The 54,221-nt window shown below is 73.3% G+C and carries 59 protein-coding genes (1 of these 59 running past the window's edge); 27 read left to right on the forward strand and 32 right to left on the reverse strand.

Features of this window, described 5'->3' with window-relative positions; genetic code table 11:
• On the reverse strand, positions 1–368 hold a 368-nt coding region (locus tag ABTZ17_RS14610), incomplete at its 3' end, for a flavodoxin family protein (protein ID WP_352195944.1).
• Between the two features lie 111 nt (positions 369–479).
• A complete protein-coding gene (locus ABTZ17_RS14615; RefSeq protein ID WP_352195945.1) occupies positions 480–1,742 on the reverse strand; it encodes a cation:proton antiporter in 1,263 nt (420 codons plus the stop codon).
• A 241-nt stretch (positions 1,743–1,983) separates the two neighbouring features.
• Between ABTZ17_RS14615 and ABTZ17_RS14620 the strand changes: the two genes are divergently transcribed.
• Positions 1,984–2,208 (forward strand): DUF6479 family protein, encoded by a 225-nt coding sequence (locus ABTZ17_RS14620; protein ID WP_352195946.1) that lies wholly within the window; start codon positions 1,984–1,986, stop codon positions 2,206–2,208.
• A 139-nt stretch (positions 2,209–2,347) separates the two neighbouring features.
• On the opposite strand, the gene ABTZ17_RS14625 is transcribed toward ABTZ17_RS14620, so the two are convergent.
• Positions 2,348–2,857, reverse strand: a complete 510-nt coding sequence (locus ABTZ17_RS14625) for a hypothetical protein (protein WP_352195947.1) — start codon at positions 2,855–2,857, stop codon at positions 2,348–2,350.
• 314 nt (positions 2,858–3,171) lie between these two features.
• On the opposite strand from ABTZ17_RS14625, the gene ABTZ17_RS14630 reads away from it, so the two are divergent.
• The gene (locus ABTZ17_RS14630) at positions 3,172–3,543 is read left to right on the forward strand and encodes a phage holin family protein (RefSeq protein WP_502994684.1); all 372 of its coding nucleotides are present in this window, start codon (positions 3,172–3,174) and stop codon (positions 3,541–3,543) included.
• Positions 3,540–3,929, forward strand: coding sequence for a DUF3618 domain-containing protein (locus ABTZ17_RS14635; protein WP_352195948.1), 390 nt, complete (start codon positions 3,540–3,542; stop codon positions 3,927–3,929). Before ABTZ17_RS14630 ends, ABTZ17_RS14635 begins: the two co-directional genes overlap by 4 nt.
• Before the next feature lie 80 nt (positions 3,930–4,009).
• On the opposite strand, the gene ABTZ17_RS14640 is transcribed toward ABTZ17_RS14635, so the two are convergent.
• The 7 genes from ABTZ17_RS14640 to ABTZ17_RS14670 form a co-directional block, all read right to left on the reverse strand.
• Positions 4,010–4,420 (reverse strand): ATP-binding protein, encoded by a 411-nt coding sequence (locus ABTZ17_RS14640; RefSeq protein ID WP_352195949.1) that lies wholly within the window; start codon positions 4,418–4,420, stop codon positions 4,010–4,012.
• 82 nt (positions 4,421–4,502) lie between these two features.
• Positions 4,503–4,850 (reverse strand): STAS domain-containing protein, encoded by a 348-nt coding sequence (locus ABTZ17_RS14645; RefSeq protein ID WP_352195950.1) that lies wholly within the window; start codon positions 4,848–4,850, stop codon positions 4,503–4,505.
• A gap of 44 nt (positions 4,851–4,894) precedes the next feature.
• The gene (locus tag ABTZ17_RS14650) at positions 4,895–6,292 is read right to left on the reverse strand and encodes a PP2C family protein-serine/threonine phosphatase (protein WP_352195951.1); all 1,398 of its coding nucleotides are present in this window, start codon (positions 6,290–6,292) and stop codon (positions 4,895–4,897) included.
• Positions 6,289–7,533, reverse strand: a complete 1,245-nt coding sequence (locus tag ABTZ17_RS14655; RefSeq protein WP_352195952.1) for an ATP-binding SpoIIE family protein phosphatase — start codon at positions 7,531–7,533, stop codon at positions 6,289–6,291. The genes ABTZ17_RS14650 and ABTZ17_RS14655 overlap by 4 nt, the downstream gene beginning before the upstream one ends.
• On the reverse strand, positions 7,521–7,934 hold the full coding sequence (locus ABTZ17_RS14660; protein ID WP_502994682.1) for an anti-sigma regulatory factor: 414 nt from the start codon (positions 7,932–7,934) through the stop codon (positions 7,521–7,523). Before ABTZ17_RS14660 ends, ABTZ17_RS14655 begins: the two co-directional genes overlap by 13 nt.
• The gene (locus ABTZ17_RS14665; RefSeq protein WP_352195953.1) at positions 7,931–8,368 is read right to left on the reverse strand and encodes an STAS domain-containing protein; all 438 of its coding nucleotides are present in this window, start codon (positions 8,366–8,368) and stop codon (positions 7,931–7,933) included. The genes ABTZ17_RS14660 and ABTZ17_RS14665 overlap by 4 nt, the downstream gene beginning before the upstream one ends.
• Positions 8,365–9,228 carry an STAS domain-containing protein gene (locus ABTZ17_RS14670; protein WP_352195954.1) on the reverse strand — a complete coding sequence of 288 codons (864 nt, stop codon included), beginning with the start codon at positions 9,226–9,228 and terminating at the stop codon, positions 8,365–8,367. The genes ABTZ17_RS14665 and ABTZ17_RS14670 overlap by 4 nt, the downstream gene beginning before the upstream one ends.
• Before the next feature lie 349 nt (positions 9,229–9,577).
• Between ABTZ17_RS14670 and ABTZ17_RS14675 the strand changes: the two genes are divergently transcribed.
• From ABTZ17_RS14675 to ABTZ17_RS14690, 4 genes are all read left to right on the forward strand, one after another.
• A complete protein-coding gene (locus ABTZ17_RS14675) occupies positions 9,578–10,555 on the forward strand; it encodes an AraC family transcriptional regulator (RefSeq protein ID WP_352195955.1) in 978 nt (325 codons plus the stop codon).
• 373 nt (positions 10,556–10,928) lie between these two features.
• The gene (locus ABTZ17_RS14680) at positions 10,929–11,813 is read left to right on the forward strand and encodes a SigB/SigF/SigG family RNA polymerase sigma factor (RefSeq protein WP_352195956.1); all 885 of its coding nucleotides are present in this window, start codon (positions 10,929–10,931) and stop codon (positions 11,811–11,813) included.
• A gap of 157 nt (positions 11,814–11,970) precedes the next feature.
• The gene (locus ABTZ17_RS14685) at positions 11,971–12,372 is read left to right on the forward strand and encodes an ATP-binding protein (RefSeq protein ID WP_352195957.1); all 402 of its coding nucleotides are present in this window, start codon (positions 11,971–11,973) and stop codon (positions 12,370–12,372) included.
• 385 nt (positions 12,373–12,757) lie between these two features.
• Positions 12,758–13,183 (forward strand): hypothetical protein, encoded by a 426-nt coding sequence (locus tag ABTZ17_RS14690; protein ID WP_352195958.1) that lies wholly within the window; start codon positions 12,758–12,760, stop codon positions 13,181–13,183.
• A gap of 57 nt (positions 13,184–13,240) precedes the next feature.
• Here the strand turns inward: ABTZ17_RS14690 and ABTZ17_RS14695 are convergent, their stop codons facing one another.
• Together ABTZ17_RS14695 and ABTZ17_RS14700 are read right to left on the reverse strand one after the other, a co-directional pair.
• Complete coding sequence (locus tag ABTZ17_RS14695) at positions 13,241–14,425, reverse strand: PP2C family protein-serine/threonine phosphatase (RefSeq protein ID WP_352195959.1); 1,185 nt, start codon at positions 14,423–14,425, stop codon at positions 13,241–13,243.
• Positions 14,422–16,044: a sensor histidine kinase gene (locus tag ABTZ17_RS14700; protein WP_352195960.1), complete on the reverse strand. Its 1,623-nt coding sequence runs from the start codon at positions 16,042–16,044 to the stop codon at positions 14,422–14,424. Before ABTZ17_RS14700 ends, ABTZ17_RS14695 begins: the two co-directional genes overlap by 4 nt.
• Before the next feature lie 126 nt (positions 16,045–16,170).
• On the opposite strand from ABTZ17_RS14700, the gene ABTZ17_RS14705 reads away from it, so the two are divergent.
• Entirely contained in the window at positions 16,171–16,941 is a 771-nt protein-coding gene (locus ABTZ17_RS14705) for a response regulator (protein WP_352195961.1), read from the forward strand.
• A gap of 142 nt (positions 16,942–17,083) precedes the next feature.
• On the opposite strand, the gene ABTZ17_RS14710 is transcribed toward ABTZ17_RS14705, so the two are convergent.
• The gene (locus ABTZ17_RS14710) at positions 17,084–17,767 is read right to left on the reverse strand and encodes an SDR family oxidoreductase (protein WP_352195962.1); all 684 of its coding nucleotides are present in this window, start codon (positions 17,765–17,767) and stop codon (positions 17,084–17,086) included.
• Between the two features lie 94 nt (positions 17,768–17,861).
• On the opposite strand from ABTZ17_RS14710, the gene ABTZ17_RS14715 reads away from it, so the two are divergent.
• The 4 genes from ABTZ17_RS14715 to ABTZ17_RS14730 all read left to right on the forward strand — a co-directional run bounded on the left by ABTZ17_RS14715 (position 17,862) and on the right by ABTZ17_RS14730 (position 20,439).
• Positions 17,862–18,422, forward strand: a complete 561-nt coding sequence (locus ABTZ17_RS14715) for a TetR/AcrR family transcriptional regulator (RefSeq protein WP_352195963.1) — start codon at positions 17,862–17,864, stop codon at positions 18,420–18,422.
• A 176-nt stretch (positions 18,423–18,598) separates the two neighbouring features.
• Entirely contained in the window at positions 18,599–18,937 is a 339-nt protein-coding gene (locus ABTZ17_RS14720) for a hypothetical protein (RefSeq protein ID WP_352195964.1), read from the forward strand.
• 261 nt (positions 18,938–19,198) lie between these two features.
• Entirely contained in the window at positions 19,199–19,888 is a 690-nt protein-coding gene (locus ABTZ17_RS14725) for an alpha/beta fold hydrolase (protein WP_352195965.1), read from the forward strand.
• A 161-nt stretch (positions 19,889–20,049) separates the two neighbouring features.
• A complete protein-coding gene (locus tag ABTZ17_RS14730) occupies positions 20,050–20,439 on the forward strand; it encodes an ATP-binding protein (protein WP_352195966.1) in 390 nt (129 codons plus the stop codon).
• A 45-nt stretch (positions 20,440–20,484) separates the two neighbouring features.
• Here the strand turns inward: ABTZ17_RS14730 and ABTZ17_RS14735 are convergent, their stop codons facing one another.
• Positions 20,485–20,847 (reverse strand): STAS domain-containing protein, encoded by a 363-nt coding sequence (locus tag ABTZ17_RS14735; RefSeq protein WP_352195967.1) that lies wholly within the window; start codon positions 20,845–20,847, stop codon positions 20,485–20,487.
• Between the two features lie 341 nt (positions 20,848–21,188).
• On the opposite strand from ABTZ17_RS14735, the gene ppk2 reads away from it, so the two are divergent.
• Positions 21,189–22,151, forward strand: coding sequence for a polyphosphate kinase 2 (ppk2, locus tag ABTZ17_RS14740; protein WP_352195968.1), 963 nt, complete (start codon positions 21,189–21,191; stop codon positions 22,149–22,151).
• Positions 22,152–22,173: 22 nt separating this feature from the next.
• Here ppk2 and ABTZ17_RS14745 read toward each other — a convergent pair whose 3' ends face one another.
• Entirely contained in the window at positions 22,174–23,172 is a 999-nt protein-coding gene (locus ABTZ17_RS14745) for a helix-turn-helix transcriptional regulator (protein WP_352195969.1), read from the reverse strand.
• Between the two features lie 416 nt (positions 23,173–23,588).
• On the opposite strand from ABTZ17_RS14745, the gene ABTZ17_RS14750 reads away from it, so the two are divergent.
• Positions 23,589–25,058, forward strand: a complete 1,470-nt coding sequence (locus ABTZ17_RS14750) for an aminotransferase class I/II-fold pyridoxal phosphate-dependent enzyme (protein ID WP_352195970.1) — start codon at positions 23,589–23,591, stop codon at positions 25,056–25,058.
• Positions 25,059–25,140: 82 nt separating this feature from the next.
• On the opposite strand, the gene ABTZ17_RS14755 is transcribed toward ABTZ17_RS14750, so the two are convergent.
• The 4 genes from ABTZ17_RS14755 to ABTZ17_RS14770 are packed head-to-tail and all read right to left on the reverse strand — an operon-like array spanning position 25,141 to position 29,223.
• Positions 25,141–26,049 (reverse strand): glycosyltransferase family 2 protein, encoded by a 909-nt coding sequence (locus ABTZ17_RS14755; protein ID WP_352195971.1) that lies wholly within the window; start codon positions 26,047–26,049, stop codon positions 25,141–25,143.
• 38 nt (positions 26,050–26,087) lie between these two features.
• Positions 26,088–27,083: a glycosyltransferase gene (locus ABTZ17_RS14760; RefSeq protein WP_352196000.1), complete on the reverse strand. Its 996-nt coding sequence runs from the start codon at positions 27,081–27,083 to the stop codon at positions 26,088–26,090.
• Positions 27,083–28,189 carry a glycosyltransferase family 4 protein gene (locus tag ABTZ17_RS14765; protein WP_352195972.1) on the reverse strand — a complete coding sequence of 369 codons (1,107 nt, stop codon included), beginning with the start codon at positions 28,187–28,189 and terminating at the stop codon, positions 27,083–27,085. Before ABTZ17_RS14765 ends, ABTZ17_RS14760 begins: the two co-directional genes overlap by 1 nt.
• Positions 28,186–29,223: a glycosyltransferase family protein gene (locus tag ABTZ17_RS14770; protein WP_352195973.1), complete on the reverse strand. Its 1,038-nt coding sequence runs from the start codon at positions 29,221–29,223 to the stop codon at positions 28,186–28,188. Before ABTZ17_RS14770 ends, ABTZ17_RS14765 begins: the two co-directional genes overlap by 4 nt.
• A gap of 932 nt (positions 29,224–30,155) precedes the next feature.
• Between ABTZ17_RS14770 and ABTZ17_RS14775 the strand changes: the two genes are divergently transcribed.
• Entirely contained in the window at positions 30,156–30,737 is a 582-nt protein-coding gene (locus ABTZ17_RS14775) for a dihydrofolate reductase family protein (protein WP_352195974.1), read from the forward strand.
• 110 nt (positions 30,738–30,847) lie between these two features.
• On the opposite strand, the gene ABTZ17_RS14780 is transcribed toward ABTZ17_RS14775, so the two are convergent.
• The 3 genes from ABTZ17_RS14780 to ABTZ17_RS14790 form a co-directional block, all read right to left on the reverse strand.
• Positions 30,848–32,296: a lamin tail domain-containing protein gene (locus tag ABTZ17_RS14780; RefSeq protein ID WP_352196001.1), complete on the reverse strand. Its 1,449-nt coding sequence runs from the start codon at positions 32,294–32,296 to the stop codon at positions 30,848–30,850.
• 303 nt (positions 32,297–32,599) lie between these two features.
• The gene (locus tag ABTZ17_RS14785; protein ID WP_352195975.1) at positions 32,600–33,379 is read right to left on the reverse strand and encodes a PaaI family thioesterase; all 780 of its coding nucleotides are present in this window, start codon (positions 33,377–33,379) and stop codon (positions 32,600–32,602) included.
• 67 nt (positions 33,380–33,446) lie between these two features.
• Positions 33,447–34,043 carry a TetR/AcrR family transcriptional regulator gene (locus ABTZ17_RS14790; protein WP_352195976.1) on the reverse strand — a complete coding sequence of 199 codons (597 nt, stop codon included), beginning with the start codon at positions 34,041–34,043 and terminating at the stop codon, positions 33,447–33,449.
• A gap of 62 nt (positions 34,044–34,105) precedes the next feature.
• Here ABTZ17_RS14790 and ABTZ17_RS14795 point away from each other — a divergent pair, with 62 nt between their 5' ends.
• Complete coding sequence (locus tag ABTZ17_RS14795) at positions 34,106–35,065, forward strand: SDR family oxidoreductase (protein ID WP_352195977.1); 960 nt, start codon at positions 34,106–34,108, stop codon at positions 35,063–35,065.
• 71 nt (positions 35,066–35,136) lie between these two features.
• Positions 35,137–35,781: a CatB-related O-acetyltransferase gene (locus ABTZ17_RS14800; protein WP_352195978.1), complete on the forward strand. Its 645-nt coding sequence runs from the start codon at positions 35,137–35,139 to the stop codon at positions 35,779–35,781.
• A gap of 113 nt (positions 35,782–35,894) precedes the next feature.
• Here the strand turns inward: ABTZ17_RS14800 and ABTZ17_RS14805 are convergent, their stop codons facing one another.
• The gene (locus ABTZ17_RS14805; protein ID WP_352195979.1) at positions 35,895–37,019 is read right to left on the reverse strand and encodes a PI-PLC domain-containing protein; all 1,125 of its coding nucleotides are present in this window, start codon (positions 37,017–37,019) and stop codon (positions 35,895–35,897) included.
• 417 nt (positions 37,020–37,436) lie between these two features.
• Here ABTZ17_RS14805 and ABTZ17_RS14810 point away from each other — a divergent pair, with 417 nt between their 5' ends.
• The gene (locus ABTZ17_RS14810) at positions 37,437–37,943 is read left to right on the forward strand and encodes a cupin domain-containing protein (protein ID WP_352195980.1); all 507 of its coding nucleotides are present in this window, start codon (positions 37,437–37,439) and stop codon (positions 37,941–37,943) included.
• A 135-nt stretch (positions 37,944–38,078) separates the two neighbouring features.
• Positions 38,079–38,456, forward strand: a complete 378-nt coding sequence (locus ABTZ17_RS14815) for a hypothetical protein (protein ID WP_352195981.1) — start codon at positions 38,079–38,081, stop codon at positions 38,454–38,456.
• A gap of 115 nt (positions 38,457–38,571) precedes the next feature.
• Here ABTZ17_RS14815 and ABTZ17_RS14820 read toward each other — a convergent pair whose 3' ends face one another.
• Entirely contained in the window at positions 38,572–39,852 is a 1,281-nt protein-coding gene (locus ABTZ17_RS14820) for an MFS transporter (protein ID WP_352195982.1), read from the reverse strand.
• Between the two features lie 131 nt (positions 39,853–39,983).
• Entirely contained in the window at positions 39,984–40,589 is a 606-nt protein-coding gene (locus ABTZ17_RS14825) for a hypothetical protein (RefSeq protein WP_352195983.1), read from the reverse strand.
• A gap of 385 nt (positions 40,590–40,974) precedes the next feature.
• Between ABTZ17_RS14825 and ABTZ17_RS14830 the strand changes: the two genes are divergently transcribed.
• Complete coding sequence (locus ABTZ17_RS14830; protein ID WP_352196002.1) at positions 40,975–42,195, forward strand: APC family permease; 1,221 nt, start codon at positions 40,975–40,977, stop codon at positions 42,193–42,195.
• Positions 42,196–42,295: 100 nt separating this feature from the next.
• Here the strand turns inward: ABTZ17_RS14830 and ABTZ17_RS14835 are convergent, their stop codons facing one another.
• Positions 42,296–42,661 (reverse strand): hypothetical protein, encoded by a 366-nt coding sequence (locus ABTZ17_RS14835; RefSeq protein WP_352195984.1) that lies wholly within the window; start codon positions 42,659–42,661, stop codon positions 42,296–42,298.
• A 309-nt stretch (positions 42,662–42,970) separates the two neighbouring features.
• On the opposite strand from ABTZ17_RS14835, the gene ABTZ17_RS14840 reads away from it, so the two are divergent.
• Entirely contained in the window at positions 42,971–43,564 is a 594-nt protein-coding gene (locus ABTZ17_RS14840) for a DUF4232 domain-containing protein (RefSeq protein WP_352195985.1), read from the forward strand.
• Positions 43,561–44,325, forward strand: coding sequence for a hypothetical protein (locus tag ABTZ17_RS14845; protein ID WP_352195986.1), 765 nt, complete (start codon positions 43,561–43,563; stop codon positions 44,323–44,325). Before ABTZ17_RS14840 ends, ABTZ17_RS14845 begins: the two co-directional genes overlap by 4 nt.
• Before the next feature lie 47 nt (positions 44,326–44,372).
• On the opposite strand, the gene ABTZ17_RS36905 is transcribed toward ABTZ17_RS14845, so the two are convergent.
• Positions 44,373–44,585 (reverse strand): DUF397 domain-containing protein, encoded by a 213-nt coding sequence (locus tag ABTZ17_RS36905; RefSeq protein ID WP_502994683.1) that lies wholly within the window; start codon positions 44,583–44,585, stop codon positions 44,373–44,375.
• A 5-nt stretch (positions 44,586–44,590) separates the two neighbouring features.
• Positions 44,591–45,457 (reverse strand): helix-turn-helix domain-containing protein, encoded by an 867-nt coding sequence (locus ABTZ17_RS14855; RefSeq protein WP_352195988.1) that lies wholly within the window; start codon positions 45,455–45,457, stop codon positions 44,591–44,593.
• A 260-nt stretch (positions 45,458–45,717) separates the two neighbouring features.
• On the opposite strand from ABTZ17_RS14855, the gene ABTZ17_RS14860 reads away from it, so the two are divergent.
• Entirely contained in the window at positions 45,718–46,272 is a 555-nt protein-coding gene (locus ABTZ17_RS14860; protein WP_352195989.1) for an ATP-binding protein, read from the forward strand.
• Positions 46,273–46,292: 20 nt separating this feature from the next.
• Here ABTZ17_RS14860 and ABTZ17_RS14865 read toward each other — a convergent pair whose 3' ends face one another.
• Both ABTZ17_RS14865 and ABTZ17_RS14870 read right to left on the reverse strand, forming a co-directional pair.
• On the reverse strand, positions 46,293–46,658 hold the full coding sequence (locus ABTZ17_RS14865) for a hypothetical protein (RefSeq protein WP_352195990.1): 366 nt from the start codon (positions 46,656–46,658) through the stop codon (positions 46,293–46,295).
• Positions 46,659–46,738: 80 nt separating this feature from the next.
• The gene (locus ABTZ17_RS14870) at positions 46,739–47,206 is read right to left on the reverse strand and encodes a hypothetical protein (RefSeq protein ID WP_352195991.1); all 468 of its coding nucleotides are present in this window, start codon (positions 47,204–47,206) and stop codon (positions 46,739–46,741) included.
• A 127-nt stretch (positions 47,207–47,333) separates the two neighbouring features.
• Between ABTZ17_RS14870 and ABTZ17_RS14875 the strand changes: the two genes are divergently transcribed.
• Positions 47,334–48,800 carry a hypothetical protein gene (locus ABTZ17_RS14875; RefSeq protein ID WP_352195992.1) on the forward strand — a complete coding sequence of 489 codons (1,467 nt, stop codon included), beginning with the start codon at positions 47,334–47,336 and terminating at the stop codon, positions 48,798–48,800.
• A 111-nt stretch (positions 48,801–48,911) separates the two neighbouring features.
• Positions 48,912–50,396 carry a hypothetical protein gene (locus ABTZ17_RS14880; RefSeq protein WP_352195993.1) on the forward strand — a complete coding sequence of 495 codons (1,485 nt, stop codon included), beginning with the start codon at positions 48,912–48,914 and terminating at the stop codon, positions 50,394–50,396.
• A 93-nt stretch (positions 50,397–50,489) separates the two neighbouring features.
• Here the strand turns inward: ABTZ17_RS14880 and ABTZ17_RS14885 are convergent, their stop codons facing one another.
• Together ABTZ17_RS14885 and ABTZ17_RS14890 are read right to left on the reverse strand one after the other, a co-directional pair.
• Complete coding sequence (locus ABTZ17_RS14885) at positions 50,490–50,672, reverse strand: hypothetical protein (protein ID WP_352195994.1); 183 nt, start codon at positions 50,670–50,672, stop codon at positions 50,490–50,492.
• 313 nt (positions 50,673–50,985) lie between these two features.
• Positions 50,986–51,282 (reverse strand): hypothetical protein, encoded by a 297-nt coding sequence (locus tag ABTZ17_RS14890; RefSeq protein ID WP_352195995.1) that lies wholly within the window; start codon positions 51,280–51,282, stop codon positions 50,986–50,988.
• A gap of 81 nt (positions 51,283–51,363) precedes the next feature.
• Between ABTZ17_RS14890 and ABTZ17_RS14895 the strand changes: the two genes are divergently transcribed.
• Positions 51,364–52,359, forward strand: a complete 996-nt coding sequence (locus ABTZ17_RS14895; RefSeq protein ID WP_352195996.1) for a LuxR C-terminal-related transcriptional regulator — start codon at positions 51,364–51,366, stop codon at positions 52,357–52,359.
• A gap of 751 nt (positions 52,360–53,110) precedes the next feature.
• On the forward strand, positions 53,111–54,221 hold part of the coding region annotated (locus ABTZ17_RS14900) for an ALF repeat-containing protein (protein ID WP_352195997.1) (this coding region is incomplete at its 3' end). The annotated region continues 313 nt past the right edge of the window; 1,111 of 1,424 annotated nt are visible.

A 54,221-nucleotide genomic window follows, 5' to 3' on the forward strand; every position in this document is an offset into this window, starting at 1 on the left:
ACCTTCCCGTAGGTGAGCATGCGGCCCTCGTCGTCGCTTTCGCCGATCTCGGCGTCCAGGCGCTCCAGGACCCGCTGGGCGACGCTGGAGGGGTGGCCCAGCCAGATCGGGGTGGACAGGACCAGGATGTCGCAAGCCAGGATCGTGTCCCTGATAGCCGGCCAGGCGTCACCCTCACCCATGTCGGTCTTCACCCCCGGCCGGACGTCATGATCCGCGACCCGGATGGTCTTGCCCGTCACCCCGTGCCGGCCGAGCGCCGCCATGGTCTGCTCGGCCAGCAACTGCGAACTCGACGGGGTGGGCGAAGGGGACAGGGAGCAGACGAGCGCAACGGCGCGGAGCGGAGTGTGATCGCTGGAAGTCATGATCCGCGTCTGCCCCGATGGGGCGACCCCTACCGGGATCGACCGGATTCCTCCGGATGTGCGCCTTCCGCCGTGCCCGGGACGCCGCGCCCCCGTCCTGTCCGCGCGCCCCTACGGCGGGGAGGCGGACGAGTCCCGCAGGTGGTCGAGGCGGCGGATGACCGGGGTGGCGGCCACTCCGTGCACGAGCACCGAGAGCAGGACGGTGAATGCGGTGAGGGACCACAGCTGGGGCGCCTCCGCCGCGAAGTGGGGGCTGTGGCCGAGGGCGTAGGCGAGGTAGAACAGCGAGCCGATGCCGCGGATGCCGAAGGCCGCCGTCACCAGGCGCTCCCTCGGGCCACCCGCGGCGCCCACCAGACTCAGCCAGGCCGTGAGGGGACGGACGACGAGGACGAGGACAAGGGCGAAGACGGCACCTCGCCAGGTGAGGTGGGCCCACCCCTCGGTGGCGAGGTACCCACCGAGGAGGAACAGCAGGAAGGCCGTCAGCAGGCGCTCGACCTGCTCGGTGAATCCGTGGAGCACGCGGTGGTAGCCGTGGCCGCGTTCCGCGGCGCGGATGGTGCAGGCGGTGACGAACACGGCGAGGAAGCCGTACCCGTGCAGGAGCTCGGTGGCGCCGTACGCCGCGAACGTCGCCCCGAGGGCGACGAAGCCCTCCATGTGCTCCGACAGCCGCAGCGCCGAGGGGCGCGCGCGGAAGAACATCCGGCCGAGCAGCCGGCCGGTGGCGAAGCCCACCGCGATCCCGATGGCGACACGGGCCAGGAGGTCCACGGCGAACCAACGGACGGGCCACACCTGGGCCGACGGTGCGGCGACGGCCGAGGCCAGGGCGATCGCCCCCAGGACGAACGGGAACGCCAGACCGTCGTTGAGGCCCGCCTCGGCGGTGAGGGAGAAGCGGACCTCGTCCTCGTCGTCCTCCGCCTCGCTAGGCTCGCCGACCCTCACCTCGGACGCCAGCACCGGGTCGGTGGGTGAGAGGACCGCCGCCAGAAGGACCGCTGACGCGACGGGCCAGCCCAGCAGCGGCGCCGCCACCACGGCCGCCACCGCGATGGTCAGGGGCATCGCGACGCCCAGCAGCCGCCACGGACCCGCCCACGACCGCCACCCCACCGGCCGGTTCAACGCGAGCCCCGCACCCATCAGGGAGACGATCACGCACAGCTCCGTGGCGTGCTCGACCCACAGCCGGTCTTCCCCCGGTCGCACAGCGGGCACCCCTGGGAGCGAGGCAGCCACCATGCCGGCGGCCAGGAACACCATCGGCATCGACAGCGGGCGGCGGAAGAGCAGCCGGGGGAGCACGGCCGCGCCCAGTGCGACGAGGCCCATGGCCAGGTACACGGCGTCGGAGAGGGTCACCCGACCGGTCCCGTCCTCATGTCCCCACACCACCTCGCCACGGCTGTCACCCGGCATCCGGATGCGTGTCCGGCGTCGGTTCGGACCCTGCGCATACCCCGGGACCGACAGGCCTCACTCCCCGGAGCGGACCGGGCTCATCGGGCGTCGAGGAGCCCGGCGGAGTGACTGCGGAGCGACGGAGGGGGTTCTCAGGTGCGAATCCGCGGATCGGGGGTAGACGCGGCTCATGATCGCCTCTATGCCTCTGGCCGCTTCCGCCTCGCCGTCCCTGCTCCTGATCCTCGCGGGGGTGGTCGTCGTCCTGCTCCTGATCGGCGCGTTCTGGTACGGGAGCAGACGCGCCGCGGCCCGCAAGGACCCCGGCACCACCCCCGCCCAGCAGAACCCGGCCGCCCGCGCCCGGAGCCGGTCCTGGGAAACTCCCGACCAGTCCGACCCCCAGGACCGCCGGGAGGGCCCCTGACCGCTCGGTCGATATCGCCCCGATCCGCCGGGTCCGTTTCCGGCCGGGCCCACCCGGCCGGAAACGGACCCGGCGGTGTCACGTTCGAGGTACCTCCGGCGGCGCGCCGGGTCGAGGGGAGACGACCCTCACACGCCCCTCACACGCCCGGGGCCACCGCGGTCGCGTCGCTCCGCCCCCCGGACGCGTGGAGGCACAACCGACCCGCCGCGACGGCGCGCCGGGGCCGACGACGCGCCAGGCCTGCGGCGGCACGGGGGTCGAGGGTGGTGCGCCACGTCAGCCCCGGGTGGCGGAAACGCAGGTGGGACAGGGCGCGGTGGCCGAGGCCCGCACCGAGGAGGTGTTCGTCGATGACCAGGCCCGTGATGAGCCCCTGCTCGCAGTCAGCGCACAGCCGGTAGTGCACCTGTCCGACGACCCTGCGGGCCCGGACCAGCAGCAGGCAGTTGCCCTCCTCCCCCGGAGGGCCGGGGATGCTCGTCCCCAGGAGCGTCACGTCCCGGGCCCGGCGGCCGCGGCGTCGGAGGGCTCCGGTGATTCCGGACCAGCCGAGCAGCCGCGCGCGGCGCGGGCGCCGACGGCTGACGGCCACCCCGTACGGGGGACGTGCGGCGGACAGTGCGGGGTGTGCCGTGGCTGCGTCCATGACCGTGCGTGTGCCCTGTCGTGGTGACTTGACGCGGCCCCACCCGGTGATCGCTGCCCGCCGCCGGCCGGGGCCCGGCCCCGTCGGGTCGGTGGGGGCCGTGCCCGGGTCCCTGCCGAAAGACCCTTCGGGAGGGACCCGATGAACCGGGCGGCCCTGGGTACACGCCGATCAACGGTCGGTCGGGGCGCACGGCGGTGCGACGGTCGACGGAACGCGATGTGAAGGAAGCGAAGGAGGTGATCGCCGTGTCGAGCGGGCAGACGCACTCCCCCACCACCGAACGGCAGGTGCACGGGGCCGCGCAGGAGCCGGTGAGTGAGCTGGTGCAACGCGCCTCGGAGCAGCTGACCGAGCTGGTGCGCGGTGAACTACGCCTGGCACAGGCTGAGTTGAGGCAGAAGGGGAAGCGTTACGGCAAGGGTGGCGGTCTGGTCGGCGGCGCGGGGGTCGTCGGTTTCCTCATGCTGCAGGCGCTGGTGGCGGCGGCGATCGCCGCGCTGGCGGTCGTCCTCCCCGTGTGGGCCGCCGCGTCGATCGTCGCCGGGCTGCTGGGCGTGATCGCCGCGGTGATGGCTCTGAGCGGGAAGAAGCAGGTCGGCCGCGCGGGGTCACCGGCACCGGAGCAGACCATCGAGAACGTCAAGGCCGATGTGGCCCGGATCAAGGAGAGTGCGCGGCGATGAGCGAGCCGGACCATGAGGACACCGACGCCCCCACGCCCGAGGAACTGCGCGAGCAGGTGGAGCGTACCCGGGCCGATCTCGGCCGGACCGTCGAGGCACTCGCGGCGAAGGCGGACGTCAAGGCGCGGGCCCGCGACAAGGCCGTCGAAGTCAAAGAGCAGGCCGCCGCCGCGGCGGGCGAATGGATGGAACAGGCGGGTGCGAAGGCCGCCGTGCTCAACCACAAGGCCGTCGGACCGGCCCATCGGGGTCGCGACCGCGCGCCCGAGCCGGTGCGGGGACGTACGGCCGGCGGGGTCCGGACGGCGCGCGAGAACAGCCTGCTGCTCGTGGCCGCGGGTGCTCTGGCCGTGGCGATCTGGCTGGTCCGCCGACGACGGGCGTGAGGTCCGCCGCCCCGCACCCCACGCGGCGGGGGCGAGGGGCCCGGCCACCGTACCCCGGGCGGGGTGCGGTGGCCGCGCTGTCAGGACAGGGGCAGGACGGTGGTGATGGTCTTGCCGTCGGCGTGGGTGCGGATGTGCACGCGTGCGGAGAGCTTCTGGATGAGGGGCCAGCCGAAGCCGCCCGGTTGGTCCGGGCCCGTCGTCCGGACGACGGGGAGGAGCGGGTTCCTGTCGGTGACGGCGAGGTGGAGGGCGTCGTCGGTGATCGCGGCGTCGAAGGCGAGGAGACCGCCACCGTGACGGTTCGCGTTGGTCACGAGTTCGGTGGTCACCAGGAGCGCGTCCGCCGCGGGAAGGCCGTCGACATCGAGGCCCTGTCGCTTGAGCAGTTCGGAAACCTGGTCGCGGGCAGCGGCCGTCGAGCGCGGCGGGGCGTCCGCCGCAGGGGTTGCGGCGGTCGGGGAACCGGCGTCGTCCGGGGTGTCGGGCATGAGCGGCGTCATGGCGTCATCGCCCGCCCGGCGTCGTGGGTGGCGGGCGGGGGCACGTCGGTTGCGACGGTTCGGCTTCGCGTCAGCATGTCATCGCCGTTTCCAGGTCCTCGGTCATCCGGAACGCGGCCCCGGTACCGGTGACCTCGAACAACCGCCGGACCGCCACCTGCAGCGGACCGGCGAGGATCAGCGGGGTACCGGTCGCGCGGTGCGCCTTCTGGGCGTCGAGCAGGGCGTGCAGGGCGTGGGAGTCCGCGAAGCTGGTCAGTGACAGGTCGACCACCGTGCGCGAGGTGCCGTTGGCGGCCGCTCGGGCGAGGAGGGCGACGAGGTCGGTGGCGCTGTCCTCGTCGACGGCTCCGCGCAGGCGGATGACGACGACGCCCTCGTGCGTGGTCGAGGTGACCACCGGTTCATCTGCGCTCACGGGAACATTCTCCTCCATCCCACGGGTCGCACGGCCGGGAACGTTCATGCGGTCACCGGACCGCCGCTGGGGCCCGCGGTCGTGGTGGCGGGCGGTGGTCGGAACCGGGCGGCGAAGACCACGATGTCGTCGGCGGGTTCGGCGGCGAAGACCTCGACGAGGTCCGCGCAGAGCGCCTCGGGGTCCTCGGGTCCCGCCGCGGCGGTGACGCCGAGGGCTTCGAGGCGTGCGAGGAGATCGGTGCCCCGGGTCTCGACGAGGCCGTCGGTGACCATCAGGAGACGGCTGCCCGGTGCGAGGCGATGGGTGACGGCGGGAGGTTGGGGAAGGCCGATGCCCAGCAGCGGGCCGTGGTCGCGCAGGAGACGTGGAGGGTGGTCGGGGGACAGCAGCAGTGGGGGGAGGTGGCCGGCGTTGGCGATGTGGACGCGGGTGTTACCGGGTTCGACCAGGGCCAGGCACAGCGTGGTGGTCCAACCCGGCTGGTGCAGGCCCAGCAGGTGATCGAGGTGCTGGAGCAGGACGTGCGGGGGATGGCCCTGGGCCGCGTACGCGCGCAGGGCGTGGCGGAGCTGGCCCATGACGACGGCCGCCTTGAGGGAGTGCCCGGCCACGTCGCCGACGGCCAAGAGGAGTCCGTGCGGGGTCTCGACCGCCTCGTAGAAGTCGCCGCCGATCTCGGCGGTGGTGGCCGCGGGAAGGTAGCGCACGGCGAGCTCGACGCCGGGGGTCTCGGGGAGGGTCTCGGGGAGGAAGGTGCGCTGGAGGGTCAGGGCGAGTTCGTGTTCCTGCCCGAAGCGCTCCACCACGTCCTTGTGCTCGACGGTCAGTTCCGCGTACATGGCCATGACACCGGCGTTGGTCGCGGTGAGTTCCTCGTTGAGGCGTTCCAGCTCGTCGCGTTGGGCGTGTGCCTCTTCCAGTGCGGCGAGCAGGTCGCGGGTCTGTGCCCGCAGGTCGTCGAGTGCGCCGGCGGGCGCGGTCTGCGGCTCGACGAGGGTGCGGAGCCGCTCGGTGGTGAGGCCGTGGTCCGAGAGCGGAGGCAGGGGGCAGGTGATCTCGATCCGGCCGCCGCGGAGCCGGGAGCCGACGGGGGCGGGGGTGTACCGGGTCTGCGGCAGGAGTCGGACGACGGCGGCGAGCGATTCGACACTGGGGGCCCGGTCGTCGTGCCAGCGCAGGGAGGCCCGCAGGGCGGCCGGTTCGGACAATACGTCGAAGCCGGCCGTCATCACGGCGGGACGCAGCAGGTCCCGTCCGAGTTCGCTGAGGGCGGTGGCGAGGCGCACCTGGTCGCGGTTGTCGAAGCCCGCGGCGGCGGCGACGGCCTTGGCGTGCCGGCGCAGGGCGAAGACGTCCTGCTCGGTGCCGACGGCGGTGACGAGCGCGGGGTGGTGGCCGCCGGTGCGAGGGGCGGGGGTGCGAGCGGCGGGGGTGGTCACGGGCGGCCCTTGGCGACGACGATTCCGGCGTCGTCGCGGCGGGTCGCGGCCTGGCGCAGCAGTGCCGCCGCGATCAGGGCCGGCGGGTGGTGGAGCAGGGAGGCCAGATCGGCGGCCTTCCAGCGGTCGCTGAGGCCGTCCGAGTGCATCACCAACACGCCACCGGGAGGGATGCGGTGTTCGTAGGTGCGCAGGGTGCGCGTCTGGTGTCCGACGATGCCGGGGTGGGACAGGAGGGTGGCGCGTTTGTCCGCGCTGACCACGGCGGCGGTGATGTTTCCGATGCCGCAGAACTCCACCCGGCCGCCGGCTTCCAGGCGGGCGATGGCGACGGCCGCGCCACGAGTGCCGCGCAGGGCCCGGTGGACGTCCCCCATCACCTGCTGGGGGGTGTGGCCGGGTCCGGCGCGGAAGGCGTCGACCGCCGCCCGGGAGGCGTTGGCCGCCAAGGGGCCGTGGCCGAGTCCGTCGCAGGCCATGACCAGGACGCCCGGTTCGGGACCGGAAGCGGTGCCGGTGGTGCCGGCGGGCCGTTCGACCACGGTCGGTCGGAAGGAGCCGTCCGGTCGGGTGGGGCTCGCACGGAGGGCGGATCCCGTGGCGGAGGCGGCCGTCAGGGCGGACCAGTCGAGGGTGGGGGCGGGCGTGAGTGCGCGCCGGGTGCCGGTGTCCTCGCCGATCCGCGCGGCGCCGGAGCCGGCATCGATGCTGTGGGTGCGGGCGGCCCACGCGTCGCCGCACACGTCCTCACCGCTGATGGGGCGGGTGATTCCGCCGACGAGGGGTTCGCCCGTCACGGAGGACGGCAGCGGGCGTGGCCAGAAGCGGGCGAGTTGGACGGTGCCCAGGCCCGGGACGGAGTGGATGTCGAAGCGGTCGGACAGTCGCAGGACCGCCCCGAGGCCGATGCCCAGGGTCCCGGCCGTCGACGTTCCGTCGCGGAGGGCCGCCGGCACGTCGGTCATGCCGGGCCCGCTGTCGGTGACGAGGACTTCCACTCCGGCCACGTCCCGGTTGCGCAGGACCCGCAGCAGGATGGAGCCGTCGCGGGTGTGTTTGGCCACGTTGGTGGCCAGTTCGGCGACGGCGAGAACGAGTTCGGCGGTACGGGTCTCGCCCAGGCCGATGCGCCGGCCGAGCGCGGCCGCCGCTCCGCGGGCTGCCTCGGGCTGGTCGCGGAACCAGGCCGTGTCCTCGCAGTCCAGCAGCAGGTGCCCGCCTCCGCCGGTCACCGGGCCCACTTGGTGATGGTCACCGTGGTGCCCCGGCCGGGTGCGCTGTCCAGGACGAAGTCGTCCACCAGGCGCCGGGAGCCGGACAGGCCCAGTCCCATGCCGTTGCCGGAGGTCCAGCCGTCGGTGAGCGCGAGTTCGACGTCCGCGATGCCGGGGCCCTGGTCCGCGAAGACCAGGCGGATGCCCCGTCGGCCCCATTCCTCGATGACGGTGCCGGTCATCGTTCCGCCACCTCCGTAGATCAGCGTGTTGCGGGCCAGTTCACTGGCCGCGGTGATGAGCTTGGTCTGCTCCACCAGAGAGAGCCGCAGGTTCTGTGCCAAGGTGCGGACGAGCTGACGGGCCTGGACCACCCCGGCGCTGGTGGTGATCTCCAGCACGGTCGGCTCACCGGCCGGCCCGTTCACAGGGCCGCCGGGGCATCCGGACCGGAGCCCTCGTGACCGGCGCGCGTGGAGGGGGACGCGGATTCTCCCGCCTGCTGTCGGCGGGCCCGTTCCAGGGCCTGGAGGCCCTTGTCGAGGGTCAGCGCGGTCCGTACCCCGCCGAGGGAGAGGCCGAGTTCGACCAGGGTGATGGCCACGGCCGGCCGCATGCCGACCACTACGGTCTGCGCGTCCAGCAGTCGGGAGATCGCGGCGATCGTGGCCAGCATCCGGCCCACGAAGGAGTCGACGATCTCCACGGCGGTGATGTCGATGACGACCCCGTGGGCACCCGAGTCGACGACCGCCGCGGCGAGGTCGTCCTGCAGCAGCATCACGGAACGGTCGTCGAGGTCGGTCTGGATGGAGACCAGCAGGACCTGGCCGATCCGGAGGATCGGAACCTGCTCGCTCACCGGCCACCGGCCTGCGCGGAGCCCTGCGAGATGGTGGAGCCGGAGCGGCGGAGGGCGTGGCGGAGGGCGTCCGCCAGGGTGGCCTTGGTGACGATGTCACCGAAGTCGATGCCCAGGGCCACGATCGTCTGGGCGATCTGCGGACGGATGCCGGAGATGGTGCACTCCGCGCCCATGAGGCGGGCGGCCACGACGGTCTTCAGCAGGTGCTGCGCGACCTCGGTGTCCACCGCCGGGACGCCCGTGATGTCGATGATGGCCTGCTCGGACCCCGTGTCGACGAGGGCTTGGAGCATCTTCTCCATCACGACCATGGTGCGCGCCGAGTCCAGAGTGCCGACCAGCGGAACGCCGATGATCCCGTCCCACAGCTTGACCACGGGCGTGGACAGCTCCATGAGCTGCTCGGCCTGCGCGGCGATCAGTTCCTCGCGGGTCCGCGTGTAGACCTCGATCGTGAACAGGCCCAGCGCGTCGAGGAGCGCGCCGAACTTCAGATAGGCCTGCACGTCGGAGTCCCGGCCGACGAGCGCCGGCTCCAGGACCTCCTTGAGCGCGAACACGCCCACGGCCGTCTCCGTGGGGGTGAAGCCCTGCCGGGCACGGTTCCGGGACAGTTCGGTGAGCAGCGCGCGCACCTCGCCGAAGGTCTCCCCTCGGGCGTCCAGACTGCCGTGGCCCAGCGCGGCCACCAGCGCGGTATACAGCTCCTGGAGCTCGCGTTGGACCTCCCCGCGGCTGACCCGGCCGCTCAGCGAGCCGGCGACCTTGTCCGCCCAGTCGGCCGCCAGGTCCTCGCCCTTCACCGAAAGCAAGGCGACCAGACGGTCCGCCACGTCCCCACCAACCACGATCCACATCCCCATTCGTTCGAACTGCGAGCACCCTAAGCCATCGCAAACGGGCCGAAGACGGCGCCCGGTCACCCCTGCGACACGCGAAGCAGTCTGCATCACTCCGTGTGTGCCGCGGCGCGCTTACCCACACGAGCGCGGGGTAATCGCGGTCGGTGACGATCCGGACCTGTGGCGGCCCGTCGAGAGCGGGCGTGAAGGGCGGGCGCACGAGCCGGGGCGTCCGGGGGTACTCGGCGGGGCGTGGGTCGGGTTTCGTTTCGCGTCGTGGTGACTTCGCTTTTGGTGCTGCCCGCGCGCCCGGGAGCGGGGAGAGTCACGGGCAGGTCGAGTGGCCGTGAGGGAGGTGTGTCCGGTGGCTACGAGTGAGGGTCGTGCCCCCGTGAGCGAGGAGTCCGTGGTCCTGCGGGGAGCGGACGCGGTGGTGCGCGGCTTGCGAAGCCTGTACGCGATGGACGTCGTCCACCTGCGGGTGGAGGACACGGCGCCGGAGCCGGAGTTGCGCCTGACGCGGTTCGAGGTGGGGCCGTTACGGGTGGACCGGGTCAGGCTGCCGTATCGCTTCTCCTTCCGCGTCTCCCACTTCCCCGACTTCGCGGCGACGACCGTGACCGCCGGCCGGGCCGCCGTCACCAGCGCCGGCCGCCACGCCCGCCTGGCGGCGGGTGAGGTGTGCGTCCCCTGCGATCCGGGCGGCGGGTACGAGGGACGGGTCGACGGCACGGTCTGCGAGACGGTCGTCCTCGACCCGGCCCTGCTGCGCGATGTCGCGGGCTTGGCACCCGAGGGGGACGAGCTCCGCTTGGACCGGCTGACCCCTGACGGGCCCCGCGCTACAGCCCTGTGGACGGCGACCTCCCGTCACGCCCACGACATGCTCGCCTCGGGGCCTGTGAGCGTCCTCGTCGCGGACGCCCTCGCCCGAACACTCGCGGCCGCCGCGCTTACCGCGTTCCCCAACAGCTTCACGGCTCGCAGCCCTTACACCGCGGGCCCCAACGGGCTCGGATCCGCGGCCGCCCACCGGGCCATGGCCTTCATGGACGACAACGCTCATCGGCCCGTCACCCTCACCGACATCGCCGCCGCGGCCGGAACGGCCCCACGGGCCCTGCAGCACGCCTTCCGTCGCCGCTACGGAGTAGCGCCGATGGCCTACCTGCGGCGGGTCCGACTGGCCCGGGCCCACGCCGAACTCCAAGCAGCCGATCCCCGCCGGGGCGTGCGGGTCCAGGACGTCTCCGCCCGGTGGGGCTGGAGCAGCCCCGGAAACTTCGCCACCGCCTACCGCCGAGCCTACGGCCGCTCCCCCTCGGCCACCCTGAACGGCTGACGGGCCTGCCCCACCGGCGGATCGCCCACGCCGCGGGCCGAGGAAGCCCGTAAGGGTGGTGGGGTGAGCGGGTGGTCAGGCCTCGGGGTGCCAGGCGGCGAGGCCCCAGGGCGGGTTCCGCGGCCGGCCGCGATCCGAAGCGGGCGACGACCGACATGTGAGGATCGCGGATTCGGGGGCAGGAGCGCGGTCGTGGGGATCGGGGACGCGGCCGCGGCCGGCGGAAGCCGGGGCGTGGCCCTCCTGTTGTCGACTCGTCATTACCGGAAGTGTATTTCAGGTAATACTTGACGGGTGTTCTTGTTCGGGCGATGATCTACCCGCAGTCGTCCGGCGCCGAGGGGCGCCGACCACACCGTCGAGGAGCTGAGAAATGAACGTCCTTGCCACGCCGTCCGCCACCGCACCGTCCCGGAGCGACCACACGGAGGCGGCCGACGGGGCAATGCCTCCGCTGCCCCGCGTGGTCGACGCCCGCGAGGTGGCCCCGGGGGACGCACGGGCACTGTCGAAGGTCTTCTTCGAACGCCTGCAGATGCTGGAGGAGGGCACGCGGGAGTACCAGTACGTCCGCAACACCCTGATCGAGATGAACCTCTCCCTGGTCCAGTTCGCCGTCCGCCGCTTCCGCAACCGCGGCGGCGACACCGACATCGAGGACCTGGTGCAGGTCGGCACGATCGGTCTGATCAAGGCCATCGACCGCTTCGACCCCGACCAGGGCAACGAGTTCACCACCCTCGCCCTCCCCTACATCACCGGCGAGATCAAGCGCCACTTCCGCGACACCACCTGGGCCGTCCACGTGCCCCGGCGCCTCCAGGAACTCCGCGTCGAGCTCGCCCGGGGCAAGGAGGCCCTCGCCACCGTCCTCGACCGCGACCCCACCGTCGCCGAGCTCGCCGAGCACCTGAATCTCACCGAGGAACAGGTCGTCGAGGGCATCGTCGCCGCGAACGGCTACTCCAGCGAGTCCCTCGACCACGGCAGCGACGACACCCACGACTCCGCCCCCCGGCCCCTCGCCGAACTGCTCGGCGCCGAGGACTCGGCGATGGAGCTCTTCGAGGACCTCCACGCCCTCGCGCCCCTCATCGAGGGGCTCGCCCCGCGGGAGAAGCTCATCCTCCAGCTGCGCTTCGGCCATGAGATGACCCAGGCCGAGATAGGCAAGCGGCTGGGCATCTCCCAGATGCAGATCTCCCGGATCCTCGCCCGCACCCTCGACAAGCTGCGCACAGCCCTCCTCCCCGCCTGACGACCGGCCCGGACCGCCCCGCCCTCCCCCGGGGCGGTGCGGTCGGGGCACTGTCCGACGACGCGGCTACACTGCCGCCCAGCGAACGGGGCACGGCCGGATCCCGGCGGCGGATGACAGCCTGCCGCCACGGCCCGGGCCCGGACGGGGGGCGGACATGGAAGGCAGCACGGCACCGGACGGCACATCGGCTCTGCCGGGCGCCGGGATCGGCTGCGGTCAGGCCCGCGATCTGGCCCGCCGGCTCCTGGAGCGACTGCGCGTGCCGCCGGAGCGGATCGCCGACGTGGACACGGTGGTCACCGAACTGGTGTCGAACGCCGACCGGCACGCCGGCGGTGTGACCGGTTTCAGCGTCGTTCCCCGGCCCGGCGTCGTCCTCATAGCCGTCTCCGACGCCTCCCCGCGGCTCCCGCAGCAACGGCCCTGGGCCCCGGCGGAACCGGGCGGCTTCGGATGGCTGCTCATCAACCGCCTCGCCCGCACCGACGTGCACCACACGCCCCACGGCAAGACCATCACCGCGCGGATCCCCACCACCGAGACCGCTGGCCCCTGATCCGCCCCCCGGGACCACCCTGCGCGGCCGCCCCCGACCCCCGGTGACAGCCGCCGGGCACGGGTCCGGGGCACGCGGCGAGGTGTGTCCGAGGCCCGGTGCGGACAGGTGCGGGGACCGAGGGACCCACGAGGGACACGCCCTGCGGTCCACCTCCGTCGCCCGCAGGACCCGACGCGGCCCGCAAGACCGTCCGGGCCGAGCCGCACACCCCCTGACGGCCCGCACCGCCGGCGGGCATCCGCCCGTCGAACCGATCCGGCGTGACGTACGGGTGGGGGGGTAGGCGCCTTGCGGGTCCAGCCTGCCGACCCGACGGTCCGGCCACGCGGGCGGGGTGATCGGGCGAAGGGGGAAACGGGGGGAGACGAACAGGGAGCCTGTCATGATCCTCATCCTCGGACTCGTCATCCTGATCGCCGCGGTGGTCATCGCGGTGGCGGGCGTCATGTCCAACCTGGGCAGCGCCCACGAACTCACCTCCGACTTCTCCGTCTTCGGCTACCACGTCACCAGCTCCACCGGTGCGCTCTTCCTGTACGGGATCGCCGTGGGCGCGGTCGGCCTGCTCGGGCTGGCCCTCCTCCTGTCGGCGGGCCGGCGGGCCGCGCGCCGGGCCCGGGTGGCGGGTGTCACCGCCGGTGCCGGATCCACCCGACGCGAAGCGGCGGTGGCGGACCGCGAGCGCGACGACCTCATCCGACAGCGGGACGACGCCCGCGCCCGGGCCGACCGGAACGCGCCGGACGGCGCGGGCGGCACCGGCGCCTCGGGGAACCGCCGCTCCCGGTGGTTCGGTGGGGGGAGGTAGGGCCGGAGCCGGGGGGCCGGGCCTTCGGGGTTCGGGTGCGGGCGGCGGAGCCGTGGCTCAGTGGCCGTGCCAGTCCAGGCGGAGCACGGCGAGGTCGTCCTTGTGGCGTCCGGCGTTCAGGGCCTGGGTCTCCTTGATGAGGCGGTCCACGTGGTCGGCCGGGTCGGTGGGCGGCATCGTGCGGATGAGCTCCAAGAGCCCTTCGGAGCCGAGCCGTTCGGGACCCGCCCCGTTGTGCCCCTCGGTGAGGCCGTCGGTGTAGAGGGTGAGGGCTCCGGCGGTCGGCAGCGGTATCTCGGTGGCCGCCCAGACGCCCAGACCGGGGGCGATGCCCAGGGCTATGCCGTGCGCCGCCTCCACCTCGTCGGTGCCGTCGGCGGTGGTGAGGAGGGGCTGGTGGTGTCCGGCGAGGTGGACGGTGGCGGTGGTCGCCCGGTGGTCGATCGTGAGGAGGGTGCAGGTGGCGAACAGGGGCTGGGTGCCGCGCTCGGCCACCAGGATGCGTTCCATCAGGTGGAGGAGATCGGAGCCCCGGTGACCGGCGAGGGTGAGGGACCTCCAGGCTATCCGCAGGCAGACACCGAGGGCGGCGGCGTCGGGGCCGTGGCCGCTGACGTCACCGACGACGGCGTGCAGGAGGCGGTCGTCGTCTTCGACGACGTCGAGGAAGTCGCCGCCGAGCAGGGCCTGTTCCGAGCCGGGCAGGTAGCGGCTGGTGACGGTGACGGTAGAGGTCTCGATGAGGGGCTGGGGCAGCAGGCCGCGCTCCAGACGGGCGTTCTCCTCGGCGCGCAGGCGCGCCTTCTGCGTTTCCGCCGCCGTGCGTTCGGTCTGGCTGCGGTAGACCGCGTAGCGGAGGGTGCGGCGCATCAGTTCCGCGTCGACCCGGCCCTTGACCAGGTAGTCCTGGGCGCCGGCGGCCATGGCCTCGGCACCGGCCTGGGCTTCGGACAGGCCGGTCATGACGATCACGGCCGTGTGGGGGGCCAGGGCGCGGACGGCGGCGATCGCCTCGGTGCCCGAGACATCGGGCAGGTGGAGGTCGAGCAGGATGCAGTCGGTGGCCGGGAGCGTCAGTTCCGCCCGGGTCTCGGCGAGCGTGCTCCGCGTCACGAGCTCGAACCGCAGTCCGGTGTCGTGGAGCAGTTCCTCCACGAGCAGGGCGTCCCCCGGATCGTCCTCGATCAGCAGGATGCGGTAGCAGGGCTCCGCCCCGGGGGTCCCGTAGGCCGGGATGGTCATGACGCCTGCTTCGCGCCGCGCTCGGTGTCGGCGGCCCCCTCGACGGGGTAGGGGCCGGGGGTCGGCGGCGGCTTCGCGGCCAGGGTGAAGACGATGCGGGTCCCGGGCTCGCTGTCCGGGTCGGAGCCGTACGCGGGGTCGACGGCGATGGTCCCGCCGTGGAACTCGACGATCTTCTTGCACATCGCGAGGCCGATGCCGCTGCCGGCGTAGGCGTCCTTGGTGTGCAGCCGCTGGAAGATGACGAACACCTTCTCGGCGTACTCGGGCGCGATGCCGATGCCGTTGTCGGTGACCGTGAACCGCCACAGGTCGCCGTCCCGTTCGGCGCCGACGCGGATGCGGGGGGTGTGGCCGGGGCGGCGGAACTTGATGGCGTTGCCGAGCAGGTTCTGCCACAGCATGCCCATCTGCGTGGGATCGGCGACGAGTGCCGGCAGCGGGTCGTGCTCGATGACCGCTTCCGCCTCCTCGGCGCTGACGCTGAGGGAGCCCAGGCTCTGCTCGAACACGTCTTCCAGGTCGAGCTCCTTGAGCTCGTGGTGGACGCGGCCGACCCGGGAGAAGTCGAGGAGGTCGTTGATCAGGACCTGCATGCGGTTGGCGCCGTCGACCGCGTAGTCGATGTACTGGTCGGCCTTGGCGTCGAGCTGCCCGCCGTAGCGCCGTTGCAGCAGCTGGGTGAAGCTGGACACCTTGCGCAGCGGCTCCTGCAGGTCGTGGGAGGCCACGTAGGCGAACTGCTCCAGTTCGGCGTTCGACCGCTGGAGGTCGGCGGCCTGGGCGTCCAGCCGGAAGCGGGCCTCCTCGGTGAAGGCCAGTTCCCGTACCAGGCGGCGGCGCATGGAGTCGATCTCGCCGCTCAGGCGGCGCAGGTCCGCGGGCCCGGTCTCGCTGATGGGGTGATCGAAGTCACCGGCGGCGATCGTCCGGGCGTCCGATCCGAGCTTCTCGAGGGGCGTGGTGATGCCACGGCGCAGGGCCGCGGAGACCAGGACGGCCAGAGCCGCGATGACGACGGCGATCGTGGCGAAGATCCAGTTGCGGAGGGTCATGGCGGCCGACAGTTCGTCCACCGCGCGCACCCGGTCCGCGCGCAACCGTTCCTGCTGCTCGCCCAGCGCGGCCCGCAGGGCGTTGAACGTCGCCTTGCCTTCGGCGGCCCTGGTCAGTGCCACGGGGGCGGGGGCACCCGCGGGCGCGGTGGAGATCGGGCGGGCGATCCGCTCCTGCCACGTGGCCGCGGCCTCCTGGACGGCCTTCAGGTCCTGGGTACGGGCCCGGTCCCCGTGGAGGAGCGCGGACAGGTTCCCGGTGTAGGTGGCCTGGTCGGCGAGCCCCTGCCGGTAGGGGGCGAGGAAGTCGGGGGTGCCCGTCAGTCCGTAGCCGCGGATGCCGGTCTCCTGGTTCAGCAGCGCCGATTCCAGCCGGAACGAGGTGCTGAGGGCCGGGGACTTCACGTTCACCAGGTTGTCGGTGAGGGAGGCGGTCCGCCCCAGCGCCCACGCGCCCGCGCCCCCGAGCAGTGCCAGGACGACCGCCGAAACGGCGACACCGGCCCGCAGCCACCGACGGGTCGTCCACGCGGGCAGCGTCCGCGTCCCCGGCAGCCTGTTCATCCTGCTCACCCCTCTTCAACCCCTCCGCTGTGAGCGCCATCGGACAGGAGGCGCGCAGGCATACTGTAGATGGCCGTTGACAACAGTTGTTGTCGGGGGAAGGGATCTGGACCTAGAGTGCCGGTCATGCCTGGCGAGAACTTCGTTTTGCGGACCACTCCGGAGGAAACGGCCGCAGCAGCCGACGCCGCGGTCGGGCAGTTGGCGCGGGTGCTCGCCCGCCGGCTCCTGGAGGAGCCCCCGCCCGCGGGACAGGGTTCGGCACGGGCCCTGTCCTTCCTCCACCTGCTGGAACACGTCCGGCAGGCCACCGAGCGCCTCCAACGGGAGGCCGCCGTCTCCGCAGCTCGCACGGGTGCCGGATACCCACAGATCGGCGCCGCATGCGGCATGACCCGCCAGGGAGCCCGGCGCCGCTGGCCCGGACTCTTCGACCACGCCTACGAAACACCCACGGAGCATCCGATGATGACCACCCCCGCAGGCCCCTTCGACGTGCTGCTCGTCGAGGACGACACGGCCGACGCCATGCTCATCGAGGAGGCACTGTCCGAGCGCGGGGCCCGCAACCTCATCCAGGTCAGCGACGGGGTCGCCGCCCTCGAGTACCTCCGCTCCCCCGACGCGGTGCGGCCCGACCTCATCGTGCTCGACCTCAACATGCCCCGGATGAACGGGCGGGACCTCCTCAAGGTCCTGAAGGCCGACAGCGAACTCCAGGCCATCCCCGTCGTGGTCCTCACCACCTCCTCGGCCCCCGACGACGTGGTCGGCGCGTACAGCAGCCACGCCAACGCGTACGTGACCAAGCCGGTCAACCTGGACGAGTTCGAGCGGGCGGTGCAGAGCATCGACGCCTTCTACCTGGACACCGCGGCCCGCCCCCGGCGCGGCTGAGGCGCACCGCCGGGGTCCCGGGCCCGCCGCGAGGACCGCGCGGGCCCGGAAGCGGCGCCGGCCGACGACGGGATCGACCCTCGGACCCGTCACGGCGTCGTGGGCGGGGTGACCGCCGTCGCTTGTCGCGTGACCCGCGGCGTCAGGGCGCGACCGGCAGGGCGGCGAGATTCCGTTTGGCCCGACGGGTGACCTCGTCGCCGAGGACCTCGGGCCGACCGGTCTCGATGCCGGCCAGCACCTTGGCGGCGATTTCGCCCGGATCCGCCTTCGCCACGGGCAGGGCCGCGGCCATGTCGGTGTCCATGAGCCCGACGTGCAGGGCCGCCACCTTGATGCCGCGGGGTGCGAGTTCCTCGCGCACGGCGTTGGTCTGCGCCCAAGCGGCCGCCTTGGCCGCCGCGTACGCGCCGAATCCGGCCGGATGCCACCAGGACAGGGCCGAGAGGACGTTGAAGACCGTTCCCCCGCCGTTCCGCTCGATGACCGGGGCGAAAGCCCGGGTGACGGCGAGGGGTCCGAAGAAGTTGGTCTCCAGTTCCTCGCGCACCTCGGCCAGGTCGCCTTCGATCAGGCGGGCGCCGGTGTAGATGCCCGCGTTGTTGATCAGCAGCGTCGTGTCCGCCGCGCGCTCGGCCGCTCTCCGGACCGAGTCCGGGTCGGTGATGTCCAGACGCAGCGGCACGACGCCCGGCAGGTCCACTGACTCGGGGCGCCGAGCGGCGGCGTAGACCTTCGTTCCGCGTTCGACCAGCTGAGCCGCCAGATGACGGCCCAATCCCCGGTTGGCTCCGGTGACCACCGCGATCGCCTCGTGCAGTTCCACGTCCACCTCCAGAATAGATGATGCTTAAAATCTAAAACCGAGGATAGAATAGAAGTCAAGCAACATCCGAACGGGGCGAACGGGAGGTCGGCCGATGGGAAGGGTCTCCCGGGCACAGGCGGAACAGAACCGTGCCCATGTGGTGGCCACCGCGTCCCGCCTGATGCGCGAGCGAGGCACGCACGTGAGCGTGGCCGACCTGATGGGGGCGGCCGGATTGACCCACGGGGGCTTCTACAAACAGTTCCCCTCGAAGGACGCGCTCGTCGACGAGGCCACCGCCCACGCCTTCGCGGAACTCGCCCGCCGGCACCGAGCCGCCCTGGGGGCGGCGGCCGACGACCCCGGCGCCGCGCGGCGGAACGTCATCGACGACTACCTCTCACCCGCGCACCGGGACGACCCGGGCGGGGGCTGCCCCGTCGCCGCGTTCGCCTCCGACCTCGCGCGCGAACCCGGCTCCGGCCCGGGCGGAGCCCACGCGACGTACGCCGCAGGCGTCACCGGCTTCGCCCGGTCCCTGGCCGATGAGGAACAGGACGGCCTGGTACGGCTCTCCACCCTGGTCGGTGCCCTGGTGCTGGCCCGCGCGACGCGGGGCACCGACCTGTCCGACGCCCTCCTGGACGCGGCCCGGGACGCGCTGCGCCCCTGACCGCGCCAAACCCCTCGGCGGGGCACCGCCCGCGCGACTTCGGTGAGGGCGCGGAGTTCACCTCCGGCGGTGACCCCGGCCGTGCCGGCGCCGCGCTTGCGTTCCGCAGGCGCCTCTTCGGACCCCGCCCCCGGCGATCGGGGTGTGACCGGCCGGTGACTGGGCAGGCGCCCCGGGTGCAACGGAAGCAGGGGCCGCCGGTCACGACCGACGGCAGGTACGTCATCATCGCTGGACGCCGCTGGCGTGCCACGGACCCCACGGTGCCCGAGGACGCCGCGGCCCGGTTGCGCATCCACCTCATGGACGCCCGAAGGGCCGTCGGCGCGGCACGGAAGGCGGAGGACCCGCGCGCGGAACGGCGGGCCAGGCACCGTGTGCACGCGGCCAAGGTGGCCCTCGGCGAACGCGGCGAGCCGTGGTGGGACCAGGACTCCAGGGCGCGGGAGGCGCGATGGCGGGAGGGGCTCGCCGCCCTTGACGAGCACGCCGACCCGGCGGATCACGACGTCTGAGGTACGAGAGACCCGGCCGGCCCGGCCCACGCGGCTGCGGGAGCCTGCCCGGAACGACCCGCCGCGAGGTCCCGAACCGGTCGTACCGCGGCCCACCGGATCGCCCTCCGAGTCGGCCGAGGCGTTCCCCACGCGTGACGAGCGGGCGATCACCTGCCGTTGCGCCCGAGGCCGAACGGGTGTGGACTCGGAAGGCCGGACGGCCCGAAGTCGGCCGGAGGGCGCCAAGCGCGAGGGGGGTGCACCGAGAGGATCGTGTCGATGTCACCGAGCAAGCCGAGCATCGTCTTCGCCCACGGGCTGTGGGCCGACGGCTCCTGTTACAGCGAGCTGATTCCCGTCCTCCAGGGAGAGGGCCACGAGGTGGTGTCCGCGCAGAACTCCCTGGACACGCTCGACGGGGACGTGGACGCCGTCCGACGGGCACTGGCGCGCGTCGATTCGCCCGCCGTCCTCGTCGGTCACTCCTGGGGCGGTTTCGTGATCACAGCCGCCGGTACCGATGACCGGGTCGCCGGGCTCGTCTACATCGCGGCCCTGGCCCCGGACGCCGGGGAGACCCCGCAGGACCTGATCGGCAAGTTCGACCCGCCCCCGTTGTTCGGACACCTGGACGCCGAGGACGGCCGCCTGTGGATCGCGCGCGACGGCATCTCCGACTTCTGCGGCGATCTTCCCGAAGCCGAGCAGCAGCTGGTCTGGGCGACCCAGGGGTCGGCGGCGGAGGGCCTGCTCGCCGCGACCGTCGACGACCCCGCCTGGCGGTCCCGGCCCAGTTGGTTCTGCGTGACCCGGCAGGACCGCGCGGTCATGCCGGACCTCCAACGGTTCGAGGCGGAGCGCATGGGCGCGACGGCCGTGGAGGTCGACTCCTCTCACGTACCGATGCTCTCGCGGCCGGAGGTCGTACTGGACCTCATCCGCAGCGCGGCGGCGGGCGTGACCGGATAGGGCCCGACGGGCTCGGCTGGAACCGCGGCTCAGGTTCCGCCGGGCCCCTTTCGGAGCCGCCCCCCGGATTCTGCAGCCCCGCCCGCTCTCCTCCGGCCGCAAACCCGCAGTGCATCGGGTGGCTCCTTTTGCTCCGGCCGTGGGCGGGTAAGGGAGGGGGCATGGGAGGCAGCACCGTACCGGGCACACCGTCCGCCCCGCACCGGGCGGGCATCAGCTGCGCCCAGGCGCGCCGACTGGCACGGGACCTCCTCGACGGGCTCGACACCACCCCCGAGCAAACCGCGGACGTGCTGACCGTGGTCACCGAGCTGGCCTCCAACGCCCAGCGGCACGCGGGCGGCGTCACCGGGTTCACCCTCACCCACCGCGCGGGAGTGGTCCGCGTGGAGGTATCCGATGCCTCGCCGCACCCGCCCGAGGCCCGTCCGTGGGCCCCGGCCGAGCCCGGTGGTTTCGGCTGGCTGCTGGTCAACCGGCTCGCCGACACCCAGGTCCGCCACACCGCCGGCGGCAAGACCGTGATAGCCGAGATGCCCGTCGGTCCGTAGCGGCCTTGAGCGGTCGCTCGAACAGGGCCTCGCGTTCGGTGGTCGTCAGGCGCACGGGGTGAAGGTGCTGGTTCCCGGGTTGCCGGTGGGCAGGAACTCGTTCCAAGAACCGTCCGGAATGGCCTGGGCGGCCATGAGGAGCAGGTGCCGGGGCTGGGCCAGGAGCCCCGTCACGACCAGGGTCGTCCGTGCCTCCTGGCAGGCGGAGCGCTGCCGGTCGAGGAGATGGAGCGCGGCGACGGCCATGAAGTGGACCCGGTGGAAGTCCCAGACGACCCGGGTGACGGAGGTGGGCAGGAGCCCTGCGGCGGACTCCAGGCCCGGCAGGCTGTCGTGGTCGATGTCCCCGCGCGGGGTGATGACGGCGGTGTCGCCGTCGATGGAGGTGATCGTCGCGGTGCTGGTCATGGCGCCCCCAATCCGAGGGGGTCATGAGCCCAGAACCACTCGCGCGCCCGGGATGCGTGGGGCGCGGTGGTCGTGGCGGGGACCGAATGCCCGTGGAGGGGGCGATGCCCGGAACCCGTAAACCGGTCCCCCACCGCCCTTCGCGGTGCGGCCCGGCCGTCTCTGCGTCCCCCGAGCGTCCCACACTTCCGGCCCATCCGGTCAAGTCCCTCTCCCGCCCGGCCCCGGTCACGCGCGACGACCCCGCTGCCGCACGGAGAAGGCGGGCCCGTGTGAGATGCGTCCCCACCCTGCGGGAATCCGCGTGATCGTACGTGCGCGCGGGGGGTAGGAGGCCGGACATGGGTGAAGAGGAGCGGGATCTGCCGGACGTGGAGGAGTTGCTCGCGGGGCTGCGCGTGGACGCGCGGCGGCCGGAGCAACCAGTGCTGCTGGACGCCTCCGGGGCCTCGATCCGCACGTGGCGGGAGAGCTATCCGTACGACCGGAAGATGCGGCGCGGCGAGTACGAGCGGACCAAACGGATCCTGCAGATCGAGCTGCTGAAGCTCCAGCGCTGGGTGAAGGCGACGGGCGCCCGAGTCGTGGTGGTGTGCGAGGGCCGGGACGCGGCGGGGAAGGGCGGCACCATCCGGCGGTTCACGGAGCGGCTCAATCCGCGCGGGGCCCGGGTGGTGGCCCTGGACAAGCCGACCGAGCGGGAGGCCGGCCAGTGGTACTTCCAGCGGTACGTCGCCCACTTGCCGGCTCCGGGGGAGATCGTGTTCTTCGACCGGTCCTGGTACAACCGGGCCGGTGTCGAGAAGGTGATGGGCTTCTGCACGGAAGAGGAGTACGCGCTCTTCCTGCGGCAGTGCCCCGTCTTCGAGTCGATGCTGGTGGAGGACGGGATCACGCTGGTGAAGTTCTGGTTCTCCGTCTCCCGCGCCGAGCAGCGCACCCGTTTCGCCATCCGACAGGTGGATCCGGTGCGGCAGTGGAAGCTCTCGCCCACGGATCTGGCCTCCCTGGACCTGTGGGACGACTACACCGCGGCCAAGGTGGCGATGTTCCGCGCCACGGACACCGGTGGGGCCCCGTGGACGGTGGTGAAGAGCAACGACAAGCGCCGGGGGCGCGTCGAGGCGATGCGGAGCCTGTTGTGGGGCATCGACTACGACAGCAAGGACGGAGAGGCGGTGGGCCGCCCCGACGCACTCGTGGTGGGCGCCGCGGACACCCTGCTGGAATCCGGTGAGGAACCGACCTCGCTCACGCCGACCCCACTGGCCGGTCCCCCGTCGGGCCCAGGCCTGCACCCCTGACACCGTCCTCCCACGGACGGCGTCAACGCGGCCCCCGGGCGGGCTCCGCGAGGGTCCGGCCCGGGGCCCGGTCGTAGGCCAGGCGGTAGGCGGCGGCGAACCGGCCCTGGTGGAGGAAGCCCCACCGGGCCGCGACGGCGCTGACGGTCACGGACCCACCCGGCTCCGCGGCCCTCAGCTCCGCGTGGGCCCGGGCGAGCCGTACCCTCCGCAGGTACCCCAAGGGGGTCGTGTCGAGGTGGCGCCGGAACGCGTACTGCAAGGCCCTCGGCGTGACGAAGGCCGCCGCGGCGATGTCGGCGAGGGTGACGGGCCCGTGGGCGGCTCCCTCGATGTAGGAGACGGCCCGGCGCACCGTCGCGGGTGAGGCGTCCCGGCCGTCACGGGGCACGAAGGGCGTGTCGTGTGGCGGGACGAACAAGCTCAGGGCCGTGGCCGCCAGGAGCCGAGTCGCCGAATCCAGGAGCAGGAGGTCCGGAGGCGAGCCGTCCGCACGGAGGAACGCGGCGGTCAGGTAGTCGACGGTGGCGCGCCAGGTGCCCGCCTGCCGAGGGGCCAGGGGGCGCAGGTCCCGGAAGCGCGGCGCGCGGCCGGTGTCGTCCGGCACGAGACCGGCGACCTGCCGGAGGACGGGGGTGGCGATGGTGACGGCACGGAGTTCGGCGTGGACGAGGTGACCCTGGTACGGGAGGTCGGGCTGCGAGGCGGCCATGACGTCGCCGGTGGCGGCGCGGGTGTTCTCCTTGCCGGTGCTGCGGGCGAAGCGGCCGGCCCTCACCTCGGTGACCGTGAGCGTTCCGAGCGGTTCGCTGCGGTACCGGCAGGGCGCGGGGAGGCGGAGCAGGCTCACGGCCACGGAGCGCACCGCGTCGCGCCGGTACAGGAACGGACGATCGGACTCCAGGGCTCCCATGCGCAGGCTGGTTCCGTAGGCGGCCCGCATCCAAGCGGCCGCTTCGTCCGGCTCGCGCGTGAACACCCGCTCGCTCGCGCGGCCCGCAGCCGTGCGTGGACGCTGCATCCTCGGCATCCCTCCTCAGACCTGACGGCCGGCCAGTCTACGGACGGGACGCTTCCGCTACGGCCCGATCCGGCCACGGTACGGCTCGGCGGCTGGGCGGGTCGGCTCCGGGGACGGAGGCGGGCACCCGGCGTCCGGCGCGGCGACCGGCCCGGTCTCTCCGGCGGGCGCGGCGCTCATCGACCCGACGCGTGGTGGGCAGGGGGGCGACGCGGGCACGGGTGCGCGACCTTCGTACGGGCAGGGGCAGACGGGCCGGACACGTACGCGTCCCGTGCGTCGACGCGCTTCCGATACGGCTCCCGGAGGGTCATGTGCGCCCGCAGTCGCCGTAGGGGGCCGATCGGCCCGCCTTCGGCGTGCCACACGGACCGCGGCGCCGTTTCCCCTCCCTGGGAGGGGGCAGGCGGCCGGGTATGGACCAGTCGAGAGCACCCGTACTGGACGCGCTGGCGGCCTACCACGCCTATGCGCAGACGCCCTTCACCCCGCCGGGGCACAAACAGGGGCGCGGAGCGGATCCACGGGTGCGGGCCGTGCTCGGGGACTCCGTGTTCCGCTCCGATGTGCTGGCCACCAGTGGGTTGGACGACCGTACGTCCTCCCAGGGGGTCGTCGAGGAGGCGCAGGCGCTTATGGCCGAGGCCGTCGGCGCCGAGCACGCCTTCTTCTCGACCTGCGGCAGTTCGCTGTCCGTCAAGTCGGCGATGCTGTCGGTGGCCGGGCCGCACGAGGAACTGGTCGTGGGGCGGGACGCGCACAAGTCGGTGGTGTCGGGCTTGATCCTGTCCGGGATCCGGCCGGTCTGGGTGGACCCGCAGTGGGACGCCGACCGTCACTTGGCCCATCCGCCCTCCGCGGAGGCCTTCGAGGAGGCGCTCGCCGCGCATCCCGGTGCCCGGGGAGCGCTGGTCACCACCCCGACTCCGTACGGGACCTGCACGGACCTCGCGGCCCTCGCCGAGGTCTGTCACCGGCGCGGCGTTCCTCTGATCGTGGACGAGGCGTGGGGGGCGCACCTGCCCTTCCACCCGGATCTGCCGACCTGGGCGATGGACGCCGGGGCCGACCTGTGCGTCACCTCGGTGCACAAGATGGGTTCGGGGCTCGAACAGAGCTCGGTCTTCCACCTCCAAGGCGATCTGGTGGCTCCCGAGGTGTTGAGGGCACGCGAGGACCTGCTGGGCACCACCAGCCCGTCCGTCCTCGTGTACGCCGCACTCGACGGCTGGCGGCGCCAGATGGTCGAGCACGGCAAGGCCCTCTACGACGACGCGCTCGCCCTGGCCGGGCGGGTCCGGGACGGGATCTCGGACATCGACGGCCTGCGCGTCCACGGTCGTGAGGACTTCTGCGGCCCCGGACGGGCCTTCGACCTCGATCCCCTCCAGATCATCATCGACATCGGCGCCTGGGAGGTCACCGGCTATCGGGCCGCGGACTGGTTGCGCCGCAACCACCGCGTCAACCTGCACGTCTCCGACCACCGCCGGATCAGCGCCCAGCTCACCCATGCCGACGACGAGCGCACCGCCGGAATCCTCCTCACCGCCCTCACGGACCTGGCCCGACACGCTCCCGGGCTGCGCACGGGGCAGCCCGTGCACGTCCCTGGCCCGGAGGCGCTCCGCTTGGAGCAGGCGGTCCTGCCTCGGGACGCCTTCTTCGGGCGCACCGAGCAGGTTCCCTGGGAGCGGGCCGCCGGGCGGATCTCGGCGGAGGTGCTGACCCCGTACCCGCCCGGCATCCCGGCCGCGTTGCCCGGCGAAAGGCTGAACGAGGACGTGCTGCGCTACCTCCGTACGGGGGTCGAGGCGGGCATGGTCGTACCGGACGCCGCCGACACCACGGTGGAGAGCGTCCGGGTGCTGCGCACGGAGCGGTGAGCCCGGGACGGAGAAGTTCGCTGTCGGGCCCCGTGACCGGTGCACGGGGCTCGGCAGCGTGACGGGCCGCATCGGCCACGGGTCACCGTCGGCCACCGGTCGCCGGATCCGGTCGGCCGTTCGATGTCCAGAGCCCCGTTGTCGCCTGCGGTACGTCAGCGTCCGCGGTCGGTCGGTCCCCCGTGGCTTCCCAGGTGTCGGTCGCGGAGTCATGCCGGACCAGCCCCAGACGGGCGAAGGCGTGCAGCCAGCCCTCCATGGGCCAGCGGCCCCAACGCCGGCGGAACAGGGCGCCGTTGCGCAGGATGTCGGCCAAATGCCGGACCGGTGGGTCCTCGACGGGGTGGTACTGGTGGTGCACGGGGGCGCCGCCCAGCCAGCACAGGTCCACCCCGGCACGTTGCGCGAGGTGGGCGAAGTCGGTGTCCTCGCCGCCGTAGCCGGTGTACTCCTCGCAGAATCCGCCGACGCGCCGCCAGGTGGTGGCGGTGAGGGCGAAGGACAGGGACCAGAACAGGTTCGGGTCACCGCCGGTCAGGAGTCGGTCCGGTGCGGGGGCGGGGCGACCGGGGTGGGGGGCCGCCATGTGCGGCAGGTCCGCGAGGCGGTAGCCGCCGGCGGGCGGGGGCGGGAGGTAGGCGACGGTCCCGCACAGCAGTCCCCCGTCGAACGCGGCCTCCGCGTACCGGGCCACGGTGTCCGGGCCGGGGAGACAGTCCACGTCGAGGAAGACCAGCACCTCCGCGCCGAGAGCGAGGGCCCGGCGGGCACCCGCGTTGCGGGCGCCCGCCAGCGGGAAGCGGCCGGAGGCCGGTACGGCCACGGGGACCACGCTCGCCGCGGGGCTGCCCCGGGCGGCTAGCTCCCCGGCGGCCGGGTCGTCCATCGTGACGACCACGTAGGTGTCGGGACGGCGGGCGCCCCGGTCCAACGCATCCTGTTGGAGGGCGAGGTGGCGGTGGCGGCCCGCGACCAGAGTGACGACCGCCACTCGGGGGTCGGGGCTCGGGTCCGCGCGGGGCGGCCCGTTCACGAGGTCCCTGCCAGGGCGTCGAGGGCCCGGGCCGCGCGTTGCGCGCCGTCTCCGGGGGCCCAGCGGGACCAGCGGGCGCCGCCGAGGGCGGCGGCCTCGGCGAGGAGGTCCGGCCATTGCGGTGGTTCCGGCCAGCGGTCGCGCACCACGGCCAGTCCGGCACCGCGCAGAGCCCGGCCGGTGGCGTACTGCTCGTCGAAGGGCCGCTGTTGGGGCAGGATGACGGCGGGTCGTCGGGCGGCCGCGCATTCGGCTACGGCGTTCTGGCCGCCGTGGGTGACGACCACGTCCGCGGCGCAGATCCTGGGCCACGGATCGCCGGTCCACTCGCCGCCGGGACCGCCGAGGAGGTCCCACCGCCAGTGCGGGGTCGCGGCGGCGGTCGCCCGTAGCTGTGCGGGGGTCACGTCGCAACCGCCGGCTCCGAGCATGAGCAGGACCCGTCGCCGGCCTTCGTGCGGGGTGGGCGCGGGGGCGGGGGGACGGCCGTCGTTCCGGGAGAACGCGGAGGCGTAGATCGTCTTGTGGTACCAGTGCGCGGGCCAGCCGGGTTCGGGGGCGGCGGCGGGCCAGGGCGCGAGCAGGCGCAGGGCGAGGTCGTGGCCGAGGCGGTGCGCGGGGTCGAGGCGTTGCCCGCGCATGGCGGCCACGACCACGGGCACCCCCATCAGGCGCGCCAGACAGGCGACTTCCACGGACACGTCGCTGACCAGCAGGGAGGGCCGGACCCGGCCCAGCCATTCGGCCAGGACGGACATCCGGTCCGTGTAGCCGTCATGGTGGAGGGGTGCCCAGTGGAGCCGGCCCTGACCCTCCGTGTCGGTACCGGGGCGGCCGCCGGTGTCGAGGGGAAGGCGGATCCACGGGCCTGGCCAGTCCGGCGGCCGTTCGAGGCTGGACAGGCCGGTGACGGCGCTTCGCGTGTGCCGGGCGACGCACAGGGCCCGGTGCAGGTGCCCGAGTCCGTGGTGGTGGACGTAGTAGCCGATCATCACGGCAACAGCTCCTGGTAGAGGGACTCGTAGCGGTCGGTCATGCGGTCCAGGGAGCAGAAGGTCTCGGCCCGTGCACGGCAGGCGCTGCGGCTCAGGGCGGCCGTGTCGGCCACGGCCGCGGCCAGGGCGGACACGTCGGGGTACGGGACGAGACGGCCGCAGTCAGGGGTGAGGATCTCGGCCAGGGCGCCACGGTCGAAGCCGACGACGGGAGTGCCGCAGGCCAGGGATTCGGCGACGACCAGCCCGTACGGTTCGTCCCAGCAGGGGGTGACCAGGGTGGCGCGGGCCGAGCCGACCAGCGCGGCCAACTCCCGGCCGGCCAAGTGGCCCGCGTAGTGGATGCGGCCGCCGAGGTGGGGGGCGACGCGGTCGCGGAAGTAGGCGCGGTCGGCGATGGGGCCCGCCAGGGTCAGTCGGCGTCCGGTGGCGAGGGCGGCGGCGATGGCCAGGTGGGGTCCCTTCTCGGGGACGACGCGCCCGCACCAGACCAGATCGCCGCCACCGGCGCCGGCCGGCCAGCGGCGCAGGTCGATGCCGTTGTGCACGACGCGGGCCGAACGCACCAGCGGCTGCCAGGAGCGGGCCGTGTGGGCGCTGACGGCGGTGAAGTGGAGCGGGCCCGCCGGGTCGGTCTGGATCGCGGACTCCAACCAGGGGGTGGGTGGTGTGTGCAGGGTGGTGACGAGGGGCATCGGGACGGCGGGGGCCATGGCGACGGGGAGGTAGTGGAGGCTGTTGTTGTGGACGAGGTCGAAGGGGGGCCGGTCGTCTCGGCTGCCGCCGTGGTGGTTGTCGTTGCCGGCGCCATGTGCGAGGTCGAGCATGAGCCGCAGGTAGGCGTGGTGCTCGAACACCGAGGCCGGGTCGGTCATGCTGGCGTCCGCGCGCGCCGCCGCGCTCAACCACGGTGTGCGCACCGGAAGCTCCCGCACTTCGAGCAGGGGGTCGGAACCGGGCGCCGCGAAGAGGGCGACGTGGTGGCCCCGTCGGCGCAGGGCGGTGGCGAGCGCCCAGGTGTGGGCCTCCAGGCCGCCGGCGAAGGGTTCCTTGATGGGGAAGCGCGCCGAGGCGATGAGGGCGATGCGCAGGGGTCGGTTCATGCTCGGCAGCGTTCGTACAGGACACGGTGGGCGGCGGCGAGGGCCCGTCGTTCCCCGGCCCTGGCCGACGGGTCCGCGCGGGGTGCCGGACGGTGGGCGTGGGCCTGGAGCACGGCCGCCTCCAGGGACCGGGCGTCCAAGCCCTCGGGGCCGTGCCGATAGAGGTGGCAGGGACGCTGCTCCGCGTAGTAGCCGCAGTCGGACACGGCCACGGCGGTGCCGAGGTCGTAGCAGGCTTCGAGCCAGCCCGAATGGGTGCCGAAGGTGTACGGGAGCACGGAGAGGTCGAGGGCCCCCAGGTAGTCCCACAGGGCGTCGTCGTCGAAGTAGTCGTGCACCCGCAGGTCCACGGCCCCCGTGGTGGCGAGTTCCGCGAGTTCGGCGACCAGCTCGGGGGCGTGCGCGGGGGCGGCGGGATCGTGGGTGTCGGTGTGGACGTCGACGCGCAGTCGGGCGTCGGGGAGGTCCGCCGTGATCGCCGCCAGCGTCCGGATCACGGGCAGGGGCGCCATGTTGGGCCGCAGGCTCTTGGCGTGCACGCCGATGACGAACTCGGATCGCGGGGACCGGGGGGCGGAGAGCCGGGGTTCCTCCACCACGAGGGGGTGGGGCAGGACGTGCGCGGTGCGCCCCCAGCGGGCCTCTATCTCGGCGGCAGCCCCGGCGGTGAGGGTGATCAGGCAGTCGGCGGCGGGCACCAGCACGTCGAGGGCGGCGTCGTGGGCCCGTCGGTCGGGCTGGTGGGGGTTGCGCAGGTCGTGGACGGTCTGGACGAGCGGTTTGCCGTACCGCCGCAGTGCGGTGACGAGCTCTGCGAGTTGTCGCGGGCTCTGCGCGTCGAAACCGAAGTGAAGGTGGTAGACGTCGAACTCGTCGTGGTGGTCGTGCACCCAGGACGGGTCCAGCATCACCGGGGGCCACCAGCGCTGGGAGGTGCTGGGAGCGCCGTTGGGGCGCGGGTCCGCCAGCAGCACCACGCCGTCGGATCCGTCGGCGGCGTGCACGTGCCGGACGTAGACGTGACCGGCGGGCACGGAGGCGACCCGGATGACGTCCGTGGCCGGCGCCCGTGCCGGCGGAGGGCGGGTTCCCCTGCCCGGTCGGGTCGGGGGCGTCGCCGTGGGGGGCGGGGGGCGTTCCGGTCCCCGTGCGGTGCTCCCGTCCGACCGTGCCGTCGCCTGAGCGTCCATGAGGGCAATCCCTTCGTCGTCGCGGACGTGTCCCGCGTGACCGGGTGGTCGTCCGCACGGACCGTTACACTCCGGTGCGGTCCCGGCGCTGGGCCGACGCCACCGCCAGGGCGGCGCCTACCCCCGGTGGTGGCGGCCACACCCGGCGCCGCCCCACCGTCGGATTCGCCGCCGCACCTCGATCGCGACGATCGGCAGGTCGCGGACACCGGCCGGCGGCCCACCGGAGCGTGCGGTCCTCGACCTGCCGGCCCTGTGCCTCGTAACCGATGGCGTGGCGGGTGATGTACCCGATGTCCGTCCAGCCGGGCCGGATCACCTCGTCCGGGAGCGCGTCTCGGAGTGTGGCAGCGAGGCCGCCCGCACCCATCGCTCCACCGACTCCTCCGAGTCCCCCTCGGGGGTACGAGTCCCTGCGCACGGGCCACGGACCGCCGGGGCCGTAGGGCGTGCGCGTGCCCCAGGGGTCGGCGATGCGGTCGCTCGGGACATCGGTGTTCTCGCACCGCTCACCGGGGACGTCCTCCGTGGGGCGGGTCACGGCCGGCCTTCTCAGCCGCGCGGATCGCACGGGGCGGGGTCGCTCCGAGACGCGGAGCGCCCGATCGCCCGGGCCCGCCCGACACGGGGCGGGCGGCGAGGTGGTGGCGGGAGGACCACCAGGTGACTTCTCGAGCACGTCGACCCTACCGGCGGGCTCGCGCGGGGGCGGTGGCTACGGAGTCGACGCCGCGCCGCGCGCTACGTTGGGGCCTCCCGAAGCGGAGGAGTGCCTTGTGGGCAAGGTGGTCATGTACGGCTCGGTGTCGGTGGACGGCTTCATCGCGGACGGGAACGACCGGCCGGGGCCCCTGTTCGACTGGCTGACCCGTGGTGACGTCCCGTTGGACGGGAGCGGCGCGTTGAAGGTGTCGCGGGTTTCGTACGACTACACCCGCCCGTACTGGGACGGGATCGGGGTCACGATCGCCGGTCGGCGCGTCTTCGACCTGACGGACGGGTGGGACGGGAAGCCTCCGAGCGGCATCGACCACGTGGTCGTCGTCACCCATCGGCCGGAGCCCGAGGGATGGGACCGCGGGGCGCCGTTCCATTTCGTGGCGGGCGTCGAGGAGGCCGTCGCGCGGGCCCAGGAGCTCGCGGGCGACCGCGTCGTCGAGGTGGCCGCCGGTGATGTCGGCGGCCAGGTCCTCGCCGCGGGTCTCGTCGACGAGGTGCGCATGGACGTCGTCCCCGTCGTGTTCGGCTCTGGCAGGCGCTTCTTCGGACCGGTCGACGCGCAGTGCCTGCTGACCGATCCGGACGTCGTACTCCAGGGCGATCGGGTGCTCCACCTGCGCTACCCGGTGCGCCGTTGACCGTCCTCGCCGGTCTTCGTCCGCCGTCGGCCGACGCGGTGGGGGGGCGGGTCCCGGGCCGGGAGTTCAGGCTCCCGGCCCGTACTCGTACCCGCGGGGGCGGGGTCGGGTCAGCAGGTGACGGTGCCCCGGCGCAGCGCGTGGCCGCCGTCGTTGCTGTCGTCGGACCAGTACACGGGCTTGGTGCCGCCGACGCATTCGTCGGCGCCGGCGAGCGAGAAGCCCTCGTTGTTGTGGTCGGGCATGCCGGCCGGGCGGTCGTAGACGGCGACGGTGGCGAAGGCTCCGGCCGCGTCGACCTTCAGCGTGTGGTGGCGGCCGCCGCAGGTGTCGTCGCAGACCGCCCACAGCCGGGCGGCCTGCGGCTCCCACTGGAGTTCCATCACGCCGGGCAGGCCGCCGGCGAAGGAGGCCACGCGCGTGAAGGAGCCGGAGTCGGCCAGGACGTAGCCGTGGATCGCGCCGGTCCCCTCGACGCCGACGAAGAACACGCCGCCGCCGTGCGCCGCGTAGCGGGTCGGGTCGTAGGCCGCGCCGGTCGAGGCGTCCTTGAAGCCGGCGCCGGTCAGCGCGGCGTCGGGGATCCAGGTGATGCCTTCGAGGCCGAGGTTGGCGCCGGTGGCCGGCAGGTCGGAGGTGAGGTTCCACTCCTTGGCGGCCGTCAGGGTGGAACCGGAGCCGCCGATCTCGTATTTCAGCACCGACAGGCGGCTGGTGCCGGAGGCGTCGCCGTCGCGCTCGCTCGCGACGAACACGCCGCCCGCGGAACCCGCGCCGGTCAGGGTGACGCCCTCGCCGTCGGGGCTCCCGGAGCCGCCCGGGAAGCGCAGGGTCTTGCCGGCGGACCAGCCGTTGGCGGTGTCCGGCTTCCAGCCGGTGGCCCCGTCCCGCACCAGGCGCCACAGCTTGCCGCTGTTCTGCGCCGCCCACATCACGCCGCCCTCCTGGTGCAGGCCGCTGAGGTCCTGGCCGAACACGTCGGAGCCGTCCGCGGTCGTCACCGCGCTGCCGCCGGGCCACGCCACGGGCGTCGGGGTACCGCCACCGGTGCCGCACTGGTTGGCCCCGCCCAGGGTCACCGCGGCCGCCTTCTTGAAGGCGCCGGTGCCGTCGGGACAGCGCGACCAGGAGGGGGCGGAGTGCCCGCTCCAGGTGTGACGGTCGACCAGGGTCGTGCCGTCGGCGAGGAAGAGACGGGCCTCGTCGGCGGAGCCCAGGCCGAACTTGCCGCTCACGTCGAAGGCCCGGAATCCGCCCGGGGCCAGCGTGGTGCCGGCGGCGATCTTGTACGAGTGGCCGTTGTCGTCGTCCTTGAGGATCCAGCCGGAGACGTCGACCGTCGCGGTCCCCTTGTTGTGCAGCTCGATCGAGTCGTTCACGGAACCGGTCGTCACGACCTCGTTGACCCGGATGTCGTCCGCCGCGGCGGCGTGCGCCACCGGGCCTCCGGTCAGCCCGCCCGCGACGAACAGCGACAGGGCGAGGGCGGCGAGCGACCGGGCGCGCCGACGACGGCGCGCGGGCGAGGGGGTCGAAGGGGTGGCGGGTCCGGCCGGCATGGCTGGGTTCACGGGGGTCCGTCCTGGGGTCGTCATGGCGTCGTCATGGGGAAGGCAGCCGCCCGACGGTCCCGCCCCGCACGGAACGGAACGCCTCCGGCCGGGCGGACGGCCGGCGAACGCTGGGCGAACTCCCCCGCCGAACCGCCACCGCCCGGACGATGCGGAACTCCGCCACCGAAACCGCCAACTGCCGCGAGCGACCCCGAATCGCCCTCCCTCCCCCCTCCCTGCTCCTTCCGGCCCTTCCCGTGCGCTCCGGCCCTCACCGGCGGGCGAGCCCGTGCGGAAGGGCGGGGCCCGTCAGCCGGCCGGGCGCGGTACCACCCACAGGGCCTCGGCGGTGGCGCAGAGTTCGCCTTCGGCGGTGGCCACGGCCGTGCCGGCACCGTACTTGCGCTCCGCCGAGCTCAGCATCCAGGAGTACGAGATCAGCCGCTCACCGGTCCGGACCGGCCGCAGGAGCCGGGCGGACAGGGCTGCCGTGACCGCGCCCGCCGGTCGGCCGTCGAGCAGGCGCCCGACCGCGTTGCCCGGGCAGTCCAGGGCTCCCCACAGCAACTCCGACGGCAACAGCCCGTCCACAGAGCCGAGTTCGTGGCCGGGAATCCAGGCGGTGGCCACCAGTTCGCGGCCCGGGACCGCTCCGCAGTGCTGGCGCAGACCCGTCGCCGGCGTGCGGTCCAGCCCGCAACCGAAGCAGTCGCTCTGGCCGTCCGGGGGCGCCGCCCGGTACGCCTCGGCGGCGGCCACGGCCTCCGCCCAGGAGGGCGGCTCCGGGACCCCGCCGCCGGCGGGGGGATGGGGAACGGAAGCCGTGGGGGTGGGTGCGGCGTCGGGGGCCGGGACAGGCACGGCGGCGGCCAGCAGGTGCTCGCCGTCGGTGAGGGCGCAACCGCCGTCCGGGGTGGCGGCGATGCGGACCGGCTGCCCGGTGGGCACCGGCCGCCGGAAGTCCACCCGTACGTCCTTCGCGGCGGCGCGGGCGGCCAGTACCCCTGCCACGTACCCGCCGAACGCCACCCCCGTGTAGCCGTGGAGGTGTTCCGGGATGGTGATCGTGCTCGTCTCGGTATCGGTCATGCCCGACACCCCATCACATGCGGCACCCGCGGGCACGGCCGGTCCGGATGGTTGCCCGCCGCCCCGCTCACCGCAGCCGGTCGAAGGCTCCGTCGGCGTCGGTCACGGCTTCCGGGTGGACCTCGTCGGCCGTGCGGCCGTCGGCGATCCTCCGCCAGTTGGTACGGGCCAGGACCTGCTGGACCGCGAGCACCTGGGCGGCCTGCAGATGCGCCCGGACACCCCCGCCGAGGGCCTCGGTCAGGGCCTCTTCGTCCTCCATCCGGTACCGGGCGAGGCGGCCCGCCAGGCTCGGGGTGGAGAACACCAGGCCGTGGAAGGCCACGACGAGGGGGTGGTCGTTGAGCCCGGTCACGGGGTCGCGCCGGTCGAGACCGTCCCGGAAGTGCCGGTGCAGGGCCGTCACGGGATCGGCGTCGGGGTCTCGATCGCGCACGACCCGCGCCGCCTCGCCCTGGTGGTCCGCGAACCGGTGCAGCACCAGGTCTTCCTTGGTGGGGAAGTAGCGGAAGAGGGTCGGCTTGGAGACCTCGGCCACCGCGGCCACGTCGTTGACCGAGACGGGGTCGAAGCCGTGCTCCAGGAAGAGCGAGATGGCGGCTTCCGCGATGGAGTCCCGCGTCCGCTCCTTCTTGCGGGCTCGCAGCCCGGTCGGCTCGTTCACCTGACCAGGATAACATTCGTTACCGAGTTGCTTTTTTAACCGGGTAACGCTTTCATGGAGTCATGAACCAGCACCCCTCCCCTCCCCTTTCCTCCCCCGCTTCCCCTCCCCCCGCCCCTTCCCCTTCCCCTTCCCCTGCTCCTTCCGTCCCGCTTCCCGCCCCTGAACCCGTCCTCGTCACGGGGGCGACCGGGCGGATCGGGCGTCTCGTCGTCGACCGACTCCTCGGCTCCGGTGTGCCGGTCCGTGCCCTCGTGCGCCGCCCGGAGGGGGCATCGCTCCCCGCCGGGGTCGAAGTCGTCCGCGGTGACCTCACCGAGCCCGACGGCCTCGGCCCCGCCCTCGAAGGGGTCGGGGCGGTGTTCCTGCTCTGGACGGCTCCGCCGGCGACGGCGGCGGCGGTCATCGAGCGGGTGGCGGCCCGTGCGCGCCGGATCGTCTTCCTGTCCTCCCCGCACCGGACCCCGCACCCCTTCTTCCGGCAGCCGAACCCGATGGCCGATCTGCACGCCGAGATCGAGCGCCTCATAGCGGCCACTTCCCTCGAAGCGACGATCGTCCGGCCGGGGATGCTCGCGTCGAACGCCCTGCCCTGGTGGGCCGCGACGGTCCGCGCGGGCGGCCCGGTGCGGTGGCCGTACGGCGCCTCCGCATCGGCGCCGGTCGACGACCGCGATGTGGCCGCCGTCGCGGCCGTCGCACTCACCGCGGACGGCCACGCCGGGGGCGACTACGTCCTCACCGGACCGGAACCGCTCACGCACGCCGCCCAAGTCGCCGCCATCGGCGAGGCTCTGGGTCGGCACATCCCCTTCGAGGAGCTGACACCGGACGAGTTCCGGGAGCTCATGGCCGGAAAGGCTCCCGCGCAGGCGGTGGAGATGCTGCTCAACGCCTGGCGGGCGGCGGTCGGGCCGCCGGCCCACGTCACCACGACGGTCGCCGACGTCCTCGGCAGGGCACCGCACACGTTCCGTGCGTGGGCGGCCGACCACGCGGACGCGTTCACGGGAGGCGCGTGAGCGGGCCGGACGACCGACCCGAGCAGAATGGGAGGCGTCCGCCGCCCGAAACCGAGCCGATTGCGAGCACCATGAACCGCCTGCCCGCCGACCCGACGGTGCTTCACCCCATCCCCGACCAGCCCCGAGTGGTCCTGCTGAAGCCGCTGGTGACCTCACCCCTCATCGAGGTCGGTGAGTACTCCTACTACGACGATCCGGAGGACCCGACCGCCTTCGAGACCCGCAACGTCCTCTACCACTACGGGCCGGAGAAGCTCGTCATCGGGAAGTTCTGCGCACTGGGCACCGGAGTGCGGTTCCTCATGAACGGCGCCAACCACCGGATGGACGGCCCGTCCACCTTCCCCTTCCCCATCATGGGCGGCTCCTGGGCGGAGCACTTCGACCTCCTCACCGGGCTGCCCGGCCGAGGGGACACCGTCGTCGGGAACGACGTCTGGTTCGGCCACGGCACCACGGTCATGCCCGGGGTGCGGATCGGACACGGCGCGATCATCGCCTCCGGCTCCGTCGTCGTGGACGACGTTCCCGACTACGGCATCGTCGGCGGCAACCCCGCCCGACTCATCCGCACCCGCTACGACCAGGACCAGATCGCCCGACTCCTCGCTCTGGCCTGGTGGGACTGGCCCGCGGAGCATATGACCGAGCACGTCCGGGCCCTCATGTCCGGCACCGTAGGCGATCTCGAAGCGATCACCCCTCGGGGCTGACGGAGCTGAGGGCCCGGACGACGCGACGCGCGCGCACGCGGGCGCATACGTACGAGCGGGCGGGTGTGGTGCGAGCGCGAGCAGGTTGCGGGCGTGCGGCGGGTGGACCGTTCTCAGTCGCGGGCGTTGAGTTCGGCGACGATCGAGGCCGGGGTGTGTCCGCTGGTGTCGGAGATCCGGTGGAAGTCGACCGCGACGAAGTTCGGGTCGCGGCCACCGGCCGCCGGGCGGCACTGCCGGTCGATGCGGTCCCGGAGTTTGGTGCCGTTGTCGAGGGCGGCGTTGATGACCGTGGGCACGTTGCGGTGGTGGCTCATCGTGAAGAGCCTGCGGAAGCCGGGCTCCTGACGGTCCAATGGCACGTCGCCCCAGCGGCTGACGCAGGAGACGTCGCTGCCGAGGTCGCCCAGGCTCCAGTAGTTGCTGACCGTCCACGCCTTGTCGTACATGACGCCCAGGTGCTCGCGGTCGGGCTCGTCACTGAAGATCAGCAGGCGCTTGCCCGCCCCGACGAGATCGGTCATCTTCGGCCAGCCCTGCTCGCGCACCTTCCAGGCGTCGGGCCGGAAGAGCAGGGCGTCGAGGCCGCGGACCCGGCTGAGCGAGTCGCCCAGCTGCTGGGCGCTGACGTAGTCCTCCAGGAAGATGGTCACCACCTCCTCGGGGTGGGTGACGAGGAAGTCCACCACGGTCTGCATGCTGCCGTGGAAGGACTGCCGGGGCAGCGCGTAGGTGACGCCGGCGAAGGTCTTGCACTCACCGTGGCAGAGGTAGACGTCGCTCGGGTAGCAGTCGCTGCCCAAGCTGATGACGCAGAGCCACCTGCTCTTCTGGTACCAGTGCGTGTCCAGGCTGAGTCCGCGCACCCCGTTGTCCAGTTGGTGACGCAGGGATTCGGACTGGGCGACGGAGGTCCAGCGGGAGTCCTCGTAGTTGGTGAAGGCGTTGTGGGTGGACAGGAAGGAGACCTCGTCGAGCCGCCGGTCACCCCAGCGGGCCCGCGCCCGGTCGACGGCCGCGGCGTTCACGGCGGCCCGCGCGGCGGAGGTCACGGCCGCGGACCGGGCGGCGGCCTCCACGGCCGTGCCCGCGGAGGCCGCAGCACGGCCGGCATCGGGGGGTGGGGCCGCGCTCGCGAGGGCCGTCGTTCCCACCAGACCCAACAGCAGGAGGAAGACGAAGGCGAGACGGCCAGCCCTTCCACCGGCCCGCCTTTTTGACATGTCCATGCTTGTCATGCGGGGAACATAGCGCGCGAATGGCGTCTTTGCCCCCGTTTGTGCAGTAAAGATTCCTGCGAACCGGCTCGGCGGCAGGCAAAGGGCGACCCGCGCGACACCGGGACCACACCGGCCGCCGTCGACCTACCGGCAGGTCACATAGCTGTCTACTGACTGGTACGTACGGAGCGCAAGGCTCCCGTCACAGCCTTGCCCGATCGGGCAAGGGTGGCACCGCCCGGCCGGACACCGATCCGGGGCGGGCACGCCGGCCCACGCGACCCCGCGAGCGGTGCCGCCCCTGGGCCGCCACAATGGTCGAAGGATGCCGATGCGGCGAGGAGCCGAGGTTCCGGAGGGCTCAAGGCGCTCCCCGGCGCCCCGGGATTCCTCGGCCACCGGCCGCCCACCCGCGATCCCGGCACGGAGGATGCGATGACTGACCCGGTGGTCATCGCGGCGAGCCAGGGCCGAAGGTTCGAAGGTCCCACCGGGGCCCCGATGACGGTCAAGATCGAAGGGTCCATGACCGGCGGCGCCTACTCGCTGATCGAGTACTCGCACGCGGCGGGCGCGCCCGGGCCCCCGCCGCACGTGCACGAGGCCCACGAGGAGGCCTTCCTCGTCCTGCGCGGCGAGCTGACCTTGGACGTGGACGGGAGGACGGTCCGGATCGGGGCCGGGGAGTACGCGCTCGTCCCCCGCGGAGCGGTCCACCGCCCCTACAACACGGGGTCCGAGGAGGTCCGCTTCCTGTTCATCACCTCGCCGGCGCTGGACGGCTTCTTCGCCGAGATGGCCGAGCTCAACGCGGCGACGCACGGCACCCCGCCCGCGACCGCGCTCCGCGAACTGGGCGCGCGATGGGACTGCCTCTTCACCGACCTCCCCCAGGACGCCACCCCCACCCCCATGACGAACGAGCCCCCCTCGCTCACCTGACCGCGGACGCCCGTCGGGCGCCGACTACCCGCGCCCGGCGGATCGCGGAGATCGGGCGGCGGGCAGCAGGCAGCGGGCGCACCGGGGCAGAAACGCGCTGTCCCTTCGCGCGAAGGTCGACGAAGCTCTGACCCCATGGAGCGAATCATCGACCTGGACGAGGCCGCGGCGGCCCTGGCTCGGCTGTCCGAAGGCCGGCGGGGGGTCGGACTCGACGTGGGCCCCCTGACCTGGCGCGACTACGAAGCGAGTTGGCCGCAGGCTTTGGAGACCGACCGCACCGCGGTCCGGGACCCGGACTCGGTCGGGATCCACGTGCACGGCCCGGACGACGCCGAGTTGATGATCGTGCTGTTCCGGGGTGGTTGGGCGGATGTGGACTTCCTGGACCGCTCCGGCGACTTCGGCCCGCTGCCCGCCTTCGACATCGTCTCCGTCGAGGACTTCGTGCGGCGTGCGACCCAATGGTTCGACCGGGCCTTCGTTGTGCCGATCGAGGGTGGTCGTTCGTAGCGGAGCCTCGTGGCACGCGTTCCTCAGCGGACACTCGCAGCGGAACCAGCGGCGCCCGCCTCGGACGGCTGCCGGGGAGGGGATCTGCCGGCAGCCGGGTCGGAGGCGGGGTGCGTCAGGTGGTGCTCGGGTGGGTTTCGGGGGTGGGGTGGGGGGTCGTCGGGAGGTCGCGTGCGTGGCGCATGGGGCCGAGGGCGAGGACGAGCCAACACGGTGCCAGGAGGGCCGTCATCACCCACAGGGCTTGACGGGGGCCGATGGCGTCGCCGAGGAAGCCGCCGAGCAGTGAACCCAGCGGGATGGTGCTGTGGTTGAGGACCATCGTGGTGGCCACGACGCGTCCCAGCAGGTGCGGCGGGCAGTACGCCTGCCGGAAGCTGCCGAGGACGACGTTGCAGGCGGTGATCCCGAGACCGATCCCGAAGGCCCCGACGGCGTAGAGGGCCAGGCCCGCGCCTTCGGTGGTCAGGGGCATCAGCAGGGCGAAGGGGCCGGTGACGACCTGCACGAGCAGCATGCCGCGCCCGGTGCCGAAGCGGCGCCCCACCGCTCCGGCGAACGCGGCCCCGATGATGCCGCCGACGCTGCCGGCGGTGAGCAGCAGTCCGAGGGTGACGGGGTCGACGCCCACCGTCAGGACCAGGAAGACGACGTGGACGGCCTGATAGCCCATCAGGGCCAGGTTGACGAGGGCGCCGTAGACCACCATCGGGCGCAGGTGCCGGTCGCGCAGGACGAAGCGGAGCCCCTCGCGGATCCTGGTTCCGAGGCGCTCGGCCGTGGCGTCGGGTGCCGGGGCGCGTTCTCGCGCCCGGATCGAGGTGAGGCAGAGCGTGGCGAGGAGGAAGGTGAGGGCGTCGAGGAGGAGTCCGGCGACGGCGCCGAGGAGTTGGGTGAGGAGTCCGGCCAGTCCGGGGCCGGCCACCCTGGTCGCGGACTCGCTCGCCTGGAGGGTGGCGTTCCCTTGGAGGAGGGCGCCGGCCGGCAGGACGGTCGGCAGGTAGGCGTGGTTGGCGGTGTTGAAGAACACCGCGCTGGTGCCCAGGGTGAGGGCGACGATGAGCAGGTGCGCGAACGTGAGCGCGTCCAGCCAGGCCGCCAGGGGCACGCTGACGCAGAGCGCGGCGGAGACCAGGTTGCAGGCGATCATGACGGGGCGTCGGCGCATGCCGTCCACCCAGGCGCCGGCCGGGAGCCCGATCAGGAGCCAGGGCAGCCAGACGGCGGCGGCGAGGACGCCCACCGCCGTGGCGCCGGTCTCCAGGACGGTGACCGCGATCAGGGGGAGGGTCACGGAGGTCACGCTGTTGCCGAGGGTCCGGATGGTCTCGCCCGTCCAGAGCAGCCGGTAGTCCCGTATGCGGAGCACCGAATCGGCGCGCAATGTCGTGTTCATGCCCATACCCTGCGCTGCCCGAGGTGATCATCGCGATGCATTTGTTCCTCCGTCCCGCCCTCGCGTCGCCCCGCCCCCTTCCCCTCCCCCGGGCTCCGGACGTGCGGGGCGGGCGCGATGCGGGCGCGGTGTCAGCGGTTGGCGGGGTGGAAGCCGAGCCTTCCTTCCTCGGGAAGGAGGTATCCCTCCCAACGGGCGTCGGGTGCACGGCCGTCGAGGAGGTCCGCGTCGACGTCGCCGGAGGTCCCGAAGCCGACCAGGCCGAGCCGGAACGGCGCCTCCGCGAAGACCTCGGACCCGATGGCGGCGAGCCAGTCGTCGAGGGCGCGTCGCCAACCGAGCGAGCCCGGGCCGCCGTCCCCGCCGAGGGGGAAGCCTCCGATGTCCTCCACGCGGGACAGGGCACCGACGGGCAGGTAGAGGACGAGCCAGTCAGCGCCCCCTTCCTCCTCCCGGACGGCGAGGCAGCCGCAGACGATCCGGCGGCCGTTCGGGAGGACGACCGTGCCCTGGAGGTGTCCGTGCGCGGCGAGCGAGGACACCGTGCAGGGCACCTCCTCCTGGTCCGCCGGCTCGCGATCACGGGTGCCGTAGCAGCCTTCGACGCGGGCGGAGCGCCAGACGGCGGACAGCGCCGCCTGGAGGAGTCGGTCGTCCCTTCCGGCGAACTCGAGGGCGAGCTCGTAGAACCCGCCCCGCCAGTTCTCCTCGTCGGTGAAGGCCGCCGGATCGGGCACGTGCGGAGCTCCTCGGGTCGGTCCGGTCGGATCACGCCGGGGGGGAGCCGCCGCCGGCCCCTGCCGACGAAGCCACCACGGCCGCCGCCCATCATCACAGAGGAGGGTACTGACCGCGCGGAAGCGTCCTTCCAGACGCCCTGCCGGTGCCCGGGCGATCCCCGGGCCGCAGCTTGGGCCGGCGCCGGGGCCTCGCCGCCGCACGTTCAGGTCGGTGGCGTATGTTCTGCGCGGACCGGGCGTCGGGAGCGTCGCGGCCGTCGGACGTCGAGGAGTGACGGACGTGAGCGGTACGCCCTCGCCTGAGGCAGGAGCCGGGTCCGGGGTCAGCGCCGGGGTCGGTGTCGGTGTCGGGGTCCCCGGCGCGCTCCGGCGGCGGCTCGGCCTGTCCGACGCGGTGGTCATCGGCCTGGGCTCGATGATCGGCGCCGGTGTCTTCGCCTCCTTCGGCCCGGCGGCCCGGGCGGCCGGTTCCGGGTTGTTGATCGGGCTGGCCCTCGCCGCCGTCGTCGCCTACTGCAACGCGACCTCCTCGGCCCGGCTCGCCGCCCTCTACCCGGCTTCCGGCGGCACGTACGTCTACGGGAGGGAGCGGCTGGGCCCGTTCTGGGGCCACCTGGCCGGTTGGGCCTTCCTGATCGGCAAGACCGCCTCCTGCGCGGCCATGGCGCTCACCGTCGGCGCGTACGCATGGCCCGGGCAGGCCCACGCGACCGCCGTGGCCGCGGTGGTGGCCGTGACGGCGGTGGGCTACGCCGGGGTGCAGAAGTCCGCGCTGCTGACCCGGGTGATCGTGGCCGTCGTCCTGGCGGTGCTCGCCGCCGTCGTGGTCGCCTGCCTCGGTTCGGGCGCCGTGGACGCCGACCGGCTCACCGTCGGGGCGGACGCGAGCTTCGGCGGCGTGGTGCAGGCCGCCGGCCTGCTGTTCTTCGCCTTCGCCGGGTACGCGCGCATCGCCACGCTCGGCGAGGAGGTCCGGAATCCGGCGCGCACCATCCCGCGGGCCGTCCCGATCGCGCTCGGCATCACGCTCGTCGTGTACGCGGGCGTCGCGGTCGGCGTCCTGCTCGTCCTCGGTCCGGACGGTCTCGCCGCTTCCGCGGCCCCGATGGCCGATGCGGTGCGGGCCGCGGGGGGCGAGGGACTCGTACCCGTCGTGGGGGTCGGGGCGGCGCTGGCGGCGCTCGGCTCGCTGCTCGCGCTGCTCCTCGGGGTCTCCCGTACGGCCCTGGCCATGGCCCGCGACCGGCACCTGCCGCACGTGCTGGCCGCCGTGCACCCGACGTACGGGGTCCCGCACCGGGCGGAGCTCGTGGTCGGGGCCGTCGTGGCCTGCGCGGCCGCGACCGCCGACCTGCGCGGTGCCATCGGCTTCTCCTCCTTCGGCGTCCTCGCCTACTACGCCGTCGCCAACGCCTCCGCCTGGACCCTCACCCGGGCCGAGGGCCGCCCGCCCCGGATCGTGCCCACCCTGGGACTGGCCGGATGCCTCGGCCTGGCGTTCGCCCTGCCGCCGGCCTCGGTGGTGAGCGGGGCCGTCGTCCTCGCCGCGGGGGCGGCGGTGTACGGAGTACGCCACCTGCGGGCCGCGCGGCACCGCAGCTGAACCGGTACGGGTCCGGGAACGCGCCGTACCCGGCCCGGGCTCGTTCCCTCGCTCGTTCTCGCGCTCAGGCTCGTGCTCGTTCTCGTTCTCGGGCTCCGTGCTACCGGGTCGCGGCGGCATGGTCGCGCAGCACGCGCAGTCGGAAACGGATGTAGGCGCGCACCGGTTCCTCCTCGCCCGCCAGGTCGGCCAGGGCGGCGAGCTCGGCCGCGGGAGCGAGCCCGCTGAGCGCGAGCCGGCCCATGAGGGAGGCGAACAGGCCATCCCCTTCGGCCGTCCCCAGTCCTGCCACGGCCCTGGCGATGTCCTCGTCGGCCAGCGAGGTCAGCACCGTCACGGCCCCCCACGTGAGCTCGGCGGACGACACCACCGACCCCCGCTCGGCCGCCGCCCGAACCTCTTCGGGGCTCCCGCCCCGCAACTCCTCGACCAGCCCGAACGCCCACTCCTGCGGATCACCCCTCACACCCGAAGCCCCCCGTGTCCCTCGCGATCACTCGTGGGCCCACGTACCCCTCGCGGTCCCTCGCGCGCTCAGGTGCGCAGTGTAGATCCGCCTCACCGTCAACAGCGCCACTGCTCCTACTCCCTCCACCCCAACCCGGGAGGTCGGTCGCTCCGGTCGCTTCGGTCGCTGGGACGACGGCCAGTCGGAACCGTCTCGCGCCCAGACAAGCCGACTTCCGCTCCGGCCCGCGCCGGCTCGGCCGCGGGACGGTATCGCTCTTCCGATGGCACTTCACCGGCCGTGGAGACCACCGCTTAGGGTCGGGGCATGAGTGAACTCGGGTGGATACGGAGAATCGCCGGCGGCGCGACCGGGCCGGTGCTGGTGGTCCTCACCGCGGCGGCGCTCAGCGGCTGCGTGTCCGACGGCTCCCCCGACCGGTCATCCGGCACGCCGTCGGGGAACGCCCGCCCCACCGGCAACCCCTGCCCGGCGGACGGGGTCCTGCTCCGTGAGGGCACCACCGACGCCGCGATGGGCCTGCGCGTGCAGAGCGTCGAGCTGTTCAACTGCGGCACCGCACCCTACGAGCTCGACGGCTACCCGGACATCCGCCTCCTCGACGAGGACAAGTCCCCGGTGGAGGTGCGGGTCGGGCACGGTTCGAACGGCATCACCACCGAGACCGGCCTCGACGAGGCCCCGCGCAAGGTCATCGTGCAGCCCGGCCGGACCGCCTCGTTCGGCATCGTGTGGCGGAACCTGGTCACCGACTCCACCGTCCCGGCCGTCAACGGCCTGCACCTCGACGTACGTCCCCGCCCCGGCGCACCCCGCAGCACGGTCTCCCTCAGCAGCCCGGTGGACCTCGGCAACACGGGCAAGCTGGGACTGGGCCCCTGGCAGGAACAGGGCCGTTGAGCACCGATCCGCACGAGGTCGCGCCGTTGTCGGTGACGGGGTTGCCGGTGGCAGGGTTGGTGGCGGCGACGGCGCGGGCCCGGCGGCTGCTCGAGGACGGGGCGTGGCGCCCCGGCACGGCGGACGCCGAGGCGGCGGCGCGGGTGCTCGCCCGGCTGACGGCACCGCTCCCGGCTCGGACGGGCGCTGCGGCGGGGGCCGCAGGGGCCCGGCTGCGGGCGGAGGACCGGGAGCGGCGGCTCCAGCGGATCTGGCGAACCACCGTCCACCACCTCGACGCGGGCCTCGTCAGCCCCGCCATGGCGGCCCTCCTGGCCACGGTGGCCCGGACCCTGCTGCCCTGGTACGCCGCCCCCAACCGGCGCCCGGCGGCCGCAGCCCCGCAGTACCCGGCCGCGGGTGGGGCCTTCGACCGTGCGGAGCCTCCGGCCCCCGAGGCGGGCGAGGCCCTGCTGCCGGAGCTGACCGACCTGTTCGGCGCACTCGCGGCTCCGTATCCGGAAGGGTGTGACCCGAGTGCGCCGCCGGCGGAGCCGTGGCGGGTCAGGTACGTGGGGCGCTTCCGGCACTACGAGAAGCCGGGTCCGGGCGTGTGGAGCGCCACCACCCTCCGGTGCCCGGCCTGCGCGGAGGCGGACGGCCCCTGGGAGGTGACCTGCGACGAGCAGCACCGCACCACGCTGGGTTGCCCCTGCGGCGAACGGATCACCCACCACGGCCTCGACCCCTCGGAACTCCTCCTCGTCCTCCCGTCCCCCTGAGGCCGCGCCCTCCCCCGACTCCAGGGGGAGGGCATCTCGGCCGCCGGCTAGTCGCGGGCGGCGTACGAGGTGAAGGCCGCCCAGGCAGTGGGCGAGAACGCCAGCACCGGGTACCCGCCCGGCTCACCGCACCGCTTGGAGTCGCGGACCTGCACGGGACGGCCAGGCTGGTACAGGGCCTCCACGCATGCGTTACCTCCCTCACCACTGTAGGAGGACTTGAACCAATCGCCGCGAGTGCGGGGGGAGGTGGAGCTCATTCCGATCAGACCTCTCGTGAGAGTGCGTGCAGGAAGTTCCGCGTCTCGTAGGCGGGCAGAGCTCCTTGGGCCAGGACCTCGAAGCGCCGCAGGAACTGCTTCGTCTGCCTCTCCTTCGAGGCAACACGCATCGCGGCGTCGACAGTGCTGCACGTGACGACCGGGTCCAACCGCTGGGCGGGGGCGAAGCTGAAGATGCCGAAGTCTCCGCCGGTCGCACGGTACGTGGGCGCCCGCATCGGGATGATCTGGATGCTGACGTTCGGCAGCTCGCTGAGTTCCGCGATGCGGTCGTACTGGTCCCGCATGATCTGGGAACTGCCGACCATGTTCGTCAGGGCCGCCTCGTCCATGATGCAGGTGAGGTACATCCCTTCCTCGGTGATCCGGCTCTGTCGCTTGAGGCGGACATCGACCGCGCTCTCCACGAACTCGTCGGTCGTGTCGTTCGCCGCTTTGGCCGTCGCGATCAGGGTGTGAGCGTAGTCGCGGGTCTGGAACAGTCCGTTGACCACCCCCGGCTGCCACCACTTGGCGGCCTCGGCTCCGGACTCGAGCGCCAGGTAGAGGTTCATCCCTGAGGGGAGGATCGTGGCGCTCGTCGTCCACCAGTCCTCGCCCTTGGCCTGGCGGTGCCAGTCCATCAGCATCGCCTGGTCCGCCTTGCTCAGCTTGTACGCGCTGAGCAGGACAGCAAGTTGTTCTATGCGCCGGAAGCCCGTGGTCCCGTTCTCCACGTTGTGGACGGTCGACGTGGCGCAGCCGGCTTCCTTCGCCGCCTGCGCGAGTGTCAGCCCGGCCTGGTCGCGCAGGCGCGTGAGCTCTTGTCCCAGCACGATCCTGAGGAACGTCTTCCCGACGTTCGCTGCCACCGCGTCACCTCCCTTTCGGTTCGCCCTCGCCTCGTACCGGTTCGCCTCTTGGATACCCCGGTGCGCCGCCAATCGACCCGGTGCTCCGGGAACACGCCACGGTGCAGGCCGAGTTGGTCTCGGTGCGCGTCCGCGATATACCACTTCGGCTTCAGCCCGCAATCGACTGCCGATCCAGATCGAAATTCAAATCGAACGAGGAGCACCGTGGAGGTGGCAGCGCTTCTCGCTCCCCCACCTTCGAACCGTGAGGATCCGGCATGCCCGAGTTCATCGTGCGCGGGGCCCCCGCCGCCCCCGTCGCCGCCGCCTCACCCGGTCCCGCTTCCTCCGCCCTGGTGCCGGGCTATCCCCGGTTTCGGTGGGGGCGGCCGCCCGAGGAGGGGTTGTACCTGGGGTACCGGGAGACGAACTGCCTGCCCGAGCGTCGCGCGGCGCACGGCCTGTGCGAGGCGGACGCGCTCCGGGTGCGGGGGATCCGGCGGATCGGGGACCGGTTCCTGGAGGAGTGGGGGTTCGGGCGGCTGCGCCCGCTCGTGGGGACGCTCATCTCGGAACTGGCGGCCAATGCCGTCCAGCACGGGCACGGGCACGTCAAGGTGGTGTGGGCCTGGACCTTGAAGGGTCTGCTGCTCACCACGGCGCACGAGAACACGGTCCGGGTCCGACCGCCGGCCACGGACGGCCGCGCCGAGCCCGACGGGTTCGCGGAGTCCGGCCGCGGCCTGCTGTTGGTGGACGCGCAGGTGGACCGGTGGGGCGCCCACGGCGGCACGGTGTGGTGCTGCCTCGACCTCGCGGGGACCGGCAGGTGAGCGGTCCACGGACCGGCCGACTACGGAACAGCGCCTTCGCAGCCCGGCGAGGCGGGGGTGTCGGCGTCCCGGATCGCGGTGATGCGGGCGGTCCAGGCATCGGGCTCCGTGGGCGCCTCCCAGGTGACCTCGACCGTGGTGTCGTGGAACTCGCGGGCCAGTTCCGTCACCATGCGGGTCGCGGCGGCCCTCGCTTCGTGGGGATCGGTGTCGGCGGGGATGTCCAGACGACCGCAGACCGAGCCGTTGGCGGTGAGGACGCTGTGGCGCCATCCCGCCGACGTCGCCAGCAGCAGGAGCCCCACCGGCACGCCCCAGTCCGGCCGCCGCCGCTCCTGCTGCTGCCGCTTCCTGTCGTTCCGCTGCCGCTTCTCACGTCGCCCCATGCGGCCATCCAACAGCCTCGGCGGAGTGGCCACCCGACCGGGGGCGCACCGGCCCGCGCAGCACGGCAGGCGCGGGCCGGTCAGTTGTAGTACGTGTCGAAGGAGGCCACCCAGAGCGCGGAGAGGGGGAGCACGGACAGCTGGGCCACCGCCGTGCGCCAGCAGCGGGCGAGGATCGCGACCGAGGCGCTCCCCCAGGCCGTCGTCCTCAGGAAGTCCACCGACGCAGCCTGGTACGACTGCCCCTCCGGATCCATCATGCCGGGGTACCCCATCCAGTCCTCGGTGAAGATTCCGTCCGAGCCGAAGACCACGACGGACGACAGCAACCACACGTCGACCAGGAGCGCGGCGACCGCAAGAGTCCGGTCGAAGCGCAGGTAGGCGGGGGTGGGGAGCAGGAGTCTGGCCAGCGGGTGTCCCTCCTGGCGCACCCACGGCTGCCGCCGGCTCCGCCACAGCACCGACAGCGCGTACACGAGCCAGCCGAGGGCCAGGGCCCAGCCGATCATCAGCATCAGCCCGAAGAACAAGATCAGAACACCCATGTCACTCCAGAAGCTCCCCGTCCCGGAGCGGTTCCTTCCGCCGCACGGCGCTCCGGGGGCGCGCGTCTCCCCGGCTTCCCCGTCTCTCCCCCGGATCCCCTCCCCCGTGGGCCGGCACCATGGGGCGGTGCCCGCACTCCCCTTCAAGCCTCCCGCCGTCGTGAGCCGGAACCTGCCCGTGGCCCTGCGCGGGCTGGCCGACAATCCCTCCGCGCCGCCCGCCGTCCTGCTGCGGCTCGCGGCAGCCGACACCGCCCGCTCCACGCTCGCGCGGCGCCGGGACCTGCCCACCGAGGTGGCGGCGGTCCTCGCCGGGGACGAGGACGCGGGTCGGCGAGCGGAACTGGCCGCGCATCCGGCGCTCCCCGACGAAGTCCTCCTCCGTCTGGCCCGCGATGCCGACCCCGGGGTGCGCGGCCGGCTGGCCAAGGGAGTCGAGTACTTCACGAGCGTCGGTGTGCAAGAGCGCCACGTCCCGCGCCCGTTGTCGTCCGAGGCGTACGAACTCCTGGCGCGGGACCCGGATCCCGAGGTCCGCCGCGCCCTGGCCTTCAACCGTCACCTGCCCGAGGACCTGCGGATCCGGCTGCTCGACGACGAGGACCCGCGGACGGCGGCGGCCGCCGCCACGGAATGGGACCCCGCGCCGGCGGCCCGGATCGACGACCTCCTGGCCCGGGCCCTGGACGACCGGGGACGCTTCCTGCTCCTGCTCCGCCTGGACGGGCCGCTGCCCCACCGGACCGCCCGCGCCCTGCTCGCCGACATCGACTCCGCGGCCGAGCGGGCGGACGGCCCGGACCTCCTGCCGCACATCGCGGCGACCGCCGACCTGGACGCGGAGCTGACCGAGCGGTTCATGGCGGACCGGGACCCGGAACTGCGCGCGGCCCTCGCGTCCAATCCGACCCTGGCCCCCGGTGCCGTCACCGCGCTGACGCGCGATCCCGACAACGAGGTCCGTGCGGCCGTCGTGTGCCGCCGCGACCTGGATCCCGTACGGCGCGAGTCGATGGCCGTCACGTTCGACGACGAGAGCAGCGGCAGAGGGCCGGCGTGGCTGCTCCGCGCCGAGCTGTCCGAGCCCGAGCAGCTCGCCTTGGCACGCAGTCGCCACCAAGTCCTCCGCAAGACCCTGGCCCTGCGCGCCGGGCTGTCCGACGAGGTCGTGGGGATCCTCTCCGAGGACGAGAGCTTCGTGGTGCGGCTGTTCGTCTGCGAGCGCCAACCGAACGCCCCGGCCGCGCTGCTGGCACGGACCGCCGCCGACTGGACGAGCTACAGCCGCTGGGACATGCTCGCCCATCCGAACTTCCCCGCCCGGGCCGCCACCGCTCTGGCCCACTCCGACGAATCCCAGGACCGGGCCGTCGCCGCGGCCCACCCGGGACTTCCGCTCGGTACCGTCGAGGCGCTGCTGGTCGACGACACCGAGCGGGTGCGACACCGGGCGGCGACCAACCCCTCCCTCCCCGCGGCACGGCTGATCGCGCTCCTCGCGGCCGAGGACGCGGCCCACGTCTCGGGAGCGGCGACGAACCGGGCCCTCACCGTCGAGGCGATGACGGCCGTGCTGGACCAAGCGGGCCGGTGAGGCCGGTCGGGCGGTCGGGCGGTCGGGCGGTCGGGCGGTCGGGCGGTCGGGCGGTCGGGGAGAACCGTACGGCCCGTGTCGCCGGTTTCCGGGCTGTGCGAGGATCACCGCGTGGTCATGTCCGCCGCCCCCACCCCTCCTCCCCCGCAGCAGTCCCTGTCCGGCGCGCCGGCTGCGGTCGTGCTCGCCTCCCTGCTGGACCGGTCCGTGGACGTCATGGCGGAGGCCGCAGCGGATGCCCGTCGCTACGACCGGGAGGCGATCCGGGAGGCGTCGGACGTCTGGGACAACAACGTGTTCCCGCTGTTCTGGGCCGTCAGCACGCCCGGCGCCCCTGAACGCGAGCGCCGCGCGCGGGAGGTGCTGGCCTGGATGGCCGGCCACTCCGACCGACGGCGGGCATGGCTGGTCGAACAGGCCGCGATCGCAGGATGGGACGCGGAACCACTACTTCCGCCCGCGGTACCGGCCACCCGGCTCGGGCGTGACCACGCCGGTCGCGTCATGGCACCGGTGTACCGGCTCACGCCGCCACGCATCGCCGACCTCCTCGCCGACTACGACCTGGGGAGGGCATCCGTGCGCCATCTCCAGGTGGAGCGGGCCGGGGCACGGCTCACGGCCTTCCTGGTCCTGGGGGTGGAGCGGACGTTTCCGTCGGCCGAGGTCGCGGAGGCGGAAAGGGGCGGGCGGAACGAGCCGCCCGCGCGCCTACAGGTGTGGCTGGACGGCCTGACGGAGGTCTCCTTCGATCTCGCCGACAGCACGGGGGCGGGCCTCCGAGCGGACGAGGACGACGTCCTCGTCTCCCTCGGCGGGAACGGCCGGCTCCGGGCCACCGGTGGCCAGGGGTACGTGGACGACTTCTCCTGGCACCTGTCGGGTGCCGGACGCGAGGCGGATGCGAACACCCGACCACGTGAACCGCGTTCGGGTGGTCTGCCCCAGGCACCCGGTGCCGAGGAGCGCTCCGCCGCGCCGGCCGCCGCCTCGCTCCTGCGCGACGCGATGCTGGAGCTGCGTTCCGTGCGCTACGCCGAGCAGGCGGACCGCGTCCCCGTCCTCGATCTGTGCCGGGCGTTCCGCGGAGCGGGCACGGAGGTGCGGGAGGCCGGCTCTCGACATGACCCCGATGAACGCGCGGCGGCCTTCGACGCACTCGTCCGCACCTGGGTGGAGCGGGGCGGACCGCGACTCAGGCGCTGGTTCCGGTACGCCGTCGACAGCACCGACCCCGTCGAGGAACAGGCCGTGACCGGTTCCTCCACGACTCCGTCCGCGCCTCCCCCCGAGGTCGCGCTGGTCATGGCTTCCTGGTCGGCGGCGGAAGACGTGGGCAGCGCCCGTCGACCCGCCTCCGCTCTGCTCCAGTTGGCGCTGCCGTCCCGACCCGCTGACGGGGCGCCCGTCGGGCCCTGGCGTTTGCACGCTCTGTCGTGTGCGGAGCCGCACGACTTCCGGGTGCGTCATGAGGCGTTCGATGGAGCCGGTCCGCTCACGCAGATCGGCAAGCCCACGTCGGCCTGCGCCCTGGACATCCACCGGGGGGCGCTGCACGTGGCCTCCGCCACCGGCTGGTCGCGGTCCCTCGCCTGATCACACCCCTCGCACGGCTTCGCCCGAGCCCGAAAGCCCCGACCACAAGGCCCGAGCCGCGAGGACCGAGCCGCGAGGCCCTGAGGGATGCGGCTACTGCCAGCCCATGTTGCCCTGCACCGTGACGGGGGGAACGGACGGAGCCGGTGCGGCGGTCGCGGTGGTGGCGGCGGTGACGGCCGTGGCCGCGGTCGCGGTCGCGGTCGTGGCGAGGAGCGGGGCGGTGACGGCGAGGGCGAGGACCGCGGCGGCCTGGGCGATGCGCATGCGCGACATGGGGTTCTTCCGTTCCTGAGGACGATGGTGGTGCTGACGGGTGTCCGGTTCCGGTCCGTTCGCGCCCCGCGGTGGCACTCTCCGGTCCGATCCGGTGCCCTCGGAACTGCTGTCCCCTCGGGCAAGAACCACTGTCGTCGCACGTCGAGGCGGGGGGAAGGGCAGGAAGCCGGCCGGAACCGGCTTCGGCCGTTTGTGTCCACCCCAAGACCGGAAACCAGAGACCGGAGACCAGAGACCGCAGACCGGAGACCGGAGGCGGGATGTCTCCACGAACCCACACCCCGCACCCCCACTCCCCCGCCCCCACTCCTCAGGGACCGTCGAGCCGCATCAGCGGGGCCTCCGCACGCCGTAGGGTCCAGCCTTCGAAGGCGCGGTGGCCCGTCAACAGCCGGGTGCAGAGGACGGCCGCCGTCGCTTCGGCACGGGCCAGGGAGTCGGCCAGGAGGTAGAGGCCCACCACCGGTCCCTCGGGAGCGTCGGCGTGCACGCTGACGTGCTCCAGGCCGTCCTCCGGGCGGGCCAGTTCCTGGAGGAGAGTGCGCAGCTCAGAGGGGAAGGTGCCGCCTCCGTCCGGTGGGTCCACGTGCGCGTGTACCAGGTACATGAGCCTTCCTTCCGCCGTCCCCCCACAGGCATATGATGATCGTCCTGTGCTGGACATGGGCACATTTTGGGGGGAATTTTCGTGTTGACTGCATTGGGGCTCGACACGACGGCGGAGGCCGTCTACAGAGCCATGCTGGCCGAGCCGGGGGGCGGGGTCGCCGCTCTGGTGGCGCGTACGGGCGCCACCGAACAGCAGGTCCGCGACGGGCTGGACCTGCTCAGCGAGCTCGCGCTCGTCCGACCCTCGGCCGAGAGCGGGGGGCTGCGGGCGGTGTCGCCGGATCTCGGGATGGAAGTCCTGATGGCCCGTCAACAGGCCGAGATCGCGGCGCAGCAGCAGCGGTTGGAGGCTTCGCGCGCGGCCGCCGCGCAGCTGATCTCCGAGTACGCGGACCTGCGGCCGGCCGGCGCGAGTCCGGGTGTCGAGCAGTTGATCGGCCTGGACCGGATCCGGGACTGTCTGGCCCGCCTGACCCGCGAGGTCCGCCACGAGGTGATGACCTTCGCGCCCGGCGGTCCCCAGACCGAGGACAACATCGCGGCGTCCCGGCCTCTGGACGCCGAGCTGTTGGGGCGCGGGGTACGGACCAGGGTGGTGTACCTGGACAGCGTCCGGCACCACCGGCCGACCGTGGAGTACGCCCGGTGGACGGCCTCGCTGGGCGGGCAGGTCCGCACCGTGGCCTCGCTGCCCACCCGGCTGATCATCGTGGACCGTGCCACGGCGGTGATCCCCGTGAGCAGCGAGGACACCTCGGGGGGTGCCGTCGTCCTGACCGGGCAGGGCACGCTGACCGCGCTGTGCGCGCTGTACGAGAGCGTCTGGGAGTCGGCGCACCCGCTGGGCGAGGCGCCGGTCCGCGACGTGCACGGTCTGAGCGCGCAGGAGTCGGCCCTCATCGCACTGCTCTCCGAGGGGCACACGGACGAGGCGATCGGCAAGCGGCTGGGGGTGTCCACTCGGACCGCCCGGCGGATCGCCAACGACCTGATGGAGCGGCTGGGCGCGCGCAGCCGGTTCGAGGCGGGCGTCCGCGCGGTGCAGCACGGTTGGCTGCCCGCCCGCGCGGACTGACGCGGCCGCACCCGGGGCCCCCGGCGCCGATCGGCGCGCGGGGGCCTTCCGCGTGTGCGGGCCGCGTGCGGGTGCCGCTGGTGCGTGAGCAGGCATGGTGGTCCCGGCGTGGGTGGGTGTCGAAGGGCGCTCGTGGTCGCCGTACCGCGGTGCCGACGTGGTGCGTCAGCGGTGGCAGCGGTTCGGACGCGCACCACCCAGCCTTTCCGCTCCTCGCCGCCCTCGGAAGAGCGCCGTCCTGGCCAGAACCGGCCTGGACCACAAGCGTCCACGCAACCGCCCGGCGGCGACCCTGCGGAACTCCCGGCGTGAACTGCGCCCGTGGTCGTGGCCACGGCCACGGACGCCACCACCTCAAGGCCCTGCCGCCGGGCCTCGCACGTCATGTGACGCCTTTTCAGCAGCTCCGATCAGCCCTCCTCGCGCGGCCTCCGCACGCGCGCGTGCGCGTACGCGTCCCTCTTCGACGCCGGCCCATCGGCCCTCCGCCCCGCGCCCGGCCAGATCAGGCCAGGGACGTTTCCGGCCACCCGATCGCCCTTCCGCTCCTGTCGCCGGTGGGCCGAAAGTGGTGATCGCCGCCAGGGAGCGAAACGTGGACCCGGCCGGCACCGACACAGGACACGTCGGCGCGGGACTCCCTTCGCGGAGCCCGACGCGACGTACCGGGTGCGGACCGACGCTCATGACGGTCCGTCGGGCCGGGAGACACGTCCTGGCAGGGATCACACCGCAGCAGAAGGGAGTCGTGATGGCCCAGCGCTTCTCGCGACAGTTCAGCAGACGTCAGATGGTCACCGCGTTCGCCGGAGTGGCGGCAGCGTGCGCCCTGCCGAACTGCACCGTGCTCAGCCGCCCCGCCTACGCGGCGAGCGGCCCGGGCGACACCTCTCTGCCCGCCGGGGCGGGCCTGCCGGACACCGACCGCGGTCGGGTCGTGTGGGCCTACCGGACGGGTGGCCGCGCCGTCCGCACCGCGGCCGCCGCTGCCCTGGTGGGCAGCGCGGCGGACGTGAAGAAGTTCCTGGAGGAGCGGCTTCCCGTGGCGCGGGCCGAGGACAACCGCTTCACGCTCACGCGGTCGCTGGTGACGGCGGGCCGGGCGACGCGCGAAGGCATCGGCACCGCCCTGTCCGGCGGCCCGGCCGCGGTGGAGGCGTACCTGGCGGGCGGGTTCCAGGGCGCGGTGCGCGAGGACCTGCGGGTCGCCGTGACCGCGGTCGTGGCCCGCGGGGCCCGTGCCGTGAAGCGGGAGGGCGCCGCCGCTCTGGACGCCGGTTCGGACTTCGCGCTGCGCGCCTTCCTCAGCGGCGGGCAGTTCACCGCCCAGGAGGAGGACGACCGGTTCCAGGTGACGTCGATCCTGGTGACCGCCTCCCCGCAGGTCCGGGTGTACGCGCAGCGGGCCCTGGACGACGGGTCGCCGCGGGCGATCCGGTGGTTCCTCGACACGGGCCAGTACATCGCCCGGGCCCGGGACGAGGAGACCGCGACGATCCAGCAACTCGTGAAGGTCGTGGAGGCGGAGGGCCAGCGCGCCGGCAAGAAGACCGACGAGGCCGTCGAGCTGTCGCAGCAGGCCGTCAAGGCCGCCGACAAGGCCAAGGAAGCGGCCCTGGAGGCCAAGGCCGAGGCCCTGGCCGCCGAGAACGACGTCCAGCGCTCGGCGCAGGCCGCGAACAAGGCCGCGTCGGCGGCGCGGGGTGCGGCGGCGGCCGCCGCGACCGCGGTGTCGGCTTCGAGGACCGCGCAGGTCGCCGCCTCGCGTTCGGTGGCGGCCGCCCAGGCCGCGGCAGCCGCCGCGGCCTCCGCCGGCCGGGCCGCCGCCCGCGCCTACGAGGCCGCGATCGGGGCTTCCAAGA

This window comes from Streptomyces sp. NPDC097619 (genome assembly GCF_040302735.1).
GTDB lineage: Bacteria > Actinomycetota > Actinomycetes > Streptomycetales > Streptomycetaceae > Streptomyces.

Excerpts from the sequence above, each read along its gene's own strand:
- ABTZ17_RS14620 (WP_352195946.1), top strand. The coding sequence starts at position 1,984 with ATGCCTCTGGCCGCTTCCGCCTCGCCGTCCCTGCTCCTGATCCTCGCG.
- ABTZ17_RS14625 (WP_352195947.1), bottom strand. The coding sequence starts at position 2,857 with ATGGACGCAGCCACGGCACACCCCGCACTGTCCGCCGCACGTCCCCCG.
- ABTZ17_RS14635 (WP_352195948.1), top strand. The coding sequence starts at position 3,540 with ATGAGCGAGCCGGACCATGAGGACACCGACGCCCCCACGCCCGAGGAA.
- ABTZ17_RS14640 (WP_352195949.1), bottom strand. The coding sequence starts at position 4,420 with ATGCCCGACACCCCGGACGACGCCGGTTCCCCGACCGCCGCAACCCCT.
- ABTZ17_RS14670 (WP_352195954.1), bottom strand. The coding sequence starts at position 9,228 with ATGTGGATCGTGGTTGGTGGGGACGTGGCGGACCGTCTGGTCGCCTTG.
- ABTZ17_RS14680 (WP_352195956.1), top strand. The coding sequence starts at position 10,929 with ATGAACGTCCTTGCCACGCCGTCCGCCACCGCACCGTCCCGGAGCGAC.
- ABTZ17_RS14685 (WP_352195957.1), top strand. The coding sequence starts at position 11,971 with ATGGAAGGCAGCACGGCACCGGACGGCACATCGGCTCTGCCGGGCGCC.
- ABTZ17_RS14690 (WP_352195958.1), top strand. The coding sequence starts at position 12,758 with ATGATCCTCATCCTCGGACTCGTCATCCTGATCGCCGCGGTGGTCATC.
- ABTZ17_RS14695 (WP_352195959.1), bottom strand. The coding sequence starts at position 14,425 with ATGACCATCCCGGCCTACGGGACCCCCGGGGCGGAGCCCTGCTACCGC.
- ABTZ17_RS14700 (WP_352195960.1), bottom strand. The coding sequence starts at position 16,044 with ATGAACAGGCTGCCGGGGACGCGGACGCTGCCCGCGTGGACGACCCGT.
- ABTZ17_RS14705 (WP_352195961.1), top strand. The coding sequence starts at position 16,171 with ATGCCTGGCGAGAACTTCGTTTTGCGGACCACTCCGGAGGAAACGGCC.
- ABTZ17_RS14715 (WP_352195963.1), top strand. The coding sequence starts at position 17,862 with ATGGGAAGGGTCTCCCGGGCACAGGCGGAACAGAACCGTGCCCATGTG.
- ABTZ17_RS14725 (WP_352195965.1), top strand. The coding sequence starts at position 19,199 with ATGTCACCGAGCAAGCCGAGCATCGTCTTCGCCCACGGGCTGTGGGCC.
- ABTZ17_RS14730 (WP_352195966.1), top strand. The coding sequence starts at position 20,050 with ATGGGAGGCAGCACCGTACCGGGCACACCGTCCGCCCCGCACCGGGCG.
- ABTZ17_RS14735 (WP_352195967.1), bottom strand. The coding sequence starts at position 20,847 with ATGACCAGCACCGCGACGATCACCTCCATCGACGGCGACACCGCCGTC.
- ppk2 (WP_352195968.1), top strand. The coding sequence starts at position 21,189 with ATGGGTGAAGAGGAGCGGGATCTGCCGGACGTGGAGGAGTTGCTCGCG.
- ABTZ17_RS14745 (WP_352195969.1), bottom strand. The coding sequence starts at position 23,172 with ATGCAGCGTCCACGCACGGCTGCGGGCCGCGCGAGCGAGCGGGTGTTC.
- ABTZ17_RS14750 (WP_352195970.1), top strand. The coding sequence starts at position 23,589 with ATGGACCAGTCGAGAGCACCCGTACTGGACGCGCTGGCGGCCTACCAC.
- ABTZ17_RS14760 (WP_352196000.1), bottom strand. The coding sequence starts at position 27,083 with ATGATCGGCTACTACGTCCACCACCACGGACTCGGGCACCTGCACCGG.
- ABTZ17_RS14765 (WP_352195972.1), bottom strand. The coding sequence starts at position 28,189 with ATGAACCGACCCCTGCGCATCGCCCTCATCGCCTCGGCGCGCTTCCCC.
- ABTZ17_RS14780 (WP_352196001.1), bottom strand. The coding sequence starts at position 32,296 with ATGCCGGCCGGACCCGCCACCCCTTCGACCCCCTCGCCCGCGCGCCGT.
- ABTZ17_RS14785 (WP_352195975.1), bottom strand. The coding sequence starts at position 33,379 with ATGACCGATACCGAGACGAGCACGATCACCATCCCGGAACACCTCCAC.
- ABTZ17_RS14795 (WP_352195977.1), top strand. The coding sequence starts at position 34,106 with ATGAACCAGCACCCCTCCCCTCCCCTTTCCTCCCCCGCTTCCCCTCCC.
- ABTZ17_RS14800 (WP_352195978.1), top strand. The coding sequence starts at position 35,137 with ATGAACCGCCTGCCCGCCGACCCGACGGTGCTTCACCCCATCCCCGAC.
- ABTZ17_RS14805 (WP_352195979.1), bottom strand. The coding sequence starts at position 37,019 with ATGACAAGCATGGACATGTCAAAAAGGCGGGCCGGTGGAAGGGCTGGC.
- ABTZ17_RS14810 (WP_352195980.1), top strand. The coding sequence starts at position 37,437 with ATGACTGACCCGGTGGTCATCGCGGCGAGCCAGGGCCGAAGGTTCGAA.
- ABTZ17_RS14815 (WP_352195981.1), top strand. The coding sequence starts at position 38,079 with ATGGAGCGAATCATCGACCTGGACGAGGCCGCGGCGGCCCTGGCTCGG.
- ABTZ17_RS14820 (WP_352195982.1), bottom strand. The coding sequence starts at position 39,852 with ATGAACACGACATTGCGCGCCGATTCGGTGCTCCGCATACGGGACTAC.
- ABTZ17_RS14840 (WP_352195985.1), top strand. The coding sequence starts at position 42,971 with ATGAGTGAACTCGGGTGGATACGGAGAATCGCCGGCGGCGCGACCGGG.
- ABTZ17_RS36905 (WP_502994683.1), bottom strand. The coding sequence starts at position 44,585 with ATGAGCTCCACCTCCCCCCGCACTCGCGGCGATTGGTTCAAGTCCTCC.
- ABTZ17_RS14860 (WP_352195989.1), top strand. The coding sequence starts at position 45,718 with ATGCCCGAGTTCATCGTGCGCGGGGCCCCCGCCGCCCCCGTCGCCGCC.
- ABTZ17_RS14865 (WP_352195990.1), bottom strand. The coding sequence starts at position 46,658 with ATGGGGCGACGTGAGAAGCGGCAGCGGAACGACAGGAAGCGGCAGCAG.
- ABTZ17_RS14870 (WP_352195991.1), bottom strand. The coding sequence starts at position 47,206 with ATGGGTGTTCTGATCTTGTTCTTCGGGCTGATGCTGATGATCGGCTGG.
- ABTZ17_RS14885 (WP_352195994.1), bottom strand. The coding sequence starts at position 50,672 with ATGTCGCGCATGCGCATCGCCCAGGCCGCCGCGGTCCTCGCCCTCGCC.
- ABTZ17_RS14890 (WP_352195995.1), bottom strand. The coding sequence starts at position 51,282 with ATGTACCTGGTACACGCGCACGTGGACCCACCGGACGGAGGCGGCACC.